Annotated in this window: 57 protein-coding genes and 1 pseudogene (1 of these 58 cut by a window edge); 31 read left to right on the top strand and 27 right to left on the bottom strand. The window is 68.1% G+C overall.

Annotated features, from left to right (window positions below; translation table 11 throughout):
- The first annotated feature begins 348 nt into the window (after positions 1-348).
- From QZH52_RS23375 to QZH52_RS23350, 6 genes are all read left to right on the top strand, one after another.
- On the top strand, positions 349-1,203 hold the full coding sequence (locus QZH52_RS23375; RefSeq protein ID WP_366919313.1) for a fasciclin domain-containing protein: 855 nt from the start codon (positions 349-351) through the stop codon (positions 1,201-1,203).
- A 147-nt stretch (positions 1,204-1,350) separates the two neighbouring features.
- Positions 1,351-1,593: a hypothetical protein gene (locus QZH52_RS23370; RefSeq protein ID WP_286536868.1), complete on the top strand. Its 243-nt coding sequence runs from the start codon at positions 1,351-1,353 to the stop codon at positions 1,591-1,593.
- A gap of 73 nt (positions 1,594-1,666) precedes the next feature.
- Entirely contained in the window at positions 1,667-1,879 is a 213-nt protein-coding gene (locus tag QZH52_RS23365) for a RyR domain-containing protein (protein WP_301812936.1), read from the top strand.
- A 52-nt stretch (positions 1,880-1,931) separates the two neighbouring features.
- Complete coding sequence (locus QZH52_RS23360; RefSeq protein ID WP_301812935.1) at positions 1,932-3,209, top strand: toll/interleukin-1 receptor domain-containing protein; 1,278 nt, start codon at positions 1,932-1,934, stop codon at positions 3,207-3,209.
- A 100-nt stretch (positions 3,210-3,309) separates the two neighbouring features.
- Complete coding sequence (locus tag QZH52_RS23355) at positions 3,310-3,747, top strand: Hsp20/alpha crystallin family protein (protein ID WP_286536865.1); 438 nt, start codon at positions 3,310-3,312, stop codon at positions 3,745-3,747.
- A 13-nt stretch (positions 3,748-3,760) separates the two neighbouring features.
- The gene (locus QZH52_RS23350) at positions 3,761-4,162 is read left to right on the top strand and encodes an Hsp20/alpha crystallin family protein (RefSeq protein WP_301812934.1); all 402 of its coding nucleotides are present in this window, start codon (positions 3,761-3,763) and stop codon (positions 4,160-4,162) included.
- 69 nt (positions 4,163-4,231) lie between these two features.
- Here the strand turns inward: QZH52_RS23350 and QZH52_RS23345 are convergent, their stop codons facing one another.
- A complete protein-coding gene (locus QZH52_RS23345) occupies positions 4,232-4,753 on the bottom strand; it encodes a hypothetical protein (protein ID WP_301812933.1) in 522 nt (173 codons plus the stop codon).
- A 69-nt stretch (positions 4,754-4,822) separates the two neighbouring features.
- On the opposite strand from QZH52_RS23345, the gene QZH52_RS23340 reads away from it, so the two are divergent.
- The 3 genes from QZH52_RS23340 (at position 4,823) to QZH52_RS23330 (ending at position 6,924) form a co-directional block, all read left to right on the top strand.
- A complete protein-coding gene (locus tag QZH52_RS23340; RefSeq protein ID WP_301812932.1) occupies positions 4,823-5,074 on the top strand; it encodes a hypothetical protein in 252 nt (83 codons plus the stop codon).
- Positions 5,075-5,173: 99 nt separating this feature from the next.
- Entirely contained in the window at positions 5,174-5,557 is a 384-nt protein-coding gene (locus QZH52_RS23335) for a histidine kinase dimerization/phospho-acceptor domain-containing protein (protein WP_301812931.1), read from the top strand.
- Positions 5,542-6,924: a sigma-54-dependent transcriptional regulator gene (locus QZH52_RS23330; protein ID WP_301812930.1), complete on the top strand. Its 1,383-nt coding sequence runs from the start codon at positions 5,542-5,544 to the stop codon at positions 6,922-6,924. The genes QZH52_RS23335 and QZH52_RS23330 overlap by 16 nt, the downstream gene beginning before the upstream one ends.
- Here the strand turns inward: QZH52_RS23330 and QZH52_RS23325 are convergent.
- Complete coding sequence (locus QZH52_RS23325; RefSeq protein ID WP_301812929.1) at positions 6,912-11,510, bottom strand: PAS domain S-box protein; 4,599 nt, start codon at positions 11,508-11,510, stop codon at positions 6,912-6,914. The genes QZH52_RS23330 and QZH52_RS23325 overlap by 13 nt on opposite strands.
- Positions 11,511-11,739: 229 nt before the next feature.
- Here QZH52_RS23325 and QZH52_RS23320 point away from each other — a divergent pair, with 229 nt between their 5' ends.
- Positions 11,740-12,087: a hypothetical protein gene (locus QZH52_RS23320; protein WP_301812928.1), complete on the top strand. Its 348-nt coding sequence runs from the start codon at positions 11,740-11,742 to the stop codon at positions 12,085-12,087.
- Between the two features lie 43 nt (positions 12,088-12,130).
- The gene (locus QZH52_RS23315) at positions 12,131-12,460 is read left to right on the top strand and encodes a hypothetical protein (protein ID WP_301812927.1); all 330 of its coding nucleotides are present in this window, start codon (positions 12,131-12,133) and stop codon (positions 12,458-12,460) included.
- Between the two features lie 8 nt (positions 12,461-12,468).
- On the opposite strand, the gene QZH52_RS23310 is transcribed toward QZH52_RS23315, so the two are convergent.
- From QZH52_RS23310 to QZH52_RS23295, 4 genes are read right to left on the bottom strand one after another with little or no spacing between them, the layout of a single operon-like run.
- Positions 12,469-13,341, bottom strand: coding sequence for an ABC transporter permease (locus tag QZH52_RS23310; protein ID WP_301812926.1), 873 nt, complete (start codon positions 13,339-13,341; stop codon positions 12,469-12,471).
- A complete protein-coding gene (locus tag QZH52_RS23305) occupies positions 13,338-14,207 on the bottom strand; it encodes an ABC transporter ATP-binding protein (protein ID WP_301812925.1) in 870 nt (289 codons plus the stop codon). Before QZH52_RS23305 ends, QZH52_RS23310 begins: the two co-directional genes overlap by 4 nt.
- Before the next feature lie 4 nt (positions 14,208-14,211).
- Positions 14,212-15,222 (bottom strand): ABC transporter substrate-binding protein, encoded by a 1,011-nt coding sequence (locus QZH52_RS23300; protein WP_301812924.1) that lies wholly within the window; start codon positions 15,220-15,222, stop codon positions 14,212-14,214.
- A gap of 8 nt (positions 15,223-15,230) precedes the next feature.
- Entirely contained in the window at positions 15,231-16,115 is an 885-nt protein-coding gene (locus QZH52_RS23295; RefSeq protein ID WP_301812923.1) for a TauD/TfdA dioxygenase family protein, read from the bottom strand.
- Between the two features lie 244 nt (positions 16,116-16,359).
- Between QZH52_RS23295 and QZH52_RS23290 the strand changes: the two genes are divergently transcribed.
- Positions 16,360-17,346, top strand: coding sequence for a CysB family HTH-type transcriptional regulator (locus QZH52_RS23290; RefSeq protein WP_301812922.1), 987 nt, complete (start codon positions 16,360-16,362; stop codon positions 17,344-17,346).
- Between the two features lie 33 nt (positions 17,347-17,379).
- Here QZH52_RS23290 and QZH52_RS23285 read toward each other — a convergent pair whose 3' ends face one another.
- Positions 17,380-19,266: an FAD-binding monooxygenase gene (locus tag QZH52_RS23285; protein ID WP_301812921.1), complete on the bottom strand. Its 1,887-nt coding sequence runs from the start codon at positions 19,264-19,266 to the stop codon at positions 17,380-17,382.
- 43 nt (positions 19,267-19,309) lie between these two features.
- Positions 19,310-19,723, bottom strand: coding sequence for an acyl-CoA thioesterase (locus QZH52_RS23280; RefSeq protein ID WP_286536850.1), 414 nt, complete (start codon positions 19,721-19,723; stop codon positions 19,310-19,312).
- A gap of 126 nt (positions 19,724-19,849) precedes the next feature.
- Between QZH52_RS23280 and QZH52_RS23275 the strand changes: the two genes are divergently transcribed.
- From QZH52_RS23275 to QZH52_RS23255, 5 genes are all read left to right on the top strand, one after another.
- Positions 19,850-20,554, top strand: a complete 705-nt coding sequence (locus tag QZH52_RS23275) for a Crp/Fnr family transcriptional regulator (protein WP_301812920.1) — start codon at positions 19,850-19,852, stop codon at positions 20,552-20,554.
- Between the two features lie 127 nt (positions 20,555-20,681).
- Positions 20,682-22,034, top strand: a complete 1,353-nt coding sequence (locus QZH52_RS23270; RefSeq protein WP_301812919.1) for an MFS transporter — start codon at positions 20,682-20,684, stop codon at positions 22,032-22,034.
- A 35-nt stretch (positions 22,035-22,069) separates the two neighbouring features.
- Positions 22,070-22,960 carry a beta-keto acid cleavage family enzyme gene (locus QZH52_RS23265; protein ID WP_301812918.1) on the top strand — a complete coding sequence of 297 codons (891 nt, stop codon included), beginning with the start codon at positions 22,070-22,072 and terminating at the stop codon, positions 22,958-22,960.
- Between the two features lie 12 nt (positions 22,961-22,972).
- Positions 22,973-23,914 (top strand): 3-hydroxyacyl-CoA dehydrogenase NAD-binding domain-containing protein, encoded by a 942-nt coding sequence (locus QZH52_RS23260; protein ID WP_301812917.1) that lies wholly within the window; start codon positions 22,973-22,975, stop codon positions 23,912-23,914.
- Positions 23,915-23,973: 59 nt separating this feature from the next.
- A complete protein-coding gene (locus QZH52_RS23255; RefSeq protein ID WP_301812916.1) occupies positions 23,974-24,585 on the top strand; it encodes a YdeI/OmpD-associated family protein in 612 nt (203 codons plus the stop codon).
- Between the two features lie 3 nt (positions 24,586-24,588).
- On the opposite strand, the gene QZH52_RS23250 is transcribed toward QZH52_RS23255, so the two are convergent.
- Positions 24,589-24,759, bottom strand: coding sequence for a hypothetical protein (locus QZH52_RS23250; protein WP_301812915.1), 171 nt, complete (start codon positions 24,757-24,759; stop codon positions 24,589-24,591).
- 160 nt (positions 24,760-24,919) lie between these two features.
- The gene (locus QZH52_RS23245; RefSeq protein WP_301812979.1) at positions 24,920-25,393 is read right to left on the bottom strand and encodes a hypothetical protein; all 474 of its coding nucleotides are present in this window, start codon (positions 25,391-25,393) and stop codon (positions 24,920-24,922) included.
- 549 nt (positions 25,394-25,942) lie between these two features.
- On the opposite strand from QZH52_RS23245, the gene QZH52_RS38650 reads away from it, so the two are divergent.
- From QZH52_RS38650 to QZH52_RS23185, 12 genes and pseudogenes are all read left to right on the top strand, one after another.
- Positions 25,943-26,188 carry a hypothetical protein gene (locus QZH52_RS38650; protein ID WP_366919312.1) on the top strand — a complete coding sequence of 82 codons (246 nt, stop codon included), beginning with the start codon at positions 25,943-25,945 and terminating at the stop codon, positions 26,186-26,188.
- 24 nt (positions 26,189-26,212) lie between these two features.
- Positions 26,213-26,776: a BPSL1445 family SYLF domain-containing lipoprotein gene (locus tag QZH52_RS23235; RefSeq protein ID WP_301812914.1), complete on the top strand. Its 564-nt coding sequence runs from the start codon at positions 26,213-26,215 to the stop codon at positions 26,774-26,776.
- Positions 26,773-28,340 (top strand): annotated as a pseudogene (locus QZH52_RS23230) (phospholipase D family protein). Before QZH52_RS23235 ends, QZH52_RS23230 begins: the two are co-directional and overlap by 4 nt.
- 130 nt (positions 28,341-28,470) lie before the next feature.
- Positions 28,471-30,393: a GspE/PulE family protein gene (locus QZH52_RS23225; protein WP_301812913.1), complete on the top strand. Its 1,923-nt coding sequence runs from the start codon at positions 28,471-28,473 to the stop codon at positions 30,391-30,393.
- Between the two features lie 100 nt (positions 30,394-30,493).
- Complete coding sequence (locus tag QZH52_RS23220) at positions 30,494-30,670, top strand: DUF3606 domain-containing protein (RefSeq protein WP_301812912.1); 177 nt, start codon at positions 30,494-30,496, stop codon at positions 30,668-30,670.
- 168 nt (positions 30,671-30,838) lie between these two features.
- Entirely contained in the window at positions 30,839-31,336 is a 498-nt protein-coding gene (locus QZH52_RS23215; RefSeq protein WP_301812911.1) for a hypothetical protein, read from the top strand.
- Positions 31,337-31,379: 43 nt separating this feature from the next.
- A complete protein-coding gene (locus QZH52_RS23210; protein ID WP_301812910.1) occupies positions 31,380-33,845 on the top strand; it encodes a CHAT domain-containing tetratricopeptide repeat protein in 2,466 nt (821 codons plus the stop codon).
- 17 nt (positions 33,846-33,862) lie between these two features.
- Complete coding sequence (locus QZH52_RS23205) at positions 33,863-34,351, top strand: hypothetical protein (RefSeq protein WP_301812909.1); 489 nt, start codon at positions 33,863-33,865, stop codon at positions 34,349-34,351.
- A gap of 100 nt (positions 34,352-34,451) precedes the next feature.
- Entirely contained in the window at positions 34,452-35,216 is a 765-nt protein-coding gene (locus QZH52_RS23200; RefSeq protein WP_301812908.1) for an SDR family NAD(P)-dependent oxidoreductase, read from the top strand.
- 99 nt (positions 35,217-35,315) lie between these two features.
- A complete protein-coding gene (hpxZ, locus tag QZH52_RS23195) occupies positions 35,316-35,696 on the top strand; it encodes an oxalurate catabolism protein HpxZ (RefSeq protein WP_301812907.1) in 381 nt (126 codons plus the stop codon).
- Between the two features lie 61 nt (positions 35,697-35,757).
- Positions 35,758-36,561 (top strand): fumarylacetoacetate hydrolase family protein, encoded by an 804-nt coding sequence (locus QZH52_RS23190; RefSeq protein ID WP_301812906.1) that lies wholly within the window; start codon positions 35,758-35,760, stop codon positions 36,559-36,561.
- A 117-nt stretch (positions 36,562-36,678) separates the two neighbouring features.
- Entirely contained in the window at positions 36,679-37,281 is a 603-nt protein-coding gene (locus QZH52_RS23185; protein ID WP_301812905.1) for a retropepsin-like aspartic protease, read from the top strand.
- Positions 37,282-37,294: 13 nt separating this feature from the next.
- Here the strand turns inward: QZH52_RS23185 and QZH52_RS23180 are convergent, their stop codons facing one another.
- On the bottom strand, positions 37,295-37,888 hold the full coding sequence (locus tag QZH52_RS23180; protein ID WP_301812904.1) for a TetR/AcrR family transcriptional regulator: 594 nt from the start codon (positions 37,886-37,888) through the stop codon (positions 37,295-37,297).
- An 86-nt stretch (positions 37,889-37,974) separates the two neighbouring features.
- Between QZH52_RS23180 and QZH52_RS23175 the strand changes: the two genes are divergently transcribed.
- Positions 37,975-39,180, top strand: coding sequence for an MFS transporter (locus QZH52_RS23175; RefSeq protein ID WP_301812903.1), 1,206 nt, complete (start codon positions 37,975-37,977; stop codon positions 39,178-39,180).
- Positions 39,181-39,196: 16 nt separating this feature from the next.
- On the opposite strand, the gene QZH52_RS23170 is transcribed toward QZH52_RS23175, so the two are convergent.
- From QZH52_RS23170 to QZH52_RS23145, 6 genes are read right to left on the bottom strand one after another with little or no spacing between them, the layout of a single operon-like run.
- Positions 39,197-39,586 carry a DUF2784 domain-containing protein gene (locus QZH52_RS23170; protein WP_301812902.1) on the bottom strand — a complete coding sequence of 130 codons (390 nt, stop codon included), beginning with the start codon at positions 39,584-39,586 and terminating at the stop codon, positions 39,197-39,199.
- A gap of 27 nt (positions 39,587-39,613) precedes the next feature.
- Positions 39,614-40,657 (bottom strand): 2Fe-2S iron-sulfur cluster-binding protein, encoded by a 1,044-nt coding sequence (locus tag QZH52_RS23165; RefSeq protein WP_301812901.1) that lies wholly within the window; start codon positions 40,655-40,657, stop codon positions 39,614-39,616.
- Positions 40,658-40,661: 4 nt separating this feature from the next.
- Positions 40,662-41,642, bottom strand: coding sequence for a PdxA family dehydrogenase (locus tag QZH52_RS23160; RefSeq protein WP_301812900.1), 981 nt, complete (start codon positions 41,640-41,642; stop codon positions 40,662-40,664).
- Positions 41,639-42,103: an aromatic-ring-hydroxylating dioxygenase subunit beta gene (locus tag QZH52_RS23155; RefSeq protein WP_301812899.1), complete on the bottom strand. Its 465-nt coding sequence runs from the start codon at positions 42,101-42,103 to the stop codon at positions 41,639-41,641. The genes QZH52_RS23160 and QZH52_RS23155 overlap by 4 nt, the downstream gene beginning before the upstream one ends.
- 19 nt (positions 42,104-42,122) lie before the next feature.
- Positions 42,123-43,361, bottom strand: a complete 1,239-nt coding sequence (locus QZH52_RS23150) for an aromatic ring-hydroxylating dioxygenase subunit alpha (protein WP_301812898.1) — start codon at positions 43,359-43,361, stop codon at positions 42,123-42,125.
- A gap of 4 nt (positions 43,362-43,365) precedes the next feature.
- The gene (locus QZH52_RS23145; RefSeq protein ID WP_301812897.1) at positions 43,366-44,334 is read right to left on the bottom strand and encodes a Bug family tripartite tricarboxylate transporter substrate binding protein; all 969 of its coding nucleotides are present in this window, start codon (positions 44,332-44,334) and stop codon (positions 43,366-43,368) included.
- 127 nt (positions 44,335-44,461) lie between these two features.
- Here QZH52_RS23145 and QZH52_RS23140 point away from each other — a divergent pair, with 127 nt between their 5' ends.
- Positions 44,462-45,220 carry an IclR family transcriptional regulator domain-containing protein gene (locus tag QZH52_RS23140; protein WP_301812896.1) on the top strand — a complete coding sequence of 253 codons (759 nt, stop codon included), beginning with the start codon at positions 44,462-44,464 and terminating at the stop codon, positions 45,218-45,220.
- 19 nt (positions 45,221-45,239) lie between these two features.
- Here QZH52_RS23140 and QZH52_RS23135 read toward each other — a convergent pair whose 3' ends face one another.
- The 10 genes from QZH52_RS23135 to QZH52_RS23090 all read right to left on the bottom strand — a co-directional run.
- Complete coding sequence (locus QZH52_RS23135; RefSeq protein WP_301812895.1) at positions 45,240-47,084, bottom strand: extracellular solute-binding protein; 1,845 nt, start codon at positions 47,082-47,084, stop codon at positions 45,240-45,242.
- A 99-nt stretch (positions 47,085-47,183) separates the two neighbouring features.
- Entirely contained in the window at positions 47,184-47,375 is a 192-nt protein-coding gene (gene thmT / locus QZH52_RS23130; protein ID WP_286536821.1) for a 2-hydroxymuconate tautomerase, read from the bottom strand.
- Between the two features lie 11 nt (positions 47,376-47,386).
- Positions 47,387-48,175, bottom strand: a complete 789-nt coding sequence (gene dmpH, locus QZH52_RS23125) for a 2-oxo-3-hexenedioate decarboxylase (RefSeq protein ID WP_301812894.1) — start codon at positions 48,173-48,175, stop codon at positions 47,387-47,389.
- On the bottom strand, positions 48,172-49,215 hold the full coding sequence (gene dmpG / locus QZH52_RS23120; RefSeq protein ID WP_301812893.1) for a 4-hydroxy-2-oxovalerate aldolase: 1,044 nt from the start codon (positions 49,213-49,215) through the stop codon (positions 48,172-48,174). The genes dmpH and dmpG overlap by 4 nt, the downstream gene beginning before the upstream one ends.
- An 8-nt stretch (positions 49,216-49,223) precedes the next feature.
- On the bottom strand, positions 49,224-50,135 hold the full coding sequence (locus QZH52_RS23115; protein ID WP_301812892.1) for an acetaldehyde dehydrogenase (acetylating): 912 nt from the start codon (positions 50,133-50,135) through the stop codon (positions 49,224-49,226).
- A 13-nt stretch (positions 50,136-50,148) separates the two neighbouring features.
- Positions 50,149-50,931 carry a 2-oxopent-4-enoate hydratase gene (gene dmpE / locus QZH52_RS23110; protein ID WP_301812891.1) on the bottom strand — a complete coding sequence of 261 codons (783 nt, stop codon included), beginning with the start codon at positions 50,929-50,931 and terminating at the stop codon, positions 50,149-50,151.
- Positions 50,932-50,959: 28 nt separating this feature from the next.
- The gene (locus QZH52_RS23105) at positions 50,960-51,784 is read right to left on the bottom strand and encodes an alpha/beta fold hydrolase (RefSeq protein ID WP_301812890.1); all 825 of its coding nucleotides are present in this window, start codon (positions 51,782-51,784) and stop codon (positions 50,960-50,962) included.
- 13 nt (positions 51,785-51,797) lie between these two features.
- Positions 51,798-53,252 carry a 2-hydroxymuconic semialdehyde dehydrogenase gene (locus QZH52_RS23100; RefSeq protein WP_286536815.1) on the bottom strand — a complete coding sequence of 485 codons (1,455 nt, stop codon included), beginning with the start codon at positions 53,250-53,252 and terminating at the stop codon, positions 51,798-51,800.
- Positions 53,253-53,262: 10 nt separating this feature from the next.
- A complete protein-coding gene (locus QZH52_RS23095) occupies positions 53,263-54,195 on the bottom strand; it encodes a catechol 2,3-dioxygenase (RefSeq protein WP_286536814.1) in 933 nt (310 codons plus the stop codon).
- A 26-nt stretch (positions 54,196-54,221) separates the two neighbouring features.
- Positions 54,222-54,440: the 3' portion of a 2Fe-2S iron-sulfur cluster binding domain-containing protein gene (locus tag QZH52_RS23090; protein WP_286373634.1), read on the bottom strand. The gene runs 126 nt beyond the window's last position; 219 of the gene's 345 nt are visible here — the last part of the coding sequence; its start codon lies beyond the right edge, outside the window; its stop codon occupies positions 54,222-54,224.

Raw genomic sequence — 54,440 nt, 5'->3', positions numbered from 1 at the left:
CTGGAGAGGTGCTGGTGGATGGCGGACATCGCATCGGCATGGAACAGATCAAGGACCTGCGAGAGACATGGATCGATCGGTTCGCATGGGTGGGATTCTCCAGCTTTCCGTGGCCGCTCACGGCGCTGCCAACTGTTACACGCCCTGCCGCGCCGCAGTGTGATCCACGTCGGCATCCCCTCCCGTAACAGCACGGCGTCAGTGGTCACCGCGTCCGTTCGATCAACCCCAGAAGGAGCCCATGCCATGAAGTCTGTGCTGCCACGCCGTCACTTGGTCCTCTCGGTCGCTGCGCTAGGCGCGACCGCCTTGCTTCCAGCTTGCGGTGGAGGGGGTGGCGGGGGATTCGTGCCACTCGTTCCGAACGTGGTTCAGTCGGCGCAGGGCAAGCCGGAGCTCAGCGTCTTCGTCGAGGCGGTCAATGCCGCAGACCTGAATGCCACGCTCCAGGGGTCTGGGCCCTACACGGTCTTCGCGCCAACCAACGATGCCTTCAGCGCGCTCTTGAGGGAGCTCGGCCTGACCAAGGACGCCCTGCTTGCCAACAAGCCTCTGCTCACCACAGTGCTGAAGTACCACGTGCTGTCCGGCACGGTGCGCAAGTCGGACATCCCCCTCGGCAAAGCCATCGTGCCTCTGGCCGGTGGCTTCTTCAAGATCGAGGCCGAGGGTTCCGCCTTGAAGGTCACCGACGGCCGCAATCGTGTGACCAACGTGATCAGCACCGATGGCGCGGCACTGAACGGTGTCATGCACACGGTCGATCGGGTGCTGCTGCCGGCCAACCAGGACATCGTGCAGACGGCCCAGGCGACGCCCAGCCTCAGCATACTGGTCGAGGCCGTGGTGGCCGCGGGCCTCGTCGAGACGCTCAAGGGTCCGGGGCCCTACACGGTCTTCGCGCCGACCAACAACGCCTTCGTCGCACTGCTGGCCGAACTTGGCCTGACGAAGGATGCGCTGCTTGCGGATACCGCGCTGCTGGCCAAGGTGCTCACCTACCACGTGCTGCCGGCTCGCGTGCTGAAGGCCGAGATTCCACTCAACACGCCCGTCGCCACCGTTCAGGGGCAGACGATCGTTGTCAACGGCAGCCTCCAGGTCATCGATCAGCGCGGCCGCAGCAGTGGGATCGCGGCCACCGACATCTTCAACACCAATGGCGTCGTGCACGTCATCGACAAAGTGCTGCTGCCGAGCTGATCGGCGCCTGCACCTCGGCGCGTGGGCGTCGGCCGCGCTGCCCGCGTATTCCGTCCCGCCTATCTCTTCCGTGGTCTTCTCACATTTTGCGACACACGTACAGTGCGTTACATGTAATGAGAACCTAATTCGTACATGGAGGTGCATATGGAAGCGCTTGGCGACGATGCTGCCCAACTCAGGGCGACGGCGATGAAGGCGGATGCTGCGGCGAGAAGGGCGAAGCAGGCAGCCGATGAAGCCTTGAGGGTGTTCCTGAAATACGACGATGTCGCGTCCCCGGACCAGACCATCGAAACGGCGAAAGCCAGCGCCCGCGCAGCCCAGGAAGCATGGCGAAACTACGTGCGGCACGTGGCGCTGCACGGCGGGCATCTTCACAACTGCTAGCCGTTCAGTCCGCGTCGGTGCGCTGCCGGTTGCCTCCAAGTCCGGCAAACTTGCACTTGAAGCGGGCCACGGAATGAAACTGCCGGACATCGAGCTTGTCGCCGCGGAAGTCCATTCCGCCTGGATGGAAACCAAGCGTTCCCAGGGCGTGACGTCCCGCAAGGACGAGCGCGGCGATGAGCTCATGGTTCCCTACGGCGAGCTTTCGGAACTGGCCAAGGAGCTCGACCGCAGCACCGTGCGCGCGGTCTACGCAGCGATCGAGCGGCTCGGGCTGGATGGCTGAATCCGCCATTTGGACCTAGCATGCCTTCTTGCAGACCAGCCAGGGGCCGCTCATGTCGCTTCCACTGAACAAGCGCGATTTCGATGTCTTCCTGAGCTACGCCCACAAGGACCAGGTCTTTGTCCGGCAGTTGTACCGATGGCTGACCGAGCATGCGGGGCTCAAGGTCTGGCACGACGAGGTCCAGCTGCCTGGTGGTTCCTTGCTGGCGACGGACCTGGGACTCGCCATCGGGCGTTGCCGCGGGATCCTGCTGGTCGCCTCCGAGGAGTCGCTCAACAAAGGCTGGGTCACCGCCGAATACAACTGTGCCATGGACGAGCGCGCGAACGTCGAGGGATTCCGCGTCGTCGCGCTTCGCCTCGCGAACGCCGATGTGAAGAACTTCATGCGGGGCATCACCTGGATCGATGCCACCGGGCCGGACCTCGATGCGCCGATGGCGCTCGCCCTGATATCCGCACTCTATCCCTCCGCCAAGCTGCCGAGTCCGGCCGGCGCCCGGGACGTCTATGTCAGCTGTTCCTGGCAGGCTGCCGACAAGTCCAGCGCCGCGGCGGTGTGCTCGGAACTGGTGGCGCAGGGCCTGCGGCTGGTCGGTGACGCCAAGGACCAGCAGGGCTTCGGCGACGGCGACCGGGTCGAGCGGATCATCGCGAGTTGCGGCGCCTTCGTGGGCATCGTCCCGTACCGGCAGGACCCGGGCGAGGTCCGCCGGGACTCGGGCCCCTACAAGTACTTCCTGCGCGAGATGGACATCGCGGCTTCGCTGGGCCTGCCTTCGGTCGTCGTAGCGGATCCGAGGGTGTCGCGCGGCGACGGGCCGGACAGCCACTGGCTGCGGATGAATACCGATGCGACCGCCTGCCCGGAGGCCGTCACCGCCGCGCTCGCCGGGCTCTGGGACGATTGGGTGACCCCACCGGCGCCGCAGTACATCTTCTGGGCGCTGGACCTCGATTCGCCTGCGGCGGCGGCGGGCGGCGCGATGCGACGCCTGGTCGAGCAGGTCGGCGGCATGCCCGTCGTCATCGGCAACGAGATCCAGAGCGAGTCGCTGCACGCGGCGATCATGGCGAAGATCTGCAACGCATTCCTGGTCATGGCCGACATCACGGACGACAACGTCAACAGTTGCATCGAGGCCGGGATGGCGCTGGCGGCGGGCACCAACGTGCGGCTCATCTCCCGCGGCAAGGCTAGGAACCCGCCTTTCATGCTGCGCGCGGCAGGCCAGTTGCTCGGCTACGCGGACACCGCCGAACAGGTCGGGGTACTGCACCGGCTGGTGCGTCCATTCCGCCGCCGGATCCTCAACGCGGAGATCTGAGCGCCCCTCTTGAAGTTGGTCGAGGAGCACCTAGTTTCGGTACCGGAAGCGCTGGAGACGCCTCCGGCGCGCCGTTCAACCCTGAATGGAGGTTTTCGCCATGTACCGATCCCTGTTCCCTCGCGACATGTTCGCGGAGATGGATCGCCTGCACCGCGAGATGCAGCAGGCCTTCGATCCCTCTCCCACGATCCGCGGCTTCGGCCGCAGCGGCTTTCCCGCCCTCAACGTCGGCAGCACGGCCAAGACGGTCGAGATCTACGCCCTGGCCCCTGGGGTGGATCCCGCAACGCTCGAGATTCATCTCGACCGCGGCATCCTCACCATCGCCGGCGAGCGCAAGAGCGCCGAGCCGTCTCCCGGGGCCAAGGAGACGCTGCACATCAACGAACGCTTCGACGGTGCCTTTCGCCGTGTGCTGAGCCTGCCCGACGACGCTGACCCCGATTCCGTGCAAGCCAAGGCGCGGGATGGCGTCGTGCATGTCACTGTCCAGCGCCGGGCCTCGGCCCTGCCGCGGCGCATCGCCGTCCAGTGAAAGGAGAAGGACCATGAACGACATCCAGAAGACCAGTGAATCTTCCAACGTTCCGGCCCGGTCGGACGAACGGCGCTTCACCGACGCGACCCTGACGCCGCCCGTGGACGTGATCGAAGACAGCTCTGGAATCACGCTCTATGCCGACCTGCCCGGCGTGCCGCGCGACAAGCTGCACCTGAACGTCGAATCCGACCTGCTGACGATCGAAGGCGAGATCGACCTGTCCGTCCCCGAGGGGCTGCAATCGAGCCATACCGAGGTCGGCCTGGGCCGGTTCCACCGGACCTTCACGCTCAGCAAGGAACTCGACACGGAGAAGATCTCGGCGGAACTCGCGCAGGGGGTGCTCAAGTTGCGCATTCCCAAGGCCGAGCACGCACAGCCGAGGCGGATCAACGTGCAGGTGAACTGAGCGCCGCGAGGGCGAGCGCGGTCTGCGATGCAGATCCGCTCGCCCGCATGGCTGGGCAGTGGGTCCGCGCTACTGATCGATGAAGGGTGAAGCGCGCTCCGCTCGCCGGATGTCCCAGTCGTCGATGAAGGCGCGCGATCTCTGGGCGAGCGCCACGATGGCACTCGCCCGATCGGCGTACTTCCCGGCGAGGGAAATCCGACATCGGTGCCCGTCCTTCCATTGAAGATCGGCGTGCCCCGAGGACACGCCTTCCGAAGTGGACCCGTCCAACTCAACCACCACAAACCAACCGTCGTATTCGAACCGATGAACTGCAGCGTCGGACGACATCGCCATGACCTCCAACAAAGAGCCCTGCCCTCTCCCCTTCGGCTGAAAAATATAGCGTCTCGACTCGCCGTTGTCAGCCCTCTTTCGATGGTTCGAAGGGTTGAAGGTCGCGGACGGCATGGGGCCCGTCGGCCGTTGGTCGACAGTCAATGAAACGACAGCGGCAATTGAATTCGGACCGCTGTCCGGCAGCGATTGCCGGGCGCTGGAAAAAACTGCAGCACAGATTGCCGCAAAGCCCCCGTGGCCCGGGTCCATCGCAATTCAGTGCTGGAAATCCGCGCTCTTGTTCGGTTAGTATTTTCTCAAATGACAGTGGAGACAAGCATGCTGACCACCTACCGCAAAGAGGCTGTCCTGCGAATGGCCGATGTACGAATCCCGAAATACCCGATGCGGCGACTTCCTTTCAGCGACAAATACGTCGAAGAAGGAATTCCGCTGCCGCAGGACGAAATAGACGCCGATGTCGAATTGCAAACGGCCGTCGAAGTCTGGATGAGGACGGTGGACGAACTCTATTCGCGGCATGTGGGGAATTCGGCGGCTTGTCCGCCCGATCTCCACGGCGCGCATTGAGTCCCGGGGCGGTGGTGCCGGGCGCGGGCGGGCAGATCCCTGTCGCCAAGCAAGGCGGGACGGCGCACACTCTGCAGTCCCCCGGGAGGGGACGCCCTCATGAAGCATCGGTATCTTCTTGGCGCGGTCGTTGCGGTCGCGTTGCTCGGCATGGGTCTTTCGCGACCCCGCTCCGGGCCGCGCGAAACCGCCGAGGCGCTGCGCGAGAGGTCGCGCGCGCAACTCGCCGACGCGGCCGCGCGGCTGGCCCGGTTCGACCATGACCTGCGCACACCCGTGGGCACCTTGATGAGCGCCGTCAGCCTGCTCGAAGCCGCGCCCGACGACGCCGCCCTGCGGGCCGAAGCGTTGGGCCTGATCTCGCGGCAGCTGGCGCGCCTGACCGGCCTGGCGGATGACCTGCATGACCTGGCGCTCGAACTGCATCCGGTGGCGCGATCCTCCCCGGCGGACGCCAGGCAGATCCCATGGGACACGCGCTGATCGTGGAAGACGACGAGGACGCGGCCCGCATGCTGGGCAGCCTGATCGCGCGCGAGCGCCATACGGTGTCGGTCGCGCCTTCCCTGGATGCGGCCCGGCGCCTGCTCGCGACCCAGCAGCCGGACCTCATGCTGCTGGACCTGCACCTGCCCGACGGCAGCGGGCTCGAGATGTTCGAGAGCGGCGAGCTGCTCTCCGACACAGAGATCGTCCTCATGACCGGCCATGCGACCCTGGAGACCTCCATCCGGGCCTTGCAACTGGGGGCTGCCGACTACCTGGTCAAGCCGATCAACCCCGAGCACCTGAAGGGCCTGCTGGCGCGCCTGATTCGTCCGTCCCGGCTGCGCGCGCAGGTCGAGCAGATGAATCAGGAGTGGCGCGAGACCGGCCGCTTCGGGGCGCTGATCGGCGCCTCGCTGTCGATGCAGAGAGTGTTCCAGCAGGTCGCGCGCGTCGCGGGGACCGCCGTGACCGTCTTCGTCCATGGGGAGAGCGGCACTGGCAAGGAACTGGTGGCCCGCGCCGTGCACGACCTGAGCCGGCGCCGGGAACTGCCCTTCCTCGCGGTCAATTGCGGCGCGTTGTCGCCGAACCTGATCGAGAGCGAGATCTTCGGCCACGAGCGCGGCAGCTTCACCGGCGCCGACCGCCAGCACCACGGCTTCTTCGAGCGCGCCCGCGGCGGCACGCTGTTCCTGGACGAGCTCACCGAGATGCCACCCGCGCTCCAGGTCAAGCTCTTGCGCGTGCTCGAAAGCGCCACCTTCATGCGGGTCGGCTCGACCCAGGTGCAGCAGACCGACGTCAGGATCATCGCCGCCACCAACCGGGACGCCGCGCAGGCGGTCGCCGACGGATCGCTGCGCGAGGACCTGTTCTATCGGGTCAACGTCTTCCCGATCCACCTGCCGCCGCTGCGCGAGCGCCTCGAGGACGTGCCGCTGCTGGCGGACAGCTTCCTGCGCGAGCTCGAGGACCAGGAGCACCAGCGCAAGCGCTTCGCGCCGGGCGCGCTCGCGCACCTGGCCGGCTACCCCTGGCCCGGCAACGTGCGGGAACTGCGCAACGCCGTGCAACGCGCCTGGGTCATGGCGGAAGGCGAGGTGATCGACGAGCGATGGCTCACGCCCGGGCAGCACGGGCCGGGCGCCGTCGCGGGTGACGCGGCCGCGGCGGCATCGCCGGGCGATCCCGACGCCCCGGCGCTCAGTTTCAGGGTCGGAACGCCGCTGGCCGACGTCGAGCGCGAACTGATCCTCGCCACCTACGAGCACTGCCGGCGGCGCAAGGAGCCGACGGCGGCGCTGCTCGGCATCAGCATGAAGACGCTGTACAACCGGCTCAAGGAGTATCAGTCTTCCTGAGCCCGGGCCCGGGCCTCCCGCGCCCGGATCACGGCCTCGAGCACCTTGGCGGTGCTCGCCGGCTTGGTGAGGTGCGCATCGAAGACCTGGGCGCCGTCGTGACGGGTGGCCGCGTCGCCCCATCCGCTGAGGGCGACCAGCGCCATCCGCGCCGCCCAGGCTTGCTCCCGCAGGGCGCGTGCCACGTCGACGCCGTTGATGTCCGGCATGCCGATGTCGAGGATCGCCGCATCCGGATGCTGGCGTGCGGCCGTCTCGAGCGCCTGCGTCCCATTCGACACCACCATGGTCTCGTGGCCCGCCAGCTGCAGCAGCCGGCCGAGCGTCCAGCCGGCGTCGACGTTGTCGTCGGCCACCAGGATCCGAAGCGGCGTTGGCGACCGCGCAGGTTCCGGCTTCGCGGCTTGGGCCGGCTCCGCCACCGGCGCTGCCAGCGGCAGGGTCACGCTGAACCGGCTGCCTCGGCCCAGGCCGTCGCTGAAGGCCTCGATGCGCCCGCCGTGCTGCTCCACGATGCTGCGCACCAGGGCCAGGCCGATGCCGAGCCCTTCGTTGGCGCGGTCCGTCGCGGCGGGGCCCTGGGCATAGAGCTCGAAGATGCGCGCGATAGTTTCGGGCTCCATGCCGACGCCATTGTCGACCACCGAGATGCGCACCGAATCGGCCTCGGACTGCGCGGCCAGCAGCAGCGCGCCACCTGCGGGCGTGTAGCGCGCCGCGTTGGCGAGCAGGTTCACGAGGGCCTGGCCGATGCGCAAGGGATCGACATGCACATGGACCGGCGTCGAAGGCAGTTCGATCTTGAGCGTGTGTCCCGCGGCCTCGATCAGCGGGATGGCGGTCTCGACGGCCGCGCCGACGAGGTTCGCGACGGTGACGTCGAGTCGGCGCAGCTCGAGTTGCCCGATCGCCAGGCGAGAGACATCGAGCAGGTCGTCGACGAGCAGCTTCATGCTGCGCACCTGGCGCTGGACCACCTGCGCGGCACGCCGCCGCTCGTCCGCGTCCGCCTGGTCGCCGGCCAGCAGGTCGGACGCGCTCGCCATCGAGGCCAGGGGATTGCGCAGTTCGTGCGACAGCACGGCGATGAAGCGGTCCTTGGCGGCGTCCGCCGATTCGAGTTCGGCCCGGGCGTGCTCGTTCTGACGCAGGGCCTCCAGCAGGTTCGACTGGCTGCGCTCGAGCGCCGCTTGCGCTTCCCGCGCCACGGTTTGATCCTGCAGCACCTTGACGAAGCCGATCACGCGCCCGCTTTCGTCATGCATGCGCATCAGCACGCCGCTGCCCCAGAAGCGCGTGCCGTCCTTGCGCTGGTGGAAGCGTTCGTCCGCGGCGCGCTCGTTGAACGTGGCGGTCTCGGCTTCCTGCCTGGGCGCATTGGCGGCCCGGTCTTCGGGCGTGAAGATGATGTCTGCCTGAAGTCCCTTGACTTCGGCCTCGGAGTAGCCGAGCAGGCGCTCGGCACCGGCGTTCCAGCTCGTGATGACCCGGTGGATGTCGGTGGAGAAGATGGCGTAGTCGCGCGCGTTCTCGACCACCAGCCGCAGGTGTTCCTCGCTGCGGCGCAGCGCCTCCTGCGCACGCTTGGCTTCCCCGATGTCGCGCGCGGTCGCCGTGGCGCCGACGACGGCGCGGCGCGCATCGACGATCGGCGAGACCGTGAGCGACAGCTCGATCCGCGTCCCGTCCTTCGCGACATACACGGTCTCCAGGTTCTCGACGCTCTGGTTGTGCCTCACGCGTTCGAGGATGCCCAACCGCTCGAGCGGATCCCCATCCGGTGCGAGCATCGTGATCGAGCGGCCGACGGCCTCTTCGGCCGCATAGCCGAAGATGCGCTGCGCGCCGCTGTTCCAGCTCAGGATCTGTCCTTCGAGCGAGAAGCTGATGATGGCGTCGACCGACGAGGCGACCACCGTCGACAGCCACTGGCTCACCTGCTCGGCCTGCTTGCGCTCGGTGATGTTGATGAACGACAGCACGACGCCCGCGATGCGGTCCTCGGTGGTCCGGTAGGGAAGCAGGCGGGCCATGAACCAGCTGCCGTCGTCGCGCCCGACCTCGCGTTCGATGGGAATCAGCTTGTCGAGCACATGGGCCGCGTCGTCGCCCAGCGCGGGGTATTGCAGCTGCGAGGCGAGGTCGGACAACGGTCGACCGACGTCGCCGGGAATCAGGTTGAACAGGCGCACCGCGGCAGGCGTGTAGCGCGTGATGCGCAGGTCGCGGTCGAGAAAGACGGTGGCGATCGCGGTCGCGTTCATGAGGTTCTGCATGTCGCTGTTGGCATGCGCGAGCTCGTCTACCTTGCACTTGAGTTCGTGGTTGACGGTGGTCAGCTCCTCGTTGATCGACTGCAGCTCTTCGCGGCTGGTCTCCAGTTCTTCCGTGGCCGAGCGAAGCTCCTCGTTGATCGCCTGGAGTTCTTCGTTGCTGGCCTTGAGTTCCTGGGTCGAGTTCTCGTACTGCTCGACCGTGTCCTGCAGGTGGGAGCGCATGCGCTCGAGTTCGTGGTCGAGCTGCTGGACGAGCGGATCGGCATCCGCGCGCGCCGGCGGCGGCGCAGTGGAATCCAGGCCCGGCTGCGGCGGCGAATCGAAGATGACCAGCGTGAAATCCAGCCCACCGTCGCGCACCGGGATCACGCGGATCGCGATCCGGCGCGTACTGCCGTCGATCGTCACCGCCGTGGGCGGGGACTCGACCGGCAGGCCGGTGCGCGTGGCCTGGTGCAGCGCCGCGCGCAATTCGATGCGCAGGTCCGCGAGCGCCAGCCGCAGCAGGTTGCGTGTCGGCTCGCCGGCGCCATAGTGCAGGAACCGGCCCGCGCTGGCCGACAGATGGACGATGTCGTCGTTTCGATCGATCAGCAGCGACGGCGCGCAGAGGTGCTCCAGCAGCTTCAGGTGCACGTCGCCCCAGGACGCGCTGCGCCCGTCCGCACCGGCGCGGCTCGACCCGAGCGAAGCCTGCTGGAAGACGCGACCGGCCACGATCGGCGCTTCGCGCAGGGCATGCCCGACGTCCATCGCAAGGGCCAGGCTGCTCGGCCCGGCCGGCAGCGGAATCCCCGCGATCGGCACGTCGCGGCGGGCATAGATGCGGTGCTTCTTGTCGAGCACGCGGAAATGCGGGTTGCCGTCCTCCACCGATTCGGAGACGCCGAGGAAGAGGCGGCCGTGAGGCATCAGCGCAAAGCCCAGCACCTCGAAGACGCGGGCCTGCGCCGTCGGATCCAGGTAGATCAGCAGGTTGCGGCAGCTGATCAGGTCGAGCCGTGAGAAAGGCGAGTCGCGCAGCAGGTCGTGGGAGGCGAACAGGACCATCTCGCGCACCTCGCGGCGAACCCGGTAGCCGTCGTGCTCCTTGATGAAATAGCGCCTCAACCGCTCGGGCGAGAGGTCGGCCTGGATGGCCAGCGGATAGCGGCCCTCGCGGCCGGTCTGGACCGCGCGGTCGTCGAGGTCGGAAGCGAAGAGCTGAAGGGTGGGCGGGGCCTCCAGCGTGCGGGCGTGCTCCAGCAGCAGGATCGCGATCGAGTAGGCCTCCTCGCCGGTTGCGCAGGCGGCCACCCACACACGCACGGCGTCGTTCGGCCCCTTGCCTTCGAACAGCGCCGGGAGGTGGCGATTCAGCGCGTCGAAGCACTCGGCATCGCGAAAGAAGTTGGTGACCGAGATCAGCAGGTCCTGCAGCAGCGCCCCGGATTCGCCGGAACGGGTGCGCAGGCAATCGAGGTACGCCGTCAGGCTGTCAACGCCGTTGACCTGCATCCGGCGCGCGATCCGGCGCACGATGGTCGCGCGCTTGTAATAGGAGAAGTCGCGGCCGGTGCGCGCGCGCAGGAAGGCCAGGACGTCTCGCAACGGGGCTTCGTCGGCCGCCGCGGTGCCGGCCGCCAGGGCCGGATGCGGGCCCTCTTCCGGCGGCAGGCGCAGCCGCTTCTCGATGCCGTAGTAGTCGAGCAGGCGGGATGGGATTTCGGCCACCGGCAGGATCCAGTCCACCATGCCGGTGGCGATCGCTGCGGCCGGCATGCCGGGATGCTCGGCTTCGGCCGGGTCTTGCGCGATGGTGAGGCCGCCGCGTTCCTTGATGCGCTTGATTCCGATGGCGCCGTCGCCGTCGCCGCCGGACAGCACCACCGCCCCGGCGTGCGGGCCATGGGTGTCCGCGAGCCCGCGGAAGAACAGGTCGACCGCCATGCGCTTGCCGGGGACACGGTCGAGGTCGGCCAGTTGCAGATAGCCATCGGCCGATTGGAGAGCCTTGCCGGGCGGAATGACATAGACGGTGTCAGGCTGGACCTTCAGCGCCTCGTTGACCTGTAGCACGCGCATCGAGGTGCTGCGCTGCAGGATCTCGGCCAGCATGCTCTCGCGCTCCGCCGCCAGGTGCAGGACGACCGCATAGGCGATGCCGGACCGGGGAGGGAGGCTGCTCAGGAAGGCTTGCAGCGCCGGGATGGCGCCGGCCGAGCCGCCGATGCCCACCAGCGGCGTCATGGCATAGCCGCGGGTCGGAACGACGTTGTCGATCAGGGTACCGAGTTCTTCTTCGAGATGATCGGGGGTCAGGTTCTTCATGGCGTCGACAGAGCCGGCTTCGGCAGCTCCGCGCGAGGCCCATTATGCGATCTGGCGAGTCGGGAGGCGCCGCGATCGCCTGCAAGGATTGCCGCAAGATTGGACTGCGCCGAGCACAACTTGCCGATGCGCCAAGGGCCTGGCGCGCTGCGCCTGACAACCTGTCGAGGATGGCCGCGCGATGCGCCGCGCGACTTGAACAGGCCCAGGGCTTGCTCTACTCACTCCCATGACCACGCCCGACGTCTCTGCCGCACTCGCCGCGCACTACCGTGCGGCCTGCACGCTCGGTCCGCGGGCGGCGCGGATCGCCAGCAGGTTGCTCGACAGCCTGTTGGACATCCCCGCCGAATGGCGCTTTTCTCTGCGCGTGGCCTTGGCGCATCGCGAGGCGCAGGGCGATCCCGAATTGTCCGCTTCGGACCATGCTCTGCTGTCCTGGGTCCGGCAGGAAGGCTTCGAGCAGGCTGGAGTCCGGGCCGAGACGCACGAGCAGCAGTCGGCGCGTGATTTCGTGCGGCAGGTCGTTCATGCCTTGACGAGGCAGGGCGACAGCCGTGCGGCGCCCCGCGAATAGGTCCTCGAGGTTGCATCACGTCGACCCAGCTAAGGAGATGGCCATGACCCCTGTGCGCGCATCCGAGGCGGCCCCGCGACCGACGCCTTCCGTCGCGGGCTTCGGCAGCCTTGTCGATCTGGCATTGGTCACCGCCACGCACTCGACGGTCGAGGTCTGCGGCCTGTGCAGCACCGCCAACCGGCTCCATTCCAAGGCCTGCAAATGCTGCGGCTATCGCTTCCCGGCCTCGTATGCGTCGGCTCGCCCGCGCGACTCCCGTTGGACCGCGCGCGTTCTGGGCATCGTTCGGGGCGAGGGCTTCGACGTCGTTGCCTTGTGCCTGGTGATCTATCTGCTGTTGTCGGTCGCCCGCTTCATCCCGGCGGGCTGAGCCGGCCGCTATCGCTGCTGGCCCCAGCGTCGGACCGTCAGGCGCTCCAGCGTCGCGAAGCCGAGGCCTTCCACCAGCAGTCCGATCAGGACCACCATGGCGAGGCCGGCGAACACCCGGTCCGTATAGAGCTCGTTGCGGTTCTGGAAGATGTACCAGCCGAGCCCGCCCTTGCCCGACGAGGCACCGAACACCAGTTCGGCCGCGATCAGCGTGCGCCACGCGAAGGCCCATCCGATCTTCAGCCCCGACAGGATCGCGGGCAATGCGGCCGGCACCAGGATCTGCAGCACGTAGCGCAGGCCGCGCAGGCCATAGTTGCGGCCCGCCATGCGCAAGGTCTCGGGCACCCCCTGGAAGCCGGCATAGGTGTTCAGCGCCAGTGGCCACAGGACCGAATGGATCAGCACGAAGACGAGGCTGCCGCGACCCAGTCCGAACCACAACAGCGCCAGCGGCAGCAGCGCGATCGCGGGCAGCGGGTTGAACATCGAGGTCAGCGTGTCCAGCAGGTCGCGTCCGAGCTGGGTCGACACCGCGAGGGTGGTCAGGACGAAGGCCAGCAGCACGCCGGCCAGGTAGCCCTGCAGCAGCACGGCAAAGGAAATGCGCACCTTGTCGATCAACTCGCCGCTCGCGAGCCCGTCCACCAGCGCGCGCGCGGTGGCACTGAAGGTCGGCAACAGCAGGTCGTTGTCCTGCCAGCGCGCCAACAGCTCCCACAGCACGGCGAGCACCGCCAGGATCAGTCCCTTGCGTACCCCGCCTTGCGCCCAGACACGGGTCGCGAAAGGCAGCGCGCGTTCGACCGGCAGTTCGGTGAACGGCTCCAGCCTGCGCTCGTATTCGCCGCGGACCGGCGGATTCAGGAAACCGCTCATGCGCCTGCGCCCTCTTCCTCGAACAGCATCCGATGGATCCGCTGCGACGCCGCCTGGAACTCGCTGCCGCCCAGGCTTCCGAGCGTGAAGCCGTGGCTGTTGATCTCGGCACGCATGCGGCCCGGATGGGGCGACAGCAGCGCGATGCGGTTGCCCACCACCAGCGCCTCCTCGATCGAATGGGTGACGAACAGCAGCGTGAAACGCACCTCGTCCCACAGCGCGAGCAGCTCTTCCTGCATCTTGCGGCGCGTGAGCGCGTCCAGGGCGGCGAAGGGCTCGTCCATCAGCAGCACGCGCGGTTGCATCGCCAGCGCGCGGGCGATCGCCACGCGCTGCTTCATGCCGCCGGAGAGCTGGTGCGGATGGACGTCGGCGAACCTGGCCAGCCCCACCTTGTCGAGGTAGTGCAGGGCGCGCTCGGCGGCTTCCTTCCGGCCCAGCGAGCGCGAGGCCAGGAGCGGAAACATCACGTTCTGATGGACCGTCTTCCACGGCGGCAGCTGGTCGAACTCCTGGAACACCACGATCCGGTCGGGCCCCGGCGCGCTCACGCCGCGGCCGTCGAGCCGGATCTCGCCTTCGACCGGCCGGATGAAGCCGCCGATCGCCTTGAGCAGCGTCGACTTGCCGCAGCCCGAAGGGCCGAGCAGCACGAAGCGGTCGGCCTCGTGCAGGTCGAAGCTCACGCGGTGCGTGGCGCGCACCACGCGCTCGCGGGTGCGGTATTCGAGGCTCACGCCGTCGACCTGCAGCAGCGGCTCACCCACGGCCGCGGCTTCCGCGGCAGGCCCGGGCGCCGCGGGCTGCGGCGCGGGCACGGGCCGCGCGAAGGCCGGACCGGCGCGCAGCGTTGTCGTCGTCATGCGCTCAGTTCCCCGCCGCGTTCTGGGCGTCGTCGAAGAAGTAGTCCTTCACCGAGGCGGGCTTGTTCTTGATGGCACCGATCCGGTGCATGAACTCGGCGAGCTGGTAGGTGTTCTGCGGCGTGGTCTTGAACTGGACCTCGGGGTTCTTGATGATCTTGATCAGCAGGTCGCGGTCGATCTTGGCGTTGCTCACCTTGATGTAGATGTCGGCCGCCTTCTCGGGATGGGCCGCGACGAACTGCGCGGCATCGTTGAGCGCCTCGATGAAGGCCTGGTAGGTCTTCGGATTCTCGGCGCGGAACTTCTCGGTGGCGTACAGCACCGTGGCGGAAGCCGGCCCGCCCAGCACCTGGTAGGAGCTGAGCACGATGTGCGCCTGCGGGTTGCCGGCGAGTTCCTGCTCCTGGAACGGCGGGTTGCCGAAATGGCCGGTGATCTCGGTGCCGCCCTTGATGATCGCCGCGGCTGCATCGGGATGCGGCAGCGCCACGCTGATCTTGTCGAGGCGGGCGAAGTCCTTGTCGCCCCACAGCTTGGCCGATGCCAGTTGCAGCACGCGCGACTGCACCGACACGCCGACCGCCGGCAACGCGATGCGGTCCTTGTCCGTGAAGTCGGCGATGCTCTTCACGGCGGGGTTGTTGCTGACCAGGTAGTACGGGAAGTTGCCGAGCGAGGCCACGCCCTTCACGTTCTGCCGGCCCTTGGTGCGGTCCCAGATCGTGAGCAGCGGACCGACCCCGGCGCCGGCGATCTCGATGCTGCCCGAGAGCAGTGCATCATTCACGGCCGAGCCGCCCGAGAGCTTGACCCACTTGACCTTCGCATCGATGCCGGCGGCCTTGGCGTGCTTCTCGATGAGCTTCTGGTCCTGCGCCACGTTGAGCAGCAGGTAGACGACGCCGAACTGTTCGGCAATGCGGATCTGGCCTTCGGCGCGGGCGGCCAGGCTGCCGGCCAGCAGGCCGAGGCCGGCGAGGACCGCGGCGGTCTTGCGGGTGATGTTCTTCATGGTGCGGATCAGAAAGGCGTGTCGCCCTGGATGGTGGTTCGATAGAGCTTGCGGCGCAGCGCGTCCGGCGTGCCGGCCGCCAGGTGCATGAGCGAGCGGTTGTCCCAGAACACCAGGTCGTGCGGCGCCCACTGGTGGCGGTAGACGAATTCCGGCTTGACGCTGTGGACGAACAGTTCGGCCAGCAGGGCCTCGCTTTCGTCCTGCGGCAGGCCGACGATGCGGGTCGTGAAATGCTCGCTGACGAAGAGCGCCTTGCGGCCGGTCTCCGGGTGGGTGCGGACCACGGGCTGGATGGCGGGCGCGACCTGGTCGATCTGCGCCTGCGAGAGCTTGGGGCGCCACGGGTTCCTGGCGCGCAGTTCCTCGTACTTGGCGAGATAGCTGTGCTCGGCCTTCAACCCGAGAATGCGCTCCTGCAACGCCGGATCGAGCGCCTCCCACGCCAGGTGCTGGTCGGCGAAGAGCGTGTCGCCGCCTTCGCTCGGCAGTTCCTGCGCATGCAGCAGCGAGCCGAGGCTGGGCTTGTCCTTGTAGGAGATGTCGGAGTGCCAGTAGACGCCCGCGTCGCCGAGCCCGATCGGCTCGCCCTTCTCCTTGATGTTGGAGACGATCAGGATCTCCGGCTGGCCTTGGAGCTGGAACTGGTGCAGCACGTGGATCTCGAGCGGACCGAAGCGGCGGCTGAAGGCCACGTGGTCCGCCGGCGCCACCTGCTGGTCGCGGAAAACCAGCACGTGGTGGTCGAGGTGGGCGCGGTGGATGCGCGCGAAATCGACCTCGTTGATGGGCTTCGATATGTCGAGGCCGATGATCTCGGCGCCGACGGGTGCGTCGAAGCGGCGAACCTCGAAAGTCTGGGTGGGTGCCGTGGGGGCTGTGGCGACGGCCATTGGAAGCGACGGGCAAGTGAACAAGTCCGCCACTCTAGGGATCGCGCAACCAACGGGGAACGACTGAATTCATGCTTGCTTATGAACAACTCATCTGAAGCGGCGTCCCTGGCCTGGACGGCGCCTCAGATCATTCGCTTATTTGGAATCAACGATTCATTCGTTCGAGATCCAGGGCGCCGATCGCACAATCGGCCGCCGAGTGCCATCGGGCACCTCTTTCTTGCTTGCTTCCCTGGACGCCATGAATTTCCAACAGTTGCGCTCCGTGCGCGAAGCCGTGCGCTGCGGCTTCAATCTCACCGAAGCAGCCCATGCGCTGCATACCTCGCAGCCGGGCGTCAGCCGCCAGATCCGTGAACTCGAAGACGAACTGGGCGTCGCGCTGTTCGCCCGCGTCGGCAAACGGCTGACAGGACTGACGGCCCCCGGGGATCACCTGCTGCCGATCATCGAGCGCATGCTGCTGGAGAGCCACAACTTGCGCCAGGCCGGACAGGAGTTTCTGGCACAGGACGAGGGCTTGCTGTCGATTGCCGCCACCCATTCGCAGGCCCGCTACGCCTTGCCGGTGGCGGTGCAGGAGTTCAGGGGCAGCTTCCCCAATGTGCAGCTTCACCTGCGGCAGGGCTCGCCCAAGCAGGTCGCCCAGATGCTGCTTGACGGCGAGGCCGACGTCGGCATCGCGACCGAGGCACTCAGCGACTATCCGCAACTGGTCGCCCTGCCGAGCTTCCGCTGGACCCATTCGATCATCGCGCCGCCCGGGCATCCCTTGCTTGACGGCCCGCTGACCCTGGAGCGGCTGGCGGCCTATCCGCTGGTCACCTACGACAGCGGCTTCACGGGCCGCACGCGCATCGACAAGGCTTTCGCGGCGGCCGGCCTGAAACCCAACCTGGCCATCACCGCCATGGATGCCGATGTCATCAAGACCTACGTGGAACTCGGCCTGGGCATCGGGATCGTCGCCGGCATCGCCTTCGAGACGGAGCGCGACACCCGGTTGCGCGCGGTCGATGCCGGCCGGCTGTTCGGAATCAACCTGACCAAGGTCGCGGTGCGGCGCGGCACCTATCTGCGCGCCTACGTCTATGCCTTCATCGAAGCCTTCTCCCCCACCCTGTCGCGCGCGGCGGTGGAAGAAGCACTGGGGACCCATGCGGCCGACGAGGGCGAGGCGGTCCCGGCGTCGACGATGGAGCAGCTGCTGGCACACGCCCAGCACTGACGCGGCGCCTTGCGAAGTCGATCAGGGCGTCCGCTACGGCCGTCGATCGAGCAGGAACCGTCCGAAGAAGGCGGCCAGGTCGGCATGCGCCTCCAGCGGCAGCACGTTCGCAACGTACTGGTCGGGACGCACGATGACCATCGAACCTTGCGCACGGTCGATGCCACGGAGATCGAAGATGTCGGGGCCGTGCTTGAGGTCGGGGCAAAAAGCCTTCTCGTAGTCGATGAGACCGAAGCAGCCCTTGCGCGGCATCAGTATCGAAGGCAGCGCCTCCACCTTGAGCTCGAGGTGCCCCTGCTGGAAGACCGCGCGGACGTCGATGACGCTGTCGATGTCGACATCGGTCCCGGTGGGCGTGAAGCGGCGGATCGGCGAGTCTGGCGAATCCGCCAGGAAGGCCATGAGGTCGCGCAGGCGCGTGCCGGTCGCATCGGCGAATGCATAGAGGCGCCAGGCCCCGTCGGCGCGCGCCGCATGGCCGAGCTGGACCGGCTTGGCGTCGGCCAGACGGACGACCGGGGCCGAGTGGAAGCGCATGCCGATCGTGAAACCCTTGGCGAGGTCCTGGTGGGTCGCCGCGGCCGTCAGCGGCGTCGTCGGGGTGTAGTGAGTCGCGACGCCGGCCGTATAACGGCCCGACTTGACGAAGTAGGCCTGGAGTTCCTGCGGATCGACACCGCCGAGTTCCGGATGCTCCGGGTCCTTCGGCGGCGACGCCATGATCTTCGACCACTCCTTGTCGAAGTCGATGAGCCGCTGGGCGATCGCGTGGCGCTCGACGTTGTAGGTGCGCAGCAGTTCAGGGCCGGCACGTCCTTCGAGCACCGATGCGAGCTTCCAGCCCAGGTTGAAGGCGTCCTGCATCGAGACGTTCATGCCCTGGCCGGCCTTCGCGCTGTGGGTGTGGCAGGCATCGCCGGCGATGAAGACCCGCGGCAGGCGCGAGCCGGCCTGGTCCGCGGGGACGTCGTCGAAGCGGTCGGTGACGCGCTGGCCGACCTGGTACACCGCGAACCACACCACCCGCTTGACGTCGAGCGAGTAGGGATGCAGAACGCGCTGGGCGGTGGCGATGACCTTTTCCTGGGTGAAATCCTTGATGGCTTCGCGATGGTTCGGGTCGATGTCGCCGAGGTCGACATAGAGCCGCACCATGTAGCCGCCCTCGCGCGGGATGAGCAGGATATTGCCCTCGTCCGCGGACTGGATGGCGGCCTTGAGCCGGATGTCCGGGAAGTCGGTGACGGCCAGCATGTCGACGACGCCCCAGGCATGGTTGGCGAAGTCGCCGTGCGGCATGGCGCCGATCGATTCGCGCACCCCGCTGCGCGCGCCGTCGCAGCCCACCACGTACTTGGCGCGGACCGTGGTCTCGGAACCCTTGGCCACGTCGCGCAAGGTCACCACGACCGGGTGCTCGCCCTCGGGCTCGACCTTCAGGGTGACGAATTCCAGTCCGTAGCTGGCCTCGAGCCGGGTCGGCGACATGCGCATGTAGTCGAGCAGGTACTGCTGCAGCCGGGCCTGGTTGACGATGAGGTGCGGGAACTCGGACAGGCCGTCCTCGGTGTCCTGGACGCGGCCGGTGCGCTCGATGCGCGTGCGGTCCTTCTTCGATGGCCGCCAGAAGACGGTCTCGTTGACCCAGTAGGCCTCGCGGATGAGCTTCTGCGCCAGGCCGAAGGCCTCGAACATCTCCACGGTCCGGCAGGCGATGCCGTCGGCCTGGCCGACCTTGAGCGGGCCATCGCGGCGCTCGACCAGCCGGGTGCTGATGCTCGGGAAGTTCGACAGCTGTGCAGCCAGCAAGGCCCCCGCGGGCCCGCTGCCGACGATGAGGACGTCGACGGTCTCGGGGAGCGCCTCCTTGATGATGTCGGGATCGCCGGGCGCGTAGCCATTGAGATAGAACTGCATGTTGCCTCCGTGATGACGAGAATACGTTGACCTGCGGCCTGGCTCAGGCGCAGGCGGTGCGGATGAATTCGGGCACGACCACCGCCTTGAGCTTCCCGCTGTCTTCTTTCACGCACAGCGCCCGGGTCTCGCGTCCTTCGCAGATCAGGGTGTCGCCCCGCATCACCCGATGGGTCTGGATGAAGACCTTGCCGCGCCATTCCTCGACGCTGGTGTGAATCCCGATGCGCTCGCCATAGGAGGCCGCCGTGTGGAAACGGGTGTGGATCTCCAGCAGCGGCGCGCCGATGCAGCCCGGCAAGTCCGTCATCGCGCGCCAGGGTGGCAGCCCGCAGGCGGTGAAGTAGTGGTGCGACGCGGCATCCATCCATCGCGAGTAGTTCGGAAAGAAGACAATGCCCGCGGGATCGCAGTCGCCGAACTGCACGTCGACGCCATAGGCGATGGTCTTGGTCATGGGTTTCAAACTGCTCGCTTCGATAGGGATGATTGTTCTTCGCCATGCACAGGCGCACAGTCGATGTGCCGACACTCGACATAAGGGTTTTCCCTGCATGAAGGCGATGCGCCCCGGGAGGAACGGATGACCCGCCAGCAACGCGCACCCGCCGCGTCGCTCACGCTCGACGAACTGCTCGAACAGTCCGCATGGTTCGTCCAGCTCGACCAGCCCGCGCAAGCGCAGGTTCGCCGCGATGCATCGGAGCGCGCGGTGGCGATGGGCGATTCGCTGGGCCACCACGGCGAGCAGCAGCACGCCTGGTACGGCGTTCTCGAAGGGCTGGTCAAGTGGGCGATCACCGCGCACGATGGGCGGACAGTGTCCCTGGGTGGCCAGTCGGTCGGCAGCTGGTTCGGAGAGGGCACGCTGATCCGCAACACGCCGCGCCAGTCGGACCTGGTGGCGCTGCGCTACAGCAGGGTGGCGCAGATCCCGTTCGACACCTTCGACTGGCTGCGCCGCAACCGACCGTCGTTCAACGACTTCCTCCTGCTGCAGGTGAACGAGCGACTGCACTGGTTCATGGGCAACTACGCGGCGCAGGGCCTGCTGGACACCGACAGTCTGGTGGCCCGCGCACTCATGGGCATGGTGCATCCGCTCGCGAACCCGCGCGGCGAGCGCCATCTTCAGATATCGCAGGAAGAACTCGCCAATCTCGCCGCCGTCTCGCGCCAGAGCTGCAACAGCGCCTTGATGCGATTCAAGAACGCCGGCCTGGTGCGCAGCGAATACGCAGGCATCGTCGTGCTCGACCTTCCCGGCCTGCAACGGCTGGTGCCGTAGCCGACCCAGGGTCCGCATCGCACCTCGGGTTTTCCCTGATTCGAACTGTCGGCCGATCGACTGCGGCAAAACGGGCCGCCCGGAATGATGCGTGCCATGGCATGGCGCCATCACAAGGAGACACGCAATGAACCACGCAGCGTCGGTGGCCCATGGGGTCGCGGACATCCACCCGTCATCGCTCCGATCCGCGGAGGACGGCATCTATCGCAGGATCAGCTGGCGGGTGATGCCGATCGTGCTGGTCGCCTACGTCTTCGCCTTCCTCGATCGCATCAACGTCGGCTACGCCCAGCTCCAGATGAAGCAAGACCTGGCGTTCTCCGATGCGATCTACGGGCTGGGCGCCGGCCTCTTCTTCGTCACCTATCTGCTGTTCGAGGTGCCGAGCAACCTGCTGCTCGAAAAGATCGGTGCCCGCCTGACCTTCCTCCGCATCATGGTGCTGTGGGGCCTGGCCTCCTCGGCCACGGCCTTCGTCACCGAGCCCTGGCAGTTCTACGGCGTGCGGCTGCTGCTCGGCATGTTCGAGGCCGGCTTCTTCCCCGGCATCATCCTGTACCTCACCTACTGGTATCCGAGCCACCGCCGCGGCCGCGTGACCGGGCTGTTCCTCTTCGGCATGCCGATCACCGGCGTTCTCGGCGGGCCGCTGTCGGGAATGATCATGGGCGGGATGGAAGGCATGGGCGGGATGCACGGCTGGCAGTGGCTGTTCATCGTGCAGGGCCTGCCGACCGTCCTGGTCGGCTTCCTGCTCTACCGTCTGCTGCCCGACAGGCCGGCCGAGGCGCCCTGGCTGAGCGACGCCGAAAAGGCCCATGTGCAATCGGTGCTCGACGCCGACCACAAGGCCGACGCGAAGTCCGGCCACCGCGGCAAGCTGGCCGCCGCGCTGTCGGACCCGAAGACCTACGTGCTGGCCTTCGTCTATTTCTGCTGCGCCTGCGCGGTCTACACCGTCACCTTCTGGCTGCCGACGATGATCAAGGGCCTGGGCGTTTCCTCGATCGGGGCGATCGGCTGGATCACCGCCATTCCCTATGTCTTCGGCGCGCTCGGCGTGCTGGTGATCAGCCGCAGTTCGGACCGGTTCAAGGAGCGTCGCTGGCATGTCGGCGGAACCCTTGTCGTGGGTGCCGCGGCGCTGTTCGCCACCTCCTTCCTCGGTACGGCCTTCGCGCCGGTGATGCTGCTGCTGTGCTTCGCGGCCTTCTTCATCTTCGGCGGCGGTTCGCTGTTCTGGTCGATTCCGCCGACCTACCTGAGCCGCGATGCGGCCGCCGCCGGCATTGCCGTGATCAGCTCGCTCGGCATCCTGGGGGGCTTCGTGAGTCCCACGGTGATTGGCTGGATCAAGAGCCTCACCGGCAGCATCCAGATGGGCCTGGGCGCCTTGACCGCGCTTGTCATCGTCGGCGGACTCACGATCCTGGTCGCCTTGCCCAAGAGCGCCGTGCGCGTCGGCAGCGACGCCTGATTCTTCCTCACTTCATTTCCAACGAGACCCGAGCCATGAGCAAACCCAAAGTCATCGTGACCATCGCCCCGACCGGCGGCATGGCGAGCAAGAAGATGAACCCGAACCTGCCGACGCAGCCGCAGGAGATCGCCGACGACACCTACCGCTGCTACAACGCCGGCGCCAGCCTGGTGGCGGTGCATGCGCGGCGGCCCGACGACGAGGCGACCTGCGAGCCGTCGATCTACAGCCGCATCAACCGGCTGATCCGCGACAAGTGCGACATCATCCTGAACAACTCCACCGGCGGCGGCATCAACGGGGACATGGTGCGCGAACTGCCCAACGGCCTGTGGGAAATCCAGTGGGAGGAACGCCTGAAGGGCATGCAGGGCGAAGGCGTCGAGATGTGCACGCTCGATGCGCAAACCGTCGTCGCCAGCTTCGGCGGCAAGGAGATCCTGGTGGCGACGCCGCCCACGTGGATCCGCCAGATCGCAACGATGATGAAGAAACGCGGCATCAAGCCCGAATGGGAAGTGTTCGGCCTCGCGGACATCGTCCAGGACGTCCAGCGCTCGCTCGACGAAGGCCTCGACGACGCGCCTCACTTCATCAACATCGTCATCGGCGCCAATGCCTTTCAGGGCGCCTTGCCCTACACCCCGAAGCTGCTGCAGACGATGGTGGACCACCTGCCGGCGAAGACGGTGTTCAATGTCAGCGCGATCGGCGCGGCGCAGTTGCCGGCGGCGATGAACTCGCTGCTGCTGGGCGGCCATGTGCGTGTCGGGCTCGAGGACAACCTCTACTACGAGCACGGCGTGCTGGCCACCAACGTGCAGCTCGTCGAGCGGCTGGTCCGCCTGATTCGCGAGATGGGCTACGAGCCGGCCACGCCGACCGAGGCGCGCGAGATCATCGGCCTGCGTCCGCTGCGTTGAGGCACCCGGATCATGAAACCAGAGCACAGCAAACTGGCGGTGGTCGGCACGGGCGTCATCGGTGCAGGCTGGGCCACGCACTTCCTCGCTCGGGGCTTCGACGTCACGGCCACCGATCCGGCCCCTGGTGCCGAGCAGCGCCTGCGGGGCCTGGTCGACGCCGGCTGGCCGGCCGTCGAGGCCCTCGGCCTGGCCGACGGCGCGTCGAGGGACCGGCTGTCTTTCACGACCGATGTGGCGCAAGCCGTTCGGGACGCCACCTTCATCCAGGAGAGCGGCCCCGAAAGGCTGGACGTCAAGCATGACTTGATCGCGACCATCGAGTCGGCAGCGAAGGCCGATGTCCTCATCGCTTCGTCGTCGTCCGGCCTGTCCGCCAGCGAGATCCAGGCGGGCGCCAGGCATCCGGAGCGCATCGTGCTTGGACACCCTTTCAATCCCACCCATCTCATTCCCCTGGTGGAGGTCGGCGGCGGCAAGCTGACGTCCGCCGAGAACGTGGCCAAGGCGATTGCCCTCTACACGTCGACCGGCAAGAAGGCCATCCGCATCCAGAAGGAAGTCAAGGGCCACATCGCCAACCGCCTGCAGGTCGCGCTCTGGCAGGAAGCCATCTCGCTGGTGCAAAGAGGCGTGGCTTCGGTGGAAGACATCGACACCGCGATCTCGCACGGTCCCGGGCTGCGATGGGCCCTGCTCGGCCCGTTCATCAACCTGCACGCCTCCGGCGGTCCCGGCGGCATCACCCACCTGCTGCAGCATCTGGGCGCCTCCCAGCGGGAATGGGCACGCGACCTCGGCAAGTATCCGGAAACGGACGACTACATCCAGCAGATTGCGCAAGGCGTCGATGCCGAGCTGGCGGGCCGCGACTTCCCCGGAATGCTCCGCCAGCGCGATGAGCTGCTGGTCCAGTTGATTGCGATGAAAGCGGTGAAGGCGCAGATTCCCTAGGGGCGTCGCGCCAAGCTGCAGCGGACGGAAAATGCGAGACCAACTCTCGAAGCGATGACATGCCCGGCACGAAATCCGACACCGCTGCGACCCTCTTCAAGTCCGCGAAGGCCTTCGACGCATGGCTGAAAAAGCACCACGCCACGTCGGACGGGCTGTGGTTGAAGATCGCGAAGAAAGGCGCCGGCGAGCCCAGCGTTACCTACCCCGAGGCTGTCGAGATCGCGCTGTGCTGGGGCTGGATAGACGGCCAGAAGAAAGGGCTCGACGACCAGCACTTCCTGCAACGCTTCACGCCGCGGCGCGCACGCAGCATCTGGTCCAAGATCAATGTGGACAAGGTCACCGCGCTGATCGAGACCGGACGCATCCAGCCCGCGGGGCAGGCCCAGATCGACGCCGCGAAGACTGACGGCCGCTGGGGCAAGGCCTACGACAGCGCGCGCACTTCCAGCGTGCCGGACGACCTGCAGGCCGCGCTGGATGAAAGCCCCAAGGCGAAGGCCTTCTTCGCAACGATCAGTGCGTCCAACCGCTACGCTGTGCTGTGGCGCGTGCAGACGGCGGTCAAGCCGGAGACGCGTGCCAGGCGCATCGCCAAGCTGGTGGAGATGCTCGGGCATGGAGAGGTCGTGCACATCTTCAGGCCCAAGGCCGAGGCCTCAGACTGAAGATCACGCGCAGTCCTGCTTGCCGTTGCACACCGATGTGGCGCCCTGCGAAGCTCTGAGCCGCCGGAAAGTCTTGGAGGGAAAATCATCGAGTCCGCGGCCCGACCGGGTGACCACGGTGATGCGTTTTTCTGCCTTCCTTGAATCCTGCCCACGCAGCAGGTCGGTCAACATTTGCGTTGGCGTGCTCAGGAAGAACAGTCAATGTTGCCGGTCCACATCGTTCAGCGCCAGTTCGAGGCTTGCAACGCACACGACCTCGGTGCGTTCCTGGCGACCTACGCCGACTCAGCATTGGCTGTGGCGCAGTTCGGGCCAGGTGCGGACATTCGCCTCATTCAAATCCTGACCTTCTCAGCCGTCGGTAGAACTCACGGCAATCCTCGATCCGAAAGATTCCGTTCGGCTCGTCTTGCGTGCGCCAGTTGGTCGAGCGCACCCGCATGAGATCCGGACGCTCTTCGACGCGGTAGAACGTGACGGCGACCAGGTAGGGGCCAGGAAACGTCAGCCTGAAGAACTCATGCTCAATCGTCCGCGCCTCATGGACTTCGAGAATTGGCTTGGGTCGCCAGTGGGCGACCAAGGAACTGGCCATTGAATGGGCGTCGTTCATGCCGGAGGAGCGGGGGTTGCGAAAGCGAATATTGCCACGCAGGCGGGAGCAGCGGTGTAGCCCGTGCATGTCGATCGGCCTGTGCTTCGCGCTGCTCGCCTGGCTGTCCTGGTTCGCGTAGCGCATGAAGGCCGCAGGTATCCGCCGTCCGCCGCTTTGGGACAAGCTGGTCTCGCTGGCGATCATCGCCATCGCCATCGCCTTCGGGATCTACGTGCTGCGGCGGCACGCCGGCCTGCCGTCGACGGACGATGCCACCATCGATGCCGACATCGTGCACGTCGCCGCGGCCGTCAGCGGCCGGATCATCGACATTCCGGTCGCCGAGAACGTCTCGGTCGCCAAGGGCGACCTGAGTGTCTATGCGGCGCAGAAGGCCAGCCTCGCGAAAGTGCAGGCGGCCGAGCCGGAGTTCATGCGGAAGCTCTTCGTGGCGGCGACCGGCGCCTACGACTCGGGGCGCCGGAACGTGACGGCATTTGCCTTCCGTGGGACAACAGCCGCCGACCGTCAACATCAACGGCAGGCGCACCGGCGTCACGGTCCCGCTCTACGACGGCGGCACGCGCGACGCGATCCTGGCGCAGGCGCGCGCCGACGCCGACGGTGCCGAGGCCAGGCTCACGCGCATTCGGCAGGACGCGGTGCGGCAGATCGTGCTCGCCGACAACGCCCTTCGCACCAGCCTGTCCGCCCACGACGCCTCGGATGCGCTGGTGTCGGCTGCGCAGACGACCTTCGATGCCGACCTCGGCCGCCTATCGCAGCGGCGTGGGGTCGATCACCGATCTCACACTGGCGGAGACCGAGCTGCTGCAGGCACGGAACGCCCACGCCGATGCCTGCAGCACGGCCTTGTCGGCGGCCGCCACCCTCGCGCTGGCCGCCGTGCGCTCTGGACGGCGCCGCCTTTTCCAGCGGCAGGCGACAACGCCCTGGCGCATGGCGATCTTGAGCGATACCGAACCGGCGCGCACAATGACCTGACCAACAACGAAAGGAGAGTGAGTCATGGACAAGCGTTCCTTCCTCGCGTGCGGAGTTCTGGCCGCGTTCGCGACTGCGTGCAGCACCACCTCCACCTCCAGCGCCGATCCAGCGGCCAAGCGCAGCAGCATCGACGCCTCGGTCGACAGCGCCATGTCCAAGCTCTATACCCAGGTGCAGGGCTCACGCGAACTGGTCGGCAAGGCCAGGGGCGTGCTGGTGTTCCCCTCGGTGGTTTCGGCCGGGCTGGGCGTCGGCGGCTCCTACGGACAGGGTGCGCTGCGCGTCGGCGGCAGGTCCGTCGGCTACTACAGCACCACCGCCGCCTCGGTCGGCCTGCTGGCCGGGGCCGACTCCAAGGCTGTCTACCTGCTCTTCATGACCCAGGATGCGCTCGACAAATTCCGCGCGAGCAATGGCTGGACCGCCGGCGCCGATGCCTCGGTCACCATGCTCAAGGTCGGCGCCTCGGCAGCCATCGACACCCAGACCGCGCAACAGCCCATCGTGGGCTTCGCCCTGAGCAATGCCGGGCTGATGGCCAACCTGAGTCTTGACGGAACCAAGATCAGCAAGCTCGACCTGTGAGTCCCTGCGCCGCGGGGCGATGGCTGCTGGCGCTGGCGCTGGCAGCCCTGCTGGCCGGCTGCTCGCTGCCACCGCTCGAGGGCCGCAGCGAGTCGCAGGCGCTGTCGGCCGCAGAAGCACGCGAAACGCCGCTCGGCCGGGCGGTCGGCGTCCTTGGGGCGCAGCATCCGGGTCTGACGGGCATCCATACGCTGGAAGACCCGCGCGAAGCGTTCGCAGGGCGGGTGCAGATGGCGCAGCTCGCCGAGCGCACGCTGGATGTGCAGTACTACATCTGGCGCAACGACACCACCGGCCATCTCCTGCTCGAGGCCTTGCGCTCGGCGGCCGATCGCGGGGTGCGCGTGCGCTTGCTGCTCGACGACCACGGCCATGCGGGGCTCGACGAAGAGCTGGCGGCGCTCGACGCGCATCCCAACGTGGAGGTGCGGCTGTTCAATCCCCTCCTGTTCCGTCCGTTCAAGCCGCTGGGCTTCGTCACCGACTTCTCGCGCGCCAACCGGCGGATGCACAACAAGAGCTTCACGGCCGACAACGCGATCACGATCCTGGGCGGCCGCAACGTCGGCGACGAGTATTTCGGCGCCACCGATGGCGTGCTGTTCGCCGACCTCGACGTGTCGGCGATGGGGCCGGCGTGGCGCAGGTCTCGATCGCATTCGACGCCTATTGGGCCGGTGCCTCGTCCTATCCCATCGCCTCGCTGGTGACGCTACCCCCTGCCGAAGTCCTGGCCGCCATCCGGCAGCGGACGGCGCTGGTGGAGCGCTCCGAGTCGGCCGCAACGTACAAGCAGGCGGTGCGTGAGCTGCCTTTCTACGGCAGCCTGGTCCGCAAGGACTATTCGCTGGTCTGGGCCCCCGCGCACCTGGTGGTCGACGACCCGTCCAAGGGACTGGCGCTGGCCCAGCCGGAGCAATTGCTGCTGCATCACATGGCAGAGGCCGTCGGCGTGCCGGCGCGCAGCCTCGACCTGGTGTCGCCGTACTTCGTGCCCACCGATGCCGGCACCGATTACTTCGCCGGCCTGGCGCGGCGTGGCGTGCGGGTGCGGATCCTCACCAATTCGCTGGCTGCGACCGACGTCCTGGTGGTGCATTCGGGCTACGCACGCCATCGGCAGCCGCTGCTGGCGGCGGGTGTGGCGCTGTACGAACTCCGGCCCGATCCGCGGGACCAGGCCGCCAAGGCGGCGCGCCGGGACGAGGGCCCTCGCATGGCCGGCGGATCGGGCAGCTCCGGCTCCAGCCTGCATGCGAAGACCTTCGGCGTGGACATGGAACGCGTCTTCGTCGGTTCATTCAACTTCGATCCGCGCTCGGCCCGGCTGAACACCGAGCTGGGCCTTGTCATCGACAGCCCGGAACTGGCCGCCGCGATCGCGCATGTCTTCGAGGTGCGCGCCCCGCGCAGCAGCTGGGAGCTGAGGCTCGACCCGGGGAGCGGTGGCCTGCGCTGGGTGGACGGCAGCGGCCGATCCGTGGCGGTCGAGCCGCTGACGAGCTGGTGGCAGCGCGCCGCCGTGCGCCTGCTCGAGCCGCTGCCGATCGACTGGATGCTCTGAGGGCGCGCCATTTTCTGGCGGCAAGGCCTTCAGGAATCGCGGCCGCTGCCGATAGCAGAGGCAGCGCCCGCCTCGAACCCAGGTCTCGAGCGTCTTCGATGGCGCGTCGCAAGCTCAACCGGAAAGACCGATGACCGCAACCACTGTGCCTGCAGCCCCGACTCGCAGCGCGACGTCGATGACCGAAGTCTGCACGCCCGAGGAACTGCTGACCCGCATCGAGGCGCAAGGCCGGATGCCGCTGGTTCGAATCGGGCAAGCGCTGACCTCGCTCGGGATCATCACGGACGCGCAATTGAACGCGGGCCTGGCCGCCCAGCAGCTCGATCGCGCCGTGCCGCTCGGCGAGACACTGGTTCGCATGGGCGCCATGTCCCGGAGCGACCTGCGATCGGCCCTGGCCCACAAAATGGGCTACCCGCTGGTCGACCTCGACCGCTTCCCGGCCGCGGTGGAGGCGCTCCGGAAGGTCGGCCACAGCGCGGCACAACGCCTGCAGGTCATGCCGTTGATGGTGTCGAACGGGCGATTGATCGCGGCGCTCGACGATCCGTCGGGTCGCCGTGCCGCCATCGACGAGCTCGAATTCATCGCCCAGGCGAAGGTGATTCCGGTCCTCGCCCATTGCCGCAATCTCGACCAGGTGCTCAAGAAGGCCTACGAGGCGATCGGCGCGATGGACGCCAAGGCCGCCGCCGACGATCCGTCCAGGCCGATCGAGTTCGACATCGACGCCAGCGAACTGCTCGAAACGCTCGAGAAGGAGGGGCGCGAGCAGACCAGCGAAGAGCTGCCCATCGAGCAGTCGGACAATTCGCTGGTGCGGATGGTGAACCGGATGATCATCGAGGCGCACGCCGAAGGCGTCTCGGACATCCACATCGAGAGCTATCCGGGGCGCGAGAAGATCCGCATCCGCTTTCGCCGCGACGGCCGCCTGTTCACCTATCTCGAGCTGCCGCCGAACTATCGCAATGCCATCATCGCGCGGATCAAGATCATGTGCGACCTCGACATCAGCGAGAAGCGCAAGCCGCAGGACGGCAAGATCATCTTCTCGAAGTTCTCGGCGCAGCATCCGCTGGAGCTTCGGGTGGCGACCATTCCGACCAACAACGGCTTGGAAGACGTGGTGATGCGCCTGCTGGCGTCGGCCAATGCGATCGCCCTGGAGAACCTGGGCCTGTCGCCGCGCAATCTCCAGAAGCTGCGTGAGGCCGTCGAGCGGCCGTACGGACTGGTGCTGTGCGTCGGCCCCACCGGCTCGGGCAAGACGACGACCCTGCATTCGGCGCTGATGCACATCAACACGCCCGACCGCAAGATCTGGACCGCCGAGGACCCGGTCGAGATCACGCAGGCCGGGCTGCGGCAGGTTCAGGTGAACCCGCGCATCGACTGGACCTTCGCGAAAGCCTTGCGCGCTTTCCTGCGCGCCGATCCGGACGTGGTGATGGTGGGCGAGATCCGCGACGAGGAAACCGCGAAAATGGCGATCGAGGCCTCGCTCACCGGCCACCTGGTGCTGTCGACGCTGCACACCAACAGCGCCGCAGAGACCGTGACCCGGCTGCTCGACATGGGCCTGGACGCCTTCAACTTCGCCGATTCCCTGCTGGCCATCCAGGCGCAGCGACTGGTGCGCAAGCTCTGTTCGAAGTGCGTGACCAGCCGCCCGGCGACGGCGGCAGAAGTCGACGAACTGCTTTCGGACTATCTGCGCGCCTTCGCGGACGGTCTGGAGCCGCCGTCGCGCGATGCCGTGCTGGCGCATTGGCTGCGCCGCTACGGCCGCGAAGGCCAGCTCGTGAGCTCGACCTGCCCGGGTTGCGAGGCCTGCGGCCAGAGCGGCTTCCGCGGGCGGATCGGCATCCATGAACTGATGGCGGTGTCGAAGGAGGTGCGCCGCCTGATGCAGGCCCGTTCGCCGCTGGAGACGATCCTCGCGGCGGCGCAGGCCGGCGGAATGCACACCCTGCGCCAGGACGGCATCGAGAAGGTGCTGCAAGGACTCACGACCCTCGGCGAGGTGCGGGCGACGAGCAACGCGTGAAGCGCTCGCGGCCCTGGCCGACAGAGATCGTCGGAAAAGGCGGACAGCAACGCCGCCGGGCCACGCAAGACTGGCGGCCTCGCGATCTTGGAGACCCGCCATGGCAGACGACCCGAAGAAGACCGGTCTCGACCGGAAGCTGATCGCCATCGAGGAGCCCCATGAGGTGCGCAGCTGGTCCGAAACCCTCGGCTGCACGGCCGAGCAACTCAAGGAAGCCGTGAAGGCGGTCGGCCACAGCGCGGAAGCCGTGCGGCTGTTCCTCAAGAAAAACTAGAAACGAACCGGGGCTGTCGCTTCCGCGCCGCCCGGGGTCGGCGCGATCCACTACAGTCGGTGGTCATGGTTTGGAGGAAACGGGCGCGGGCCCGTGCATGTGGCGATGAAGACAAAGAAACTTCGGATCACCGGCCCCGGAGGGGCCACGTACAGGCTGGGCGACCCCATGCTGGTCCACGACGGAGATCTGCTGGTCTGCACCCTGGACCCGGTGCCGGTCAGCCCGACGGGATCCGAGATCCGGGTGGAGCACTTCACACCGCCGCTGAGCGGTCTCGAGGAGGCACGGCATCTGGGCCGGCTCGTGTTCCTCGAGATCTGCGCCTTCGTCGTCGAGCACTTCGAGCAGGTGCAGGCCGTAAGTTTTGCCTTCCCGCGCCCCGTGACGATGCTGGCCGGCGCCACCCAGCACTCGGCCGATCGGGCCGAAATCATGCATCGCATCGGGATCGAGAACGTCCAGGTCGCGCCCAAGCCGTCGACCGTGCCCGGGCACTTCGTCGTCACCGGCGTCTGGCTCTACACCGAACGCAACCTCGCCGCGCTGAACGAAGTGCTCGGCGAACTGCGCGCGCTGTACCGGGATCGCCCGATCGGCTCCGACCCCAAGGGCGGTGCCGGTGTGATCAGGCGCCTGATCGCCGGCTGGCGAGCGGAATCATGAGCGCCTGATCCAGGCCGGCCGCGCGCCGGCGAGGACCGCATCCATGAAGCACCCGCTCGTGACGCAGTTCGCCTTGGCGGCGATCGTCGCGGCTGCTGCGGCGAGCGCCGGCGCCCAGGGTCCTCAGGAGGTCCAGGCAATCTATGCGATCAACCGGCAGGCGGTGGTCCTGCTCGACCAGGGCCGCTACGACGAAGCGGTCGCGGCCGCGAAGAGTGCGGTCGCGCAAGCCGAAACCCGGCTCGGCAAGGACCACCCGGGGTTGGCGGCCGCGCTGTCGAACCTCGGGCTGGCCTATCTCGATGGTGGCCAATACGACCAGGCGGAGGCGCCCTTGCGCCGCGCCGTCGACATCGGCCGCAATGGCTGGGGTGTCGGGCCGGCGGACATGGGGGCCTTGCTCAACAACCTGGGTTTGTTCTACGCCAGGGTGAACCGGCTCGATGACGCCGAGCGGCTCTACAAGCAGGCCCTGGGCCTCGGCGACGGCATCGGAACACCGCAGCTGTTCGTCGCCACCTGGCTCAACAACCTGGCCAACCTCTACATCCGCGAAGGCCGCTTCCAGGACGCCTGGTCGCTGGCCGAAAAGAGCATGGTGCTGCTGCCGGACCGGTCGAGCCGCGACCCTGCGATCGCCGAGACCTTCAGCCTGATGGCATCGCTGAAGGCGCGCGAAGGGGCGTACGGCGACGCCCAGAGGCTGCTCGAATGGGCGCTGGACATCCGGCTGCGCGTCTTCGGCGACAGCCATCCGGTCACGGCGACCTCGCTGCACGGCCTCGGCGTGGTCCTGGAGGCGCGCGGCGAGCACCGGAAGGCCGAAGACCTGATGCTGCGCGCACTGGCGATCCGAGAGCGGTTGCCCGCCGACCATCCCGACCTCGGGCGCAGCCTGATCGACCTGGGCGCCCTCTGCCACGCGGCCGGCAAGCCGGCCTGCGCGCAGGCCTTCTTCGACCGGGCCTTTGCCAACCTGCGGGCGCGGCTCGCGCAGTACTTCGGCTTCATGAGCGAGGACGAGCGCCTGGGTCTGCTCGAAGACACGGACCGGTTCTTCTCGGCCTGTTTCGAATTCGTGCTGGCCTACGCGGGACCGCAGCCCGAGCTTGCGGGCGGCATGTACGACGCGGTGCTGGCGCGCAAGGGGATGGTCGCGGTCAGCGTCCGCGCCCTGCTGGCGCGCATCGAACGCGAGGGCGACCCCCAGGCGATCGCGCTGACGGTGCGGTTGCGCGAACGGCGCACCCTGCTGGCGAACCTGCGGCGCCGCGGCACGACGGGCGACGCTGTCGACCGTCTGGCGCGCGAAGGCGCCGACCTGGAGCGGCAGCTGGCAAGACGCTCGGCTGCGTTCGCCGCGCAGGAGGAGCGAGTCGCCAGGCCGGCCCGATGGCGGGACGTTCGCGCGGCCCTGAAGGCGCAGGAGGCGGCAGTCGAGTACATCGCCTTCGAGCCACCGCGCGGCAACGACCGCGCCGCGCGCCGGCGCTTTGCCGCGCTGGTGCTGACGCCCGGCGACCGCCCTCCCCGGCTGGTCGCGCTCGGCGATGCCGCCAGCCTGGCCGCACCCATGCGGGACTACCGGCGGCGCGCCGGGCTGGCGCGCGATCCGCCGCCGGCCGGCGAACGCAGCTTCCGCGACGCGTTCTGGACACCGCTCGAGCCCGCGTTGGCGGATGCGAAGCGCATCCACCTGGCCCCGGACGACATCCTGAACCAGGTCGCCTGGGCCACCGTCGGGGACGGCGGCGGCCTGCTCGCCGAAAGGCTGGACTTGCGCCTGCTGTCGAGCACGCGCGACCTGCTCGCGGCCCCTGCGCCCGTGTCGGCGAACGGCGCCGTTCTGGTCGGCAACGTGGACTTCGGCAGCGCATCGGGCAAGCCGGCCTTTGCGCCGCTGCCGGGCACGCGCGAGGAGATCGCGGCGCTGTCGCGCCTGTTGACCGACGCCGGCTGGCAGGTGAAAAGCGTCGAGGGCAAGGCGGCGACCGAGTCCTACCTCAAGGGCGTTCGGCATCCGCGCGTGCTCCATGTGGCCAGCCACGGCTTCTTCGAACGCCAGGGCGCGCGGCCGGGGACGCCCGAAGACCCGATGCTGCGCTCCGGCCTGGTGCTGGCCGGCGCCAACGAAGGCGCATCGGGCGCGAACGACGACGGCGTGCTGACCGCGCTGGAGGCGTCGATGCTCGATCTGCGCGGCACCGAACTGGTGGTGCTGAGCGCCTGCGAGACCGGCCTCGGGCGGGTGCTGCAGAGCGAGGGCGTGTTCGGGCTGCGGCGGGCGTTCGAACTGGCCGGCGCGCAGAGCGTGATGATGAGCCTGTGGAAGGTGCCCGACGAAGAGACCCGCGTGCTGATGACGCTCTTCTATCGCAAGTGGCTGTCAGGCATGGACAAGCACCTCGCGTTGCGGGATGCTCAGTTGGAACTCCGGCAGATGGTCATCAGGGACCGGGGCCGGGACCGCCCCCAGGCATGGGGCGCATTCGTTCTCGTGGGACCCTGACGCGAGGAGGCAAGTCGATGAGACATCCGTTCCTGGCCGCGCTCATGCTGGCCGCCGTGCCGCTGGTGTACGCCCAAACCACCTATACCGACCCCGACGGTGGCCGCTACACCTTGCAGGTGCCACCCGGCTGGCGGGTCGAGGCGCAGTCCGGCGGCGTGTCGTTCCTCAAGGGTCCCGCCTATGCGAGCGTGATGAAGGTCAGCGGCCGCGGTGCGCCCAAGGGGCTGGTCGAGGCGATCGGGCAGAAGTTCCCGTCGCAGTGGCCGCGCTTCGCCGGCACCACCTCGGGCGACTCCCTGTTCGGCGGCAAGCCGGGCGCCTACGCCTGGTTCACCGGCGTCAATCCGCGCGGGACCGAGGCCGTGCTCAAGATCGTCGCCACCGTGGACGGCGAGACCGGCTATGTCCTCATGATTTCCGCGCCGCGCAGCGACTTCGCGACCTACAAGGGCGACCTGGAACAGATCGAGGCCAGCTTCCGCGTCACGGGGGGGCGCCGGTGAGGGGGCCGATCGGCGTGCGGGGGGCGGGCCAAACGCTGGCATGCTTCGGCCCTGGATGCGCATCGTCGCATCGCTCCCATCACTTCCAACGGAGAGTCCCATGTCCCTGTTCTCGCTGGCCGGCAAGGTGGCCATCGTCACCGGTTCGTCGCGCGGCATCGGCCGCGCCATCGCCCTGCGCCTGGCCGAGCACGGCGCCAGGGTCGTGATCTCGTCGCGCAAGGCCGACGCCTGCGCCGAGGTGCGCGACGAAATCAACCGTGCCCAGGGCCCGGGCGCGGCCCTGTCCATCCCCGCCAACATCTCGTCCAAGGACGAGCTGAAGCACCTGGTCGACGAGACCACACGGCAGCTGGGCCGGATCGACATCGTGGTGTGCAACGCGGCATCGAATCCCTACTACGGCCCGCTCGGCGGCATCGAGGACGACCAGTTCCGCAAGATTCTCGAGAACAACGTCATCGCCAACCACTGGCTGATCAATTTCGCCGTGCCGCAGATGATCGAGCGCAGGGACGGTTCGATCATCATCGTCTCGTCGATCGGCGGGCTGCGCGGCTCGCCGGTGATCGGCGCCTACAACGTCTCGAAGGCGGCCGACTTCCAGCTGGCGCGCAACCTGGCCGTCGAATACGGGCCGCACAACGTGCGCGTGAACTGCATCGCGCCCGGCCTGATCAAGACCGACTTCGCGCGCGCGCTCTGGGAAGACCCCGAGACCCTGCGGCGCCGCACCGACACCACGCCGCTGCGGCGCATCGGCGAGCCCGACGAGATCGCCGGTGCGGCGGTCTTCCTGGCCTCGCAGGCCGGCGCCTTCATGACCGGGCAGAGCCTGGTCATCGACGGTGGAGTTACCTGCTGATGTCCAAGCCATCGCCGTCGCCGTCGCCGTCGCCAAAGGTACGCTTCTTGCCAGCGTGAAGTGCCGCGTCACTGAACCCACCCCCTTCACCGGAACACCATGGATCCCGCCATCAACCTGCCGCAAGTCCTCGCCGAAGTCGAGGCCGTCTTCGACGAATACGAGCGCGCGCTCACGAGCAACGACGTGCCCGCGCTCGACCGCCTGTTCTGGGTGTCTCCCCACACCCTGCGCTACGGCGCCGGCGAGAACCTCTATGGTTTCGAGGCGATCCAGGCGTTTCGCCGGGGCCGGCCCGCGAACAACCTCGAGCGCACCATCACGGCCCGCGCGATCACTACCTTCGGGCAGGACTTCGCGGTCGCCAACATCGAGTTCCGCCGCGACGGCAGCGAGCGCATCGGCCGCCAGAGCCAGACCTGGGTGCGGATGACGGACGGCTGGCGCGTGGTGTCGGCGCACGTGAGCCTGATGTCATGAGCCCCCGCCCGGCCGTTCCGAAGGGGGCTCGCACCGCAGTGCGAAGCACGGAGCTTGCCTTATGAGCGGCGACGACCGCCTCCAGCGCCTGGCCGATGCCCTCGCCGGCGCCCGGCGCAGCGGCCAGGCCCTGCCGATGGCGCCCTGGCTCGGCTGCCTCCACGATGCCGACGAGGCCTATGCGGTGCAGGACCGCGTGGCCGCCGCGCTCGGCTGGTTCGGCGGCACGCTGCCGTGCTTCTGGAAGTCGGGCGGGCCCTCGCGCCAGGCGGTGCTCACGCATGCCGGCCTGCCGCCGGCGGGCGTGCAGGCCGTGGCGCCGGGCCAGACGGCCTCGCTGCAGGGGCAGCACTTTCATCGTCGCGGCATCGAGGCCGAGGTCGCGCTGCGCATGCGGCGCGACGTGACGGCCGGGGAAGTCGCCGCATGGGCTGCCGGCACGACCCCGCCGGCGCACGAACTCGTCGATGCGATGACCGTCTCGGTCGAGGTGGTGGACACCCGCTGGGCGCCGCCGGCGCCGGATGCGCAGGACGTCGCCTGGCTGAAGTTGGCCGACCAGCAGTCGCACGGCGCGCTGGTGTTCGGCGAATGGCGCGCCTTCGACGAACGCGACTGGTCGCGCCAGCGCTGCGAACTCAGGATCGGAGGCGCGCCGCCGCAGTCGTTCGAGGGCACCCATCCGCTCGGCGACCCGACTTGGCTGCTGCCGCCGTGGCTGGCCCATGCGACGCGCGGCGGCCGCACGGTGCCCGCCGGCACCGTGGTCACTACCGGCAGTTGGAGCGGCCTCGGCGACGCCGCTTCCGGGGATCGGGTGGAAGTCCATTTCGCCGACCTCGGCGCGCTCGCCCTGCAGTTCTGAACCGGGCGCCGTCCGGCGCTTCCAGCGCACCGCTCGGCTGCCGCCGCACCCGGCCGACGCCGCATCGCGATCGATTGAGGCATCGTCCGGCTTGTCGTTTGTCGCGCGAGGTACCCCATGTTCCAGCACGCCCGATCCACGCTGCGCCTCCTGGGCGCGCCGGCCGCCTTGGCCGCTGGCCTGCTCCTGCAGCCAGCCGCCGCCGAACCGATCTTCAAATGCGGCAAGACCTACACCAACGTGCCCTCCGGCGAGGGGTCGGCGCAGCTGAAATCGCGCGGCTGCGTGCTGGTCGACCCGGACCGGCCGCATGCAGACAAGACGGCAGACATCGCGATCGACGGTTCCCGCCAGATCACGGTGCCTATCGGCCAGGACGGCCGCTTCTGGATCCGTGGCTCGGTCAACGGCTTCCCGGTGCAGTTCGTGATCGACAAGGCATCGACCGTGCAGGCCGGCGTCGCCGTCACGGAGGCCTTCGCCGCTCGCGCCAACCTGATCGGCGGCGCGCCGGCTCATGTCCCTACCAGCGGCGGCATCATGGAAGGACGGCGGATCGAAGGCGTTCCGATGACCTTCGGTCCGTTCAGGGTGCGGCAGGCGACGGTGGTCGTGGGGTCGCTGGGCGGCAAGTCGCCGGACGCCCTGCTGGGTCGGGAACTGCTGTCGATGTTCGAGGTCACGGCCAACGAGCGCGAGATGACGATCGTGAGCAAGTAGGCCCGGACCGCGTCTAGGCGGCCTTGGCCGTCGCGGCATCCAGCAGCAGCGCCGCCATCTCGCGCGCCGCAACCGCCGCGCTGCTGCCCGCCCCCAGCTGACCGGACACCGAAGCGCCGTCGTAGAGCAGCACCAGCTGGCTCGCCAGGTGGTCGGGATCGGCCGCGCCGGCATCCCTGGCCAGGCCGGTGAACAAGTCCCTCATCCACCTGCGGGCGTCGTCGCAGACGCTCTTGACCGGGGTGCCGGGCTTCGACTCCGCCGCCGCCCGATTGAAGGCACAGCCGCGGAAGCCGGGCGCGGCCATCACGTCCTCCATCGCATCGAAAACGCCCAGCAGCCGGTCGCGCGGGGTCGCGCAGGTCGCCAGCCTGGCGCTGATGCGTGCCTTGCGGGCCGCCTGCCGCGCCTCGAGGTAGGCCCGGATCAGCGCCTCCTTGCTGCCGAAGGTGTCGTAGAGCGAGGCCTTGGCCACGCCCGCGCGCTCGATCACGCGCTCGATGCCGACCGTGTGAATGCTGCCTTCGTAGAAAAGCTCGTCCGCCGCCGCCAGCAGGCGGTCGCGCGCCGAGCGGCGTTCCGGCGCCACCGATTGTTTCGTTTCCATGGGCTTGACATTACCAGACCGGTCTGTACACTGCAATCACCAGACAGATCGGTCTGTATGGTTTCTTGAATTTCCGGAGCACGTCCATGACCTCCCTCTGCCCGACCGCCCTCGCAGCGCCTGCGCCGCCGCGCCGCCGCCTCTCGCCGAATGCGGCCTTCCTTCTGCAGGCGTCGATGACGCTGGGTTTTCTCGCGGGATCGAGCGCGCCGACGCCCTTCTATGCGATCTACCAGAATCAATGGGGCTTCTCGGCCACGATGCTGACCTTGGCCTTCGGGATCTACGCGCTGGCGGTGCTGTCGGCGCTGCTGGTCGGCGGCCGGCTGTCGGACCACGTCGGGCGCCGGCCGATCCTGATCGCCGCCGCTGCGGCGCAGGCCGTGAGCATGCTGGTCTTCGCCACCGCCGACGGACTGCCCGACCTGCTGCTGGCGCGCGTGGTCCAGGGTCTCTCGGCCGGCGCCGCGATCGCGGCGGCGGGCGCCGGCCTGCTCGACATCGACAAGGGCCGGGGTGCGATCGCGAACTCGGTCGCGCCGATGATGGGCACGGCGGCCGGCGGCCTGCTCGCGGGGCTGATGATCCAGTACCTGCCGGCGCCGATGCACCTGGTCTACGCGCTCCTCGGCAGCATCTTCGTGCTGCAGGGCGCCGCGGTGTTCTTCATGGAAGAGACGGCCCCCGTGCGGCCGGGCGCATGGGCTTCGCTCAGGCCACGGCTGGCGGTTCCGCTCGCGGTGCGGGGACCGTTGCTGCTGGCGGCCCCCGCGCTGGTCGCGGTCTGGGCGATGGCCGGCTTCTACGCATCGCTCGGGCCGACGCTGATCCGCAGTTTCGCGGGCACGACCTCGATCCTGCTCGGCGGATTCGCGCTCTTCGTGCTGGCCGGCAGCGGCGCACTCGCCGTGTATCTGATCCGCGAAGCCTCGCCCACGGCGCTGGTGCGGCTCGGCGCCTTCGCCCTGATCGCCGGCATGGCCCTGGTGATGACTGCGATCGCGCAGCATTCGGTGCTGCTGTTCCTGCTCGGCAGCGCGGTCGCGGGGCTGGGTTTCGGAACCGGCTTCCAGGGCGCGCTGCGCAGCGTGGTCCTGCTGATCGCGCCCCAGGAGCGGGCCGGCGTCCTCTCCGTGCTGTTCGTGATCGCCTACCTGGCGATGGGGCTGCCCGCGATGGTGGCGGGGTACGACGTTGCGCACCAGGGCAACATCGTCGTGACGGCGTACGAGTTCGGCAGCGGCGTGGTCCTGCTGGCGCTGCTTGCGCTGCTGGGGACGGCTCGGCGCTGAGCCTGGTCGGGCTGGTTCATGGGACGGGCGCGCGGGGCGCCCGGATCCGGCGAGCAAGGAGCCAGCCGTAGAGCACCGCATTGAACAGCAGCACACCCGCCCCCAGCCCGATCTGAACCGGCCGCGTCAGGCCTTCGGGATAGATCAGGCCGAGCAGGTAGTGCTCGATGAAGCCGCCGCCATAGCCCGCTTCGCCGGCACTGCGGCGCAAGCGGTTCTCGAGCGGCGTCAGCGGACAGGTCCAGCCGGCCGACACCACCCAGCCGGCCCAGGCGGCCGCCGGCAGGTGAAGCCACGCGAGCCGCGGCCAGCGCCACACGCCCAGGCCACCGAGGACGGCGAACAGGATGAACAGCCCGTGCAGCAGCAGCACGGCGTCGGCCAGCAGGCGGTGGATCGAACCCATGAGAGGGATGCTACCGCCCGCCCATGGTCAGGCCGGCGTTGGCGCGCCCGATGCCGTCGTCTGCATGGCGGGCCCTTCCACGAACAAGTCCGCATGGAAGCCGGCCGCCTCGAGGCCGCAGCGCCCCACCGCCATCTCGCGCACCGCGTGGACCATGGCCGGCGAACCGCAGGCATAGACCTCGTGCCCCGCGAGGTCCGGGCAGTGTGCGGCCAGCGCCGCGTCGACCCGGCCCGCGAAGGCGTCATCGCCCTCCTCGGCCGCGCCGTCGCTCAGCGCGGCGACGAAACGGAAGTCCGGCCACTGGCGCTGCCACCGGGCCACGGCCGGTCGCAGGTAGAGGCCTTCGGCCCGGCGCGCGCCCCAGATCAGCGTGATCGGCCGCACGACCCGGCGCTTGGCCATGTCGTCGATCAGGGACTTGACCGGCGCGAAGCCGGTGCCACCGGCGACGAAGACGATCGGACGCGCAGAGGCGCTGTCGAGCGTGACCGCGCCGAAGGGCAGTTCGATGTCCAGCAGATCGCCCTGCTGCAGGCCCGGCACGCGGGCGCTGAAGGCGCCGTCCGGCACGTGGCGGATATGCAGCGTCAGCGCGTCGCTCTCGTGCGGCGCGTTGGCCATCGAGTAGCACCGGGTCGTGCCGTTGCCGACGTCGACCTGCAGGTACTGCCCGGCGTGGAACTTGGCGCGCTGCCCTGCCGGCAGGCGCAGCTGCAGCACCGAGACATCGGGTGCCACGAGCTGGTTACGGAACACCTTGGCCTGGAAGCGCTTGCGCGCCGCCGGGTCGACGCGGCGCCACGAGACCGGCGCGATCGCCAGGTCGGTGCGCGGCGCGCACATGCAGAAAAGCAACTGGTCCGGCAGGCAGGCCTCGTTGCGCATCGAAGCGCCGGCCAGGCCCTCGACCTCGCCGGCTTCGACCCGCCCGGCACAGTTGCCGCACACGCCCTTGCGGCACGAATAGGGCAGCTCGATGCCGGCGCGCAGCGCGGCATCGAGCACGGATTCGGCGTCGGCACAGTCGAATGCGATGTCGCTGCCGGCAATGGTCACGCAATGGGTCATGGCTTCAATCTCTGGTGAGCGGTGGTTGCGGCGCGCCCGACAACAGCGCAATGGTTCGCAGCAGTGCCGTGCAATCGGCGATGCCCCGGCCGGCGATGTCCATCGCGCTGCCGTGGCCCACGCTCGACAGGAGCACGTCGGCGCCGATGCTGAGCGCGCTGGCCGCGTTCGGCGCCAGCAGCTTGATCGGGATGTGGCCCTGGTCGTGCAGCATCGCCACGTAGAGATCGTGCCGGCGCTGCGTCAGCAGCATGTCGGCGCCCGCAGGGCCGTCGACGCGCAGGCCTTCGGTCCGCAGCATGCGCACCGCGGGTTCGACGATGGCGGCATCTTCGGCGCCGAACAGGCCACCTTCGGAGGCATGCGGGTTGATGCCGAACACGCCGATCGAAGGTGCGGGAACGCCAAGCACTGCACAGGCCCGCGCACCTGCGCGCACAGCCGCTGCCACCAACGCGGGCGTCAGCCGGCCGAGCGCGCTGCGCACGCTCTCGTGCAGGGTCGCATGCACGATCCGCAGCCCGCCGCCGACCAGCATCAGGAACACCGAATCCTCCGGCACGGTGCAGACGCGCGCGACCAGCGACGGATAGCCGCTGAAGGCGATGCCGGCCCGATGGATCGCGATCTCGTGATGCGGGCAGGCGATCACCGCGTCGGCTTCGCCGCGCCGGCAGGCCTCGATCGCCGCGCTCGCCGATGCCACGGCCGAGGCGCCCGCCGCGGCGTCGATGCGGCCGGGCCGGGCAGCCTCGGCCGGCAGTTGCCCGGCATCGACGATGCGCAGTTCGCCCAGCAGCGCGCTGCAGCCGAGTGCCGCGGCCGTGCGCTCCAGCACGGCGACGGGGCCGTACAGGGTGATGCCGGCGCGTGCTTCGGCCGGCAGCGCCGCCAGGGCCTTGAGCGCGATCTCGGGGCCGATGCCGTTGGGATCGCCAGCCGCCAGCGCCAGGCGGCGCGGCGGCGCATTCGTGCTCGCGTTCACAGCGGCAACGCGAGCAGCGTGTCGGTCACCGTGCTGTCGCAGATGGCCACGCGCGACTGCAACAGCAACCGCCCGTCCCGCCGCACGAAGCGGTCCTGGTAGACGCCGGTGGCGAACACCTCCGTCTGGCCGCTCGCCATGATGCGCGCCACCAGGAAGGGGGTGCGGGCCTCTGCCTGCTCGCCCTCGGACTTCAGCAGCAGCGGCATGCCGAGGATATGGCGATAGCGCTGCCGCTCGTAGATGTTGGCCTCGCGCAGGGCCGCGATGCGGTCTTCGAGCATCGCGCGCGAGTCGGCGTAGACGATGCCGGCGGGCAGGCCCTCGCGCTCGTTCTCGATGTGCGTGATGCGGTAGTCGGCGTCTTCGGCGAAGAAGTCGGGCCACTGCTCGAGTGCATCGCTGTCGATGGCGTCGGCGTAGGCGGCATGGAAGGCGCAGAGCGCCAGCAAGTCGATCATCGTGTTCTTCCTCTGCGGGTCAGGCGCGCATGTGGTGGCGATAGGCTTTCCAGAAGCCTCGCACCGAGGCTTCGGTGGCGCGTCCCTCGCTGGAGACGGTGCTGTCGCCGCCCATCTCGACGACCGCATCGTGGTCGCGCGCGCCGGCGATGCCGCGCTGCACGAAGCCGCCGACCGCACCGTCCTCCATCGAGATGAAGCCGGCCGGACCGATCAGGTTCGACTGCTTGAGCCGCACCTTGCGCTGCTCAGGCGTGTCGTCGGCGTAGCCCAGGTAGGTCCAGTTGAGCTCGGTGCGCTCCACGCCCTTGGGCAGCACCTGGCGCACCGCGAGGCAGTTCTGAATCTGCTGCAGCACGAAGCCGGGGAAGACCGAGAGGATCTGCAAAGTCACGCCGTCGCCGTACTCGGTGAAGCCGGCCAGCAGGCTCGGATCCTTGAGCCGGTAGCGGTCGTTGTCCGAGCGCAGGGCTTGCTCCTTGTACGAGGCGTCCTTCTCGGCCGCCGGATCGATCATCGAATAGCTCACGTGGTGGCCGCCGCTCTCGTCGACGATCACGCCGCCCTTCTGCGACAGGCGGTTGAGTTCGAAGGTGGTGAAGAACAGGTGCAGCAGGCTCGCGTGGTAGCTGTCCTTGACGTTCTCCACATAGAGCTTCCAGTTGTTCGGCAGCGCCTGCGTGAAGCGGCCGATGACCTCGACCGGCTTGTGCAGCACGCGCTCGATGCGCTGGCAGATCTCGTCGCCGAGGTACTCCTCGATGCCCGGCACGTCTTCGCTGAAGCTGCCGAAGACCAGGCCGCAGAAGGTCGCGATGCGCAGCTTGCGCGGGCCGTGTTCCTCCTTGCAGAAGCCGGCCGGCATGCCGCCCTGCCCCTTGACGCCCTGCTCGAAGGCGATGCCCGTGAGATCGCCCTGGCGGCTGTAGCTCCAGGCGTGGTAGACGCACTGGAAGTTCTCGGCGCGGCCGGACTTCTCGAGCGCGATCAGCGCGCCGCGGTGCGCGCAGCGGTTCTCGAAGGCATAGATCTCGCCGTCGCCGTCGCGCACCACCACCACGGGCGTTTCGCCCGCGAAGGTGGTGCGGTAGCTGCCGCTATCGGGCAGTTCGGCTTCGAGGCACAGGTAGTTCCAGACCTCGCCGCGGAAGATGCGTGCCTGCTCGTCGGCACCGGTTTGCGCGTCGCTGTAGAGCGCGAACGGAATGCGCGTGAGGCCGGGGCCGGCCCAGTGGATCGGTTGAGTGTCTTGCGTCATGGTGTCAGTCCAGGGTGACGTTGGCGTTCTTGATGACCTTGGCCCACTTGGCCGACTCGGCCTGGATGAACTGTCCGGTCCGGGCGCTGTCCCAGCCGCGCGGCTCTGCGCCCTGCTCGGCGAACTGCCGCTTGACGTCCGGCAGCGCGAGCGCATCGGCAAAGGCCCTCTGCGTCGCCTGCACCTTGGCGACGGGGGTGCCGGGCGGCGCCACGAGTGCGAACCAGGTCACGGCGTTCATGGCCGGCAGCTTCTGCTCGGCGAAAGTGGGGACGTCGGGCAGGACCTGCGCGCGCTGCTCGTCGGCGATCGCGAGGATGCGCAGCCTGCCGCTCTGGTGGAACGGCAGCGACGAGCTCAGGTTGTCGAAGAAGACGTCGATCTGTCCGCCGACCAGGTCGACCAGCGCCGGCGCCGTGCCCTTGTACGGGACATGGACCATGTCGGTTCCGGTCAGCTGCATGAACATGCTGGCGGTCAGGTGCGAGGTGGTGCCGTTGCCTTGCGAGCCGTAGCTGAGCTTGCCGGGGTTCGCCTTCAGGTAGGCGATCAGTTCGGGCACGCTGCGGACCGGCAGCTTGGGGTTCACCACGAGCACGTTGGGCACGGTGGCGATCATCGTGACCGGCACCCATTTCGCGGGATCGAAGCTCAGCTTGCGGTAGAGATGCTGGTTGATCGCGATCGGCGCCGGTGGCGACGCCAGCAGCGTCTCGCCATCGGGCGTTGCATTGAAGACCGACTCGGCGCCGATGTTGCCGCCGGCGCCGGTGCGGTTCTCGATCACGACGCCGGCAGGGAAGCTGTCGCGCAGCTTCGCGGCCACCACGCGCGGAAGAATGTCGGCGGTGCCGCCGGCCGGGAAGGGAACCACGATTCTCAGGGGTTTGCCGGGCTGTGCTGCGGCGCCGCCGGCCAGGAAGGCGGCGGCCAGGCAGGCCGCGCCCAGGCGCCGGGCGAAGGGTTTGATCATGTCTCGGTATCTCCGTGTCAGTCGTTCATCGGGGGAGGCCCAAGTGTCTTGATACAGCGCAAGCCAAACAAGCTAGATTTGCGCTATGCGCAAAAATGACGTTGGCGGCACATCCGCCCCAGAGGCCGTGGACAAGAACTTCGTGGCCTCGCTGCAAAAAGGGATGGAGGTCCTGACCTGTTTCGGCCGCCAGCACAGCCGGCTCACCGTGTCCGAGGTGGCGCGGCTCACGGGCGGCTCGCCGGCCTCGGCGCGGCGCTCGCTGCTGACCCTGCGCGCCCTGGGCTATCTCGACAGCGACGGCAAGCGCTTCTGGCTGCTGCCCAAGGTGCTGCTGGTCGCGCATGCCTACCTGGCGTCGCGCCCCACGCCGTCGCTGGCGCAGCCGCTGCTCGATGCGCTGTCGGAGCGCACGCGCGAATCCGCATCGCTCGGCACCTTGCTGGAGGACGACGCGATCATCATCGCGCGCTCGACCGCGCGGCGCAGCCTCAGCATCGGCCTGGGCATCGGGTCGCGGCTGCCGGCGTACTGCTCGGCGCTCGGTCGGGTGCTGCTGGCCAGCCTGCCGTCCGGCGAGGCCGAGCGCCGTGTGCACGCGATGCCGCGTCGCGCCCTGACGCCGCGCACGGTGTTCGAGGCCGATGCGGTGCTGGCCTTGGTGGACCGCTGCCGCGACGAAGGCTATGCCGGCAGCGACGGCGAACTCGAACTCGGCGTGCGCTCGATGGCGGTGCCGGTGCTGGACCGCGATGGCGCGACGGTGGCCGGCATGAGCATCGCGGTGCGGTCGGAGCGGATGGAACTCATCGAGTTCCGGGATGCCTTCCTGCCGACGCTGCGAAAGGCGAGCGCCAAGCTGACGGCGCGGCTCTATCCGGGGTGAGTGGTGCCGCAGAAGAAGGTCAATCCCGCTCACCAATCTTCGGCGGGTCCATCCACCACGTCGTCAGCAACGCAGAGCCCGCCAGCAGGCGCTGCGGCAACTCGGCATCGGGGCGCCGCAGGTTGCGCTTGTGGACCATGTAGTACTGCTTGCCGTAGTACAGGGGGACCACGTAGTGCTGATGGAGCAAGAACCTGTCGAGCAGCCGGACGGCCGTTGCAAGGGATGCGCGGTCAGGGCTCTTGACGATGATGTCGATGAGTTCATCGATCACCGGATCGCTGATCCCGCTGAAGTTCTGACTTCCCCTCTCGGCCGCGGACTTCGAGCCAAGGTCGTCGTAGAGCTCGTTGCCGGGACTCGATGAGCCGCCCAGGATCTGGAGGGCCATGTCGAAGTCGAAGTCGTCGAGCCTCTTCTTGATCAGGGCGGCATCACGAAGCCGATACTGCAGCGAGATCCCGAGCTTGCCCAGGTTTCTCGCGTAGGGCGCCAGCACGGGTTCCGAACTGCGGTCCGCGATGTCGATCTCGATCACGAATGGCTTGCCGTCGCCGTCGCGCAGCGCGCCGTCCCGGTAGGACCAACCCGCCGCCTTCAGCAGCGCCTGCGCTTCGACCAGGTTGCGTCGCAGCCCCTCGGGCGTGTCACCGGTCGCAGCGGGCCGAGGCAATGGCCCCTGCACGATCCTGAGATAGTCCTGCCTGTGCACCAGCCGCGCGATCAGCGCCCGCTCGTCCGGGCCGAGCTCCGGCCTTGCCATCAGGTCGTCGCTGTTCTGGAAGTAGCTCATGGTCCGAGCTCTGCGCCCATAGAAAAGACGCTGGTTCAGCCAGTCGAAGTCGAAGGCCAGCGCCAACGCCTGCCGCACCCGGATATCGGCGAAGCGGGGCTGGCGCAGGTTCACTGCCAAGCCCCGCATGCCCGTGAAGCGGCGGTGCGAGATCTCGGTCTTGACGATTTCGCCGGAGTCGAAACGGCGGCCCTTGTAGCGACGAACCCAGGCAGTGATCGATGTCTCTTCGAGGGCGTCGAGCGCGCCCACCTTGATCGACTCTTCCTCCCCGAGTCGATCCCTGAAGTACTGATAGCTGACCTTGTCGAAGTTGAACATCCCCTTGCGAACCGGAAGATCGGCGGCCCAGTAGTCCGGTCGCCGCCGGTAGGAGATGGACTTGCCCGGATCCACCTTGTCGACGACGTAGGGCCCGCTCGCCACGGGTGGCTCGTCGACGACCTGATCGAAGGGCTTGCCCCGACCCCAGGCTCGGGAGAACACGGGCATCTGCCCGATGATCATGTGCAGCTCTGAATTCCGGCGCTTGAACTCGAAACGAATCCTGCGATCGTCGATCACGACAGCCGCCTTGATGTCGCTCCAGTAGGAACGAAAGGTCGGGCCGGCCTGCTGGCTCATCAAGGTATCGAAGGAGTGCTTCACGTCTTGCGCCAGCACGGGCGTATTGTCCGAGAAGCGGGCCTTGGGGTTCAGGCGGAAAGTCACGCTCATCTGGTCAGGAGCGACGAGCACGTCTTCCGCCAGCAGCCCATAGTTCGAAAAAGGCTCGTCTTCGCTGGGCGTCATCAATGAATCGAAGACCAGGCCGTACTCCGCGAACACGAAGCCGTTGCTGCTGTAACCCATGCCGGCCGGGGGCGTTCCCTTGAGCGTGAACGGATTGAGCTTGTCGAAGCTACCGCTCGCTGAAAGCGTCAGGTGCCCGCCCTTGGGCGCGTCGGGATTGACGTAGTCGAAATGCTTGAAGGAGTCCGGGTACTTCGGCTCGTATCCCATGCCCAGCCCCTGCGCCGCCCACACGGGCATCGTCAGGGCAACCCACCATCCGACAAGCCAAATTCGCATCACGGAATTCTGGCCGAGATCGACACGAAGCCGCCGCCCTGGACCCGCCTCCCCCGGGAAAACAGAAATTTCTGGCGGAGGGAGGGCGGCAGCTTGCTGCTAGCGCCCGAGGTCCTTCGCGCTGACCCCCGCGATGCCCCAGTTCTCCTTCGGCACGTCGTGCAGCCAGACCCGCACGTTCTCCCTGGGCGCGCCGACCGCCTCGACGATCGCGTGCGTGACCTTTTCGATCAGCGCCCGCTTCTGCTCCTCGCTCCGGCCTTCGATGAGATAGATCTGTGCAAATGGCATGGCTGTCTCCTTCAGGCGAAGCGCAGGCCGACGCTGCCCATGCCCTGCACCCTGAGAGTGACCGAATCGCCGGCCTTCACCGCCACCGCCTCGGTGATGCCGCCCGACAGGATCAGGGTGCCGGCAGGGATCTCCTCACCGCGTGCGCCGAGGTGATTCGCCAGCATCGCGATCGCCGCCGCCGGGTGTCCCAGCACCGCTGCGCCGGCGCCGAAAGCCACCGGCTCGCCGTTCTTCTCCAGCACGATGCCGACCGTGCGCAGGTCGACCTCGGCCGCCGGCCGCGGCCGCCCGCCGACCACGAAGCGCGAGGCGGAGGTGTTGTCGGCGACCACGCTCTTCAGGTCGAACTTGAAGTCGCGGTAGCGGCTGTCGATGACCTCGATGCCGGGCAGCACGAAGTCGGTCGCGGCGAGCACCGCGCCGATATGGCAGCCCGGCCCCCTCAGCGGCGCGCGGGTGACTAAGGCGATCTCGGGCTCGACCTTGGGATGGATCAGCTCGGCCATGCGGCATTCGCCGCCTTCGGGCACCGCGTAGCTGTCGGCCATGAAGCCGAACACCGGCGTGGTCACGCCCATCTGTTTCATCTTGGCGTGCGAGGTCAGGCCGGCCTTGAGCCCGATGATGCGATGGCCGCGGGCGATCTTGCGCCGGCGGATCTCGTTCTGGATCGCATAGGCGTCGTCCCAGTCCATCTCGGGATACTCGTCGGTGATCTTCGGCGTGTCCTTGGCGCCGAGTTCGCAGCCCTCCAGGTGCTCGGCCAGCGCGGCGATGGTGTCGAGGTCGAGCTTCATGCGGCCACCTCCTGCATGGCGCTGCGCGCCCGGGCGAGCGTCATCGCCGTGTCTTCGATCATGTCTTCCTGGCCGCCGACCATGCCGCGGCGCCCGAGCTCGACCAGGATCTCGCGCGCCGGCACGCCGTACTTGGCCTCGGCGCGCTTGGCGAACAGCAGGAAGGACGAGTACACGCCCGCGTAGCCCAGGGTCAGCGAGTCGCGGTCGACCCGGATGACATGGTCCATGATCGGAACCACGCGGTCTTCGGCGACGTCCTGGATGCGGAACACGTCGACGCCGGTCTCGATGCCCATGCGGTCGCAGACGGCGACGAAGACCTCCATCGGCGTGTTGCCCGCACCGGCGCCGAGCCCGGCGGCCGCGGCGTCGATGCGGTTGGCGCCGGCTTCGACCGCAGCGATGGAATTGGCCACGCCCATCGCCAGGTTGTGGTGGCCGTGGAAGCCGAGTTCGGTCGAAGGCTTCAAGGCCGCGCGCACCGCGGCAATGCGCGCCTTCACGTCCTCGGGAAGCATGTGGCCGGCGGAGTCGGTCACGTAGATGCAGTTGGCGCCATAGCTTTCCATCAGCAGTGCCTGGCTCGCCAGCGTCGCGGGACTGGCCATGTGCGCCATCATGAGGAAGCCCACCGTGTCGAGCCCGAGCTTGCGCGCCATCGCGATGTGCTGCTCGGAGACGTCGGCCTCGGTGCAATGGGTGGCGACACGCACCGTGTGCACGCCGATCCCGTGCGCCATGCGCAAGTGGTCGACGGTGCCGATGCCCGGAATCAGCAGGGCCGAGACCTTCGCGTTCTTCATCAGCGGGATCACAGCGCCGAGGTAGTCCTCGTCGCTGTGCGCCGGAAAACCGTAGTTGACCGAGCTGCCGCCCAGCCCGTCGCCGTGCGTCACCTCCATCAGCGGCACGCCCGCTTCGTCGAGGCCGGTGGCGATGTGGCGCATCTGGTCGAGCGTCATCAGGTGGCGCTTGGGGTGCATGCCGTCGCGCAGCGTCATGTCGTGGACGGTGATCTTTCTGCCCTTGAGAGTCATGGTGCCTCCTATGCCGCAACGGCTTCGGGTTGAAGTTGGCCGGCCAGCATCGACTCGGCGAACAATTCCGCCGTGCGTGCCGCGGCGGCGGTCATGATGTCGAGGTTGCCCGCGTACTTCGGCAGGTAGTCGCCCAGGCCTTCGACTTCGAGGTAGATCGACACGCGCCTGCCTTCGAACACCGGTCCGTTCACCAGCTTGTAGCCCGGCACGTACTTCTGCACCTCGGCGATCATCCGGTGCACCGACGCCGTGATGGCCGCCTGGTCGGGCGCGTCCTCGGTCAGGCAATGCACGGTGTCGCGCATGATCAGCGGCGGCTCGGCGGGGTTGACGATGATGATCGCCTTGCCCCTGGCGGCGCCGCCGACCTGCTCCACCGCGCCGGCCGTGGTGCGCGTGAACTCGTCGATGTTCCTGCGCGTGCCGGGGCCGACCGAGCGGCTGGCCACGGTGGCGACGATCTCGCCGTAGGCCACGGCCTGCACCTGCGACACGGCGGCCACCATCGGGATCGTGGCCTGGCCGCCGCAGGTGACCATGTTGACGTTCATCGGCGCGTCGCGCAGCGGGTCCTTCAGGTTGACCGAGGGCACGCAGAACGGCCCGATCGCCGCCGGCGTAAGGTCGATCATCCGCACGCCGAGCGCATTGAGCTTGCGCGAGTTCTCGGCATGCACGTAGGCGCTGGTGGCGTCGAAGGCGATCCGGATGTCGTCGGCCTCCACGTGCGGCAGCAGGCCGTCGACGCCGTCGGCGGTGGTCTTGAGCCCCATCTCGCGGGCCCGCTGCAACCCGTCGGACGCGGGGTCGATGCCGACCATCCAGACGGGTTCGAGCAGCGGGCTGCGCTGCAGCTTGGCCAGCAGGTCGGTGCCGATGTTGCCGGGCCCGATGAGGGCGCACTTGATCTTCTTCATGGGTGGATGTCCTTCAATGGAAGCGAACCGAGCAGCCGCCCAGGCCGCCGATCGAAACGCGGAAGTTGTCGCCGGCCGCGGCCGGGAACATCGCGGCCAGCGCACCCGACAGCACGACCTCGCCGGCCTTCAGTCCGATGCCGAGCCGGCCGAGCGTGTTGGCGAGCCAGGCGACGGCATTGACCGGCGAGCCGAGGGCGGCGGCGCCGGCGCCGGTGGCGACGATCTCGCCGTTCTTCTCGAGCACCATCCCGCAGGTGCCCAGGTCAACCCGGCGCGGATCGACGGCACTGTCGCCGAGCACGAAGACGCCGCAGGAGGCGTTGTCGGCCACGGTGTCGGCAATCCTGATCTTCCAGTCGCGGATGCGCGAATCGACGATCTCGAAGCAGGGCATGACGCATTCGGTGGCGGCCAGCACGTCGGCGTTGCCGATGCCCGGACCCATCAGGTCGCGCTTCAGGATGAAGGCGATCTCGCCCTCGGCCTTGGGCTGGATCAGGGTCCGCGTGTCGATCGACTCCCCTTCGCCGACGATCATGCCGTCCAGGAGATAGCCGAAGTCGGGCTGGAAGACGCCGAGCATGTTCATCACGGCGCGCGAGGTGACGCCGATCTTCTTGCCGACGATGCGCTCGCCGACGTCGAGCCGGCGCGCGATCATGCGCTGCTGCACGTGGTAGGCGTCCTCGATGGTGATGGCCTCGTGGCGGCTGGTGAGCGGCTCCACGACCTGGCGGTCGCGCAGCGCGGTGTAGAGCTCGTCGCCGAGCTGGTGGATGAGCGGGGTGTCCATGGTGGGCATCTCGTGTAGATGGGATGAATCAATCGGCCTCGGCGAGGAAATCGCCGACCAGCCGCGCAAAGCGGGCACCGTGCTCGATCTGCGTCCAGTGGCCGCAGCGGCCGAACACGTGCAGCTGGCTGTTCGGAATCCAGTCGGCCAGGGTCAGCGAGGTGGCGAGCGGAATCACCTGGTCCTCGCGGCCGTGGATCACCAGCGTCTCGTGCGGCAATGCGCGGATGGCTGCCTCCGGGCTCGCCATGGCGTCGACCCAGCGCTGGCGCGGCGCCGGGAACATCGCGCCGAAGGATTCCTGGAAGCCTGGCTGGATGCTGGCCTCGTAGCGCAGCTGAGCGAGCTCGTCCGTGACCAGCGCGCGGTCATGGGCGAACACGTCCATGATGCGGCGCATGTTCTCGAACGAGGGCGTGTAGCCCCACACGGCATCCAGCCCCGGCGTGATCGCGAAAGGCACGCCGACGCTGCCCATCAGGACCAGCCGGCGTACCCGGTGCGGCGCGCGGATCGCGAGCGCCAGCGACAGCGCGCCGCCGAACGAGTTGCCCACCACGTCGGCGCGCTCCACGTCCAGCGCATCGAGCAGGTCGATCGCCTGCTGCACCCAGGTGTCCATCGTGTAGGCGATGCCCGGCGGGCGCTCGGTGTAGCCGAAACCCGCCATGTCGGGCGCGATGGCCCGCCGCGTCTGCGCCAGTACCGGCAGCGCCAGCCGCCAGTTGGCCCAGGCGCTGACACCCGGGCCCGAGCCGTGGATGAAGAGCGCCGGCGCGCCCTGCCCCAGGTCGTGAACGTTGGTGTCGAAGGCCCCGGTGCGCACCCGCAGGCCGATCTCCGGATGGCTCATGGCCGTTCGCTCCTCACAGCTTGATGCAGACATTGCGCAACTCGGTATAGAACTCGAGCGAATGGACGCCGCCCTCGCGGCCGATCCCCGAGGCCTTGGCGCCGCCGAAGGCGGTCCGCAGGTCGCGCAGGAACCAGCTGTTGATCCAGCAGATGCCGACCTCCACCTGCCGCGCGACGCGGTGCGCCCGCCCAAGGTTCTCGGTCCACACCGTGGTGGCGAGGCCGTAGTCGGTGGCGTTGGCCAGCGCGATGGCTTCTTCCTCGGTGTCGAAGGGCGCGATGTGGCAGCACGGGCCGAAGATCTCCTCGCGGATGACCGCGGCGCTCTCGGGCAGGCCGGTCCAGATGGTCGGCTGCACCCAGTGGCCTTCGGCCAGCGCGCCGGTCATCTGCGGAACGCCGCCGCCGGTGACCACGGTGGCGCCCTCGTCCCTGGCCTTCTGGTAGTACGACAGCACCTTCTGCTGGTGCTCGCGCGAGATCAGCGGGCCGAGGTTCACGCCGGCTTCTTCGGAGGGCCCGGGCTTCAGCGCCTCGGCCCTGGCCTTCAACGCGGAGACGAAGCGCTCGAAGATCGGCCGCTGCACATAGACGCGCTCGGTGCCCAGGCACACCTGGCCGCAGTTCTCGAAGGCCGAGCGCGCGATGCCGGCCACCGCCTTGTCGAAGTCGGCGTCGGCGAACACCAGCCCGGCGTTCTTGCCGCCGAGTTCGAAGGACACCGGCCGCACGCCCTTCGCCGCCGCGGCCATGATGGCCTCGCCGGTGCGCGTCTCGCCCGTGAAGGTGATGCCGTCGACGCCCGGATGCGTGGTCAGGAACTCGCCGGCCGACTGCGGCCCGAAGCCGTGCACCACGTTGTAGACGCCGGGCGGGATGCCGACCGCGTTCATCACTTCGCCGAGCAGGGTGGCGGTGGCCGGCGTCTCTTCCGAGGGCTTGACGACCACCGTGTTGCCGCAGGCCAGCGCCGGTCCGACCTTCCAGGTCATGAGCAGCAGCGGCAGGTTCCACGGGCAGACCACGCCGATCACGCCCAGCGGCGAGCGGATCGCGTAGTTGAGTGCCTGGCCGCCGTCGGGCGTGGCGGTCTCGAAGGTCTCGGTCGGCACGTTCTTGACGATGTCCGCGAACACCTTGAAGTTGGCGGCGCCGCGCGGGATGTCGATGTGCGAGGCCAGCGAATGCGGCTTGCCGGTGTCGGCCATCTCGGCCTGCAGGAAGTCGTCGAAGCGGCGGTTGATCTCGTCGGCCACGGCGTGCAGCAGCTCGATCCTGCGGCCCACGCTCATGCGACCCCACTCGCCTTGCAGCGCCGCTCGGGCAGCGCGCACGGCGGCGTCGACCTCGGCCGCACCAGCCTCGTGGACGCGGCCGAGCAGCCGGTTGTCGGCCGGCGCGCGGTTGTCGAAGGTCTTCGAGGTGGCGACGAATTCGCCGCCGATGAAGTTGAGGAAATGCTTCACGTCCGGCCCCTCAGGTCACCACCGAAAGGAAGTTCTCGTTGAGCTTGCGGTCGTGATAGAAGATCGCGCGCCCGAGTTCGTCGTCGGTCCAGGTCAGCGGCGGCTTGTCCGGATAGAACACGTAGCCGCCCGAGAAGACCTCGTTGCGGTTGCCGCTCGGGTCGAAGAAGTAGATCGTCTCGCCGCGCGTGATGCCGTGCCGCGTCGGCCCGATGTCCAGCGAGACGCGCTTCTTGGTGATGATGTCGGCCGCCTTCAGCACCTCGCCCCAGTTGTCCAGCAGGAAGGACGCGTGGTGGAACTTGTTCTTCTCCGGGTGGCGGATGAAGGCGATGTCGTGCGGCTTGGTCGAGCAGGTCAGGAAGGCGGCGATCGCCATCCGCTCCGGCCCGGCCACCACGCTCTCGGCTAGGTTGAAGCCCAGCACCTCGGTGAAGAGCTTCATCGTGCCGTCGAGGTCGTCGCCGTACAGCAGACAGTGGTCGAAGCGCGAGGGCGCCATGCCCTTGAGATCGTCGGGGGAGATCTCGGGGTTCTCGTAGGGCATGCCGTTGCCGACCTTCTCCTTCTCGGCGAAGAGCTCGATCGCATGGCCGGTGGGCACCGTGAAGCGGAAGCGCTTGCCGGTCCGCAGGTGCTCGCCGGCGGCGATCCATTGCATGTCGGTCGCCAGGCCGCTGGCCTCGAGGTCGGCCGCCAGCTTCTCGAGCGTGGCGGGGGAGTCGACCCGGAAGCCCATGAAGTCCATGCCGGCCGTGTCGGCCTCGCGCAGCACCACGCTGTGGTGGTCGTGCTCGTCCCAGGCCTTGAAGTAGATGCGGCCTTGCGCATCGCGCGCGGTCTCGATCAGGCCGAGAACGTCGCGGTAGTGCTTGATGGCCGCTTCCAGGTCGAGCACGCGCAATTGAACGTGGCCCGGTCGCAGTACGCCAGTGAGTGCCATGGTGAGTCTCCTTCGGTGGTTGAAGTTCAGGTGGGGGAACGGGTAGCGTCGGCGAGATGCCGCTCGATGCAGCGCGCCATCCGGGCGACCGCCAGCAGTTGCAGGTCGCTTTGCGGATAGGCGCGGCAGGCCAGCACGTAGCCTTCGGCCTCCTCGTCGGCGCTGATGTGGCTGCGGCTCATGCGCTCGCAGCGCGTGCGGCCGGCTTCGATGCGCACCTTGCAGATGCCGCAGCCGCCGCCGCG

It is taken from the genome of Variovorax ginsengisoli (assembly GCF_030486595.1).
GTDB classification, from domain to species: Bacteria; Pseudomonadota; Gammaproteobacteria; order Burkholderiales; family Burkholderiaceae_C; genus Variovorax; species Variovorax ginsengisoli_B.
Note: the sequence above shows the minus strand (reverse complement) of the source record. Positions and strands in the feature narration are given on the sequence as shown.

Excerpts from the sequence above, each read along its gene's own strand:
- QZH52_RS23370 (WP_286536868.1), top strand. The coding sequence starts at position 1,351 with ATGGAAGCGCTTGGCGACGATGCTGCCCAACTCAGGGCGACGGCGATG.
- QZH52_RS23365 (WP_301812936.1), top strand. The coding sequence starts at position 1,667 with ATGAAACTGCCGGACATCGAGCTTGTCGCCGCGGAAGTCCATTCCGCC.
- QZH52_RS23360 (WP_301812935.1), top strand. The coding sequence starts at position 1,932 with ATGTCGCTTCCACTGAACAAGCGCGATTTCGATGTCTTCCTGAGCTAC.
- QZH52_RS23355 (WP_286536865.1), top strand. The coding sequence starts at position 3,310 with ATGTACCGATCCCTGTTCCCTCGCGACATGTTCGCGGAGATGGATCGC.
- QZH52_RS23350 (WP_301812934.1), top strand. The coding sequence starts at position 3,761 with ATGAACGACATCCAGAAGACCAGTGAATCTTCCAACGTTCCGGCCCGG.
- QZH52_RS23345 (WP_301812933.1), bottom strand. The coding sequence starts at position 4,753 with ATGGACCCGGGCCACGGGGGCTTTGCGGCAATCTGTGCTGCAGTTTTT.
- QZH52_RS23340 (WP_301812932.1), top strand. The coding sequence starts at position 4,823 with ATGCTGACCACCTACCGCAAAGAGGCTGTCCTGCGAATGGCCGATGTA.
- QZH52_RS23335 (WP_301812931.1), top strand. The coding sequence starts at position 5,174 with ATGAAGCATCGGTATCTTCTTGGCGCGGTCGTTGCGGTCGCGTTGCTC.
- QZH52_RS23330 (WP_301812930.1), top strand. The coding sequence starts at position 5,542 with ATGGGACACGCGCTGATCGTGGAAGACGACGAGGACGCGGCCCGCATG.
- QZH52_RS23325 (WP_301812929.1), bottom strand. The coding sequence starts at position 11,510 with ATGAAGAACCTGACCCCCGATCATCTCGAAGAAGAACTCGGTACCCTG.
- QZH52_RS23320 (WP_301812928.1), top strand. The coding sequence starts at position 11,740 with ATGACCACGCCCGACGTCTCTGCCGCACTCGCCGCGCACTACCGTGCG.
- QZH52_RS23315 (WP_301812927.1), top strand. The coding sequence starts at position 12,131 with ATGACCCCTGTGCGCGCATCCGAGGCGGCCCCGCGACCGACGCCTTCC.
- QZH52_RS23310 (WP_301812926.1), bottom strand. The coding sequence starts at position 13,341 with ATGAGCGGTTTCCTGAATCCGCCGGTCCGCGGCGAATACGAGCGCAGG.
- QZH52_RS23305 (WP_301812925.1), bottom strand. The coding sequence starts at position 14,207 with ATGACGACGACAACGCTGCGCGCCGGTCCGGCCTTCGCGCGGCCCGTG.
- QZH52_RS23300 (WP_301812924.1), bottom strand. The coding sequence starts at position 15,222 with ATGAAGAACATCACCCGCAAGACCGCCGCGGTCCTCGCCGGCCTCGGC.
- QZH52_RS23295 (WP_301812923.1), bottom strand. The coding sequence starts at position 16,115 with ATGGCCGTCGCCACAGCCCCCACGGCACCCACCCAGACTTTCGAGGTT.
- QZH52_RS23290 (WP_301812922.1), top strand. The coding sequence starts at position 16,360 with ATGAATTTCCAACAGTTGCGCTCCGTGCGCGAAGCCGTGCGCTGCGGC.
- QZH52_RS23285 (WP_301812921.1), bottom strand. The coding sequence starts at position 19,266 with ATGCAGTTCTATCTCAATGGCTACGCGCCCGGCGATCCCGACATCATC.
- QZH52_RS23280 (WP_286536850.1), bottom strand. The coding sequence starts at position 19,723 with ATGACCAAGACCATCGCCTATGGCGTCGACGTGCAGTTCGGCGACTGC.
- QZH52_RS23275 (WP_301812920.1), top strand. The coding sequence starts at position 19,850 with ATGACCCGCCAGCAACGCGCACCCGCCGCGTCGCTCACGCTCGACGAA.
- QZH52_RS23270 (WP_301812919.1), top strand. The coding sequence starts at position 20,682 with ATGAACCACGCAGCGTCGGTGGCCCATGGGGTCGCGGACATCCACCCG.
- QZH52_RS23265 (WP_301812918.1), top strand. The coding sequence starts at position 22,070 with ATGAGCAAACCCAAAGTCATCGTGACCATCGCCCCGACCGGCGGCATG.
- QZH52_RS23260 (WP_301812917.1), top strand. The coding sequence starts at position 22,973 with ATGAAACCAGAGCACAGCAAACTGGCGGTGGTCGGCACGGGCGTCATC.
- QZH52_RS23255 (WP_301812916.1), top strand. The coding sequence starts at position 23,974 with ATGCCCGGCACGAAATCCGACACCGCTGCGACCCTCTTCAAGTCCGCG.
- QZH52_RS23250 (WP_301812915.1), bottom strand. The coding sequence starts at position 24,759 with ATGTTGACCGACCTGCTGCGTGGGCAGGATTCAAGGAAGGCAGAAAAA.
- QZH52_RS23245 (WP_301812979.1), bottom strand. The coding sequence starts at position 25,393 with ATGGCGATGATCGCCAGCGAGACCAGCTTGTCCCAAAGCGGCGGACGG.
- QZH52_RS38650 (WP_366919312.1), top strand. The coding sequence starts at position 25,943 with ATGCCGACCTCGGCCGCCTATCGCAGCGGCGTGGGGTCGATCACCGAT.
- QZH52_RS23235 (WP_301812914.1), top strand. The coding sequence starts at position 26,213 with ATGGACAAGCGTTCCTTCCTCGCGTGCGGAGTTCTGGCCGCGTTCGCG.
- QZH52_RS23225 (WP_301812913.1), top strand. The coding sequence starts at position 28,471 with ATGACCGCAACCACTGTGCCTGCAGCCCCGACTCGCAGCGCGACGTCG.
- QZH52_RS23220 (WP_301812912.1), top strand. The coding sequence starts at position 30,494 with ATGGCAGACGACCCGAAGAAGACCGGTCTCGACCGGAAGCTGATCGCC.
- QZH52_RS23215 (WP_301812911.1), top strand. The coding sequence starts at position 30,839 with ATGCTGGTCCACGACGGAGATCTGCTGGTCTGCACCCTGGACCCGGTG.
- QZH52_RS23210 (WP_301812910.1), top strand. The coding sequence starts at position 31,380 with ATGAAGCACCCGCTCGTGACGCAGTTCGCCTTGGCGGCGATCGTCGCG.
- QZH52_RS23205 (WP_301812909.1), top strand. The coding sequence starts at position 33,863 with ATGAGACATCCGTTCCTGGCCGCGCTCATGCTGGCCGCCGTGCCGCTG.
- QZH52_RS23200 (WP_301812908.1), top strand. The coding sequence starts at position 34,452 with ATGTCCCTGTTCTCGCTGGCCGGCAAGGTGGCCATCGTCACCGGTTCG.
- hpxZ (WP_301812907.1), top strand. The coding sequence starts at position 35,316 with ATGGATCCCGCCATCAACCTGCCGCAAGTCCTCGCCGAAGTCGAGGCC.
- QZH52_RS23190 (WP_301812906.1), top strand. The coding sequence starts at position 35,758 with ATGAGCGGCGACGACCGCCTCCAGCGCCTGGCCGATGCCCTCGCCGGC.
- QZH52_RS23185 (WP_301812905.1), top strand. The coding sequence starts at position 36,679 with ATGTTCCAGCACGCCCGATCCACGCTGCGCCTCCTGGGCGCGCCGGCC.
- QZH52_RS23180 (WP_301812904.1), bottom strand. The coding sequence starts at position 37,888 with ATGGAAACGAAACAATCGGTGGCGCCGGAACGCCGCTCGGCGCGCGAC.
- QZH52_RS23175 (WP_301812903.1), top strand. The coding sequence starts at position 37,975 with ATGACCTCCCTCTGCCCGACCGCCCTCGCAGCGCCTGCGCCGCCGCGC.
- QZH52_RS23170 (WP_301812902.1), bottom strand. The coding sequence starts at position 39,586 with ATGGGTTCGATCCACCGCCTGCTGGCCGACGCCGTGCTGCTGCTGCAC.
- QZH52_RS23165 (WP_301812901.1), bottom strand. The coding sequence starts at position 40,657 with ATGACCCATTGCGTGACCATTGCCGGCAGCGACATCGCATTCGACTGT.
- QZH52_RS23155 (WP_301812899.1), bottom strand. The coding sequence starts at position 42,103 with ATGATCGACTTGCTGGCGCTCTGCGCCTTCCATGCCGCCTACGCCGAC.
- QZH52_RS23150 (WP_301812898.1), bottom strand. The coding sequence starts at position 43,361 with ATGACGCAAGACACTCAACCGATCCACTGGGCCGGCCCCGGCCTCACG.
- QZH52_RS23145 (WP_301812897.1), bottom strand. The coding sequence starts at position 44,334 with ATGATCAAACCCTTCGCCCGGCGCCTGGGCGCGGCCTGCCTGGCCGCC.
- QZH52_RS23135 (WP_301812895.1), bottom strand. The coding sequence starts at position 47,084 with ATGCGAATTTGGCTTGTCGGATGGTGGGTTGCCCTGACGATGCCCGTG.
- thmT (WP_286536821.1), bottom strand. The coding sequence starts at position 47,375 with ATGCCATTTGCACAGATCTATCTCATCGAAGGCCGGAGCGAGGAGCAG.
- dmpH (WP_301812894.1), bottom strand. The coding sequence starts at position 48,175 with ATGAAGCTCGACCTCGACACCATCGCCGCGCTGGCCGAGCACCTGGAG.
- dmpG (WP_301812893.1), bottom strand. The coding sequence starts at position 49,215 with ATGACTCTCAAGGGCAGAAAGATCACCGTCCACGACATGACGCTGCGC.
- QZH52_RS23115 (WP_301812892.1), bottom strand. The coding sequence starts at position 50,135 with ATGAAGAAGATCAAGTGCGCCCTCATCGGGCCCGGCAACATCGGCACC.
- dmpE (WP_301812891.1), bottom strand. The coding sequence starts at position 50,931 with ATGGACACCCCGCTCATCCACCAGCTCGGCGACGAGCTCTACACCGCG.
- QZH52_RS23105 (WP_301812890.1), bottom strand. The coding sequence starts at position 51,784 with ATGAGCCATCCGGAGATCGGCCTGCGGGTGCGCACCGGGGCCTTCGAC.
- QZH52_RS23095 (WP_286536814.1), bottom strand. The coding sequence starts at position 54,195 with ATGGCACTCACTGGCGTACTGCGACCGGGCCACGTTCAATTGCGCGTG.